Source organism: Haloferax elongans ATCC BAA-1513, from assembly GCF_000336755.1.
Lineage (GTDB): Archaea > Halobacteriota > Halobacteria > Halobacteriales > Haloferacaceae > Haloferax > Haloferax elongans.
Map to the genome: position 1 here is coordinate 1 of NZ_AOLK01000006.1, position 57,671 is coordinate 57,671.

Sequence of the window (57,671 nt, forward strand, 5' to 3'; positions counted from 1 at the left end):
GATGCCACGTTTTTCGACCGCGAAAACGCTAGCAAGCACTACTGCCGCCGCACGAATTACCGCGTTCAGACACTCAAAGCCACGGCTCTCGTCGATACTCAAACCCAAGCTGTTCTCGACGTTCATTGTACAACCGAGAAAACCCACGACACACAACTCGGCTGGCAGGTCGCCTCCCGCAACGCAGGCGACCTGCACAGCCTCGCCGCCGACAAAGGCTACGACTGGATGCAGTTACGCGAAAAACTACGCGAAGAAGGCGTGAGACCGCTGATTAAACATCGCATCTTCCGGCCCATCGACCACGCGCATAACGCGCGGGTCGATGGGCCTCGATNAGGCGTGAGACCGCTGATTAAACATCGCATCTTCCGGCCCATCGACCACGCGCATAACGCGCGGGTCGATGGGCCTCGATACCGTCAACGATCGATGTGTGAGACCGTCTTCTCGTCGATCAAGCGCACGCACGGCGACGCCGTGCGTGCGCGGACGTGGTACCGAAAATTCCGTGAACTCGTCTTGAAATGTGTCGTTCATAACATCAAGCGTGCCGCAACATAGCCAAATCAACCGCTGTATGGCGATTCACCAGTGCCATTCNTCGTCTTGAAATGTGTCGTTCATAACATCAAGCGTGCCGCAACATAGCCAAATCAACCGCTGTATGGCGATTCACCAGTGCCATTCCGACGGAAAAACCGGATCTGTTGTCGCCCAGATATCGTTAATTCGTTTCTCGATAGTCTGAAGAACGACCCGAAGCACGTCATTCGGATCATCCGGGTAGACTGCATCGACCGCACTCTCTTCTCGCGGTTGTGGTGGTACGTGGTAGTGGTCGCGTGTATTGTGCGTATTTGGGTGGCGGTCCCATCGACACGACCAGCTCTCACCAGTCCATTCCTCTAAATACTGAAAATTGAACTCTCCATTCAGTCGAAGGCGGATTTCGAGAGTCGCAGTATCCACGACGTTGGGGTAGTAATTCGACCGAAGAGTGGCAACAACATGGTCTTCTTTTCCAGATGGGAAGTACTGGACGGTCTCGATTACCGAGAGGTCTGCGAGGCGGCCACCGAGAATTCGCATCCGTTCTTCGTTGAGGTCATCTGTGCGTCCCATCGATTAGGGGAATGACGAGGCGGGGCTCCCGCCGAGATTTGACTCGAGGCGGAATTTGGCTTCACGGAGTTCGCGAAGGCGGCGAGTAACAGTTCGCCATTCACTTAACCTATCGTACGCCTCATCGAGATCGTCGTACGTCGTCTCGGAAAGGACAACTGCCTCAGGCGAGGATTCCTCAAAGTAACTCGAGAGTTCCTGTTCGCGGGTTCGGTACTCATCGATTGCTTCGTCAGTTGCTTCAGGTGTTTTGAACTCTCGGGTCAGTTCAGTGATTCGACGGAACTCAAAGTAGGCCTCGTTTCGGACGAAGAGTGCAGGATTGTCAGCGACTTTTTCGAGGACCCCGACTTCGACGAACCACTCAAGATGGGGACGAGCACCTTCTTTCGTGCAGTCGGCACGTTCTGCGACGTCCGCAACAGTGGTTGGGGACGTGAGCGTCGTCGCTGCTTCATACACACGATCTTTGACCGTCCGACTCTCAACGGCTTTGTCCCACTCACCGGCCAGATTCATGTCCGGTGGAGACGGTGTATCCTCAGTCATTGTCCTAGAGACGGACTGCGCTCATATTAGTTTGTGGGTGCAAAGATATGTTTGCAATCACGCTAACATACTCCAGAGTATGATACTTTGAAGTATGATAATTCTGGCTTGGCGCTTGTATGAGAACTTACGCTAATCCATCTCAGAGAGAATTACGCGCAGTTGTTGACCATGTTCGAGTTGGTCTGGTGGGTCCACAAGACGGAGTAGGATCGTTCCGTTACCCGCATCGACGACACGTGCATCAACACCTCGTTCGGTAACTGCCGTTTCAATCTGATCGAGACGAGAGGTAATTTTTTCGAGGGCGGTGTCAATATCGGAATCGGAAGTCTCGTCAGCCGTCGTTGATGCTCCGGAGACTCCATCGAGTTTCGCACTGCCTACGGATTCCAGGCAACCGTCCGTACCATGCGGAACACCAGATGATTCGGCCAGCGTCTGTTCCGTACGATCCACAGAGAGCCGGTCACGAAGAGCCTCCAAGTTGAGTCCTTCCGCATCGAGACTGACGTCATCGAGGCGCGTTGCCGTTGGAAGTGGGACATCTCCGTCGAGTGCATCTCCGAGCAGCCTACCCCTTCGGTTAGTTTCAGAGTGTACACGCCGCGTTGTCGACTCCGTTACCCACGGTGGCGGTGTCCAACCTGACTCATCCAGTAGCGTATAGCAATCCGTGTCATCGGTAGCCCAGACGAAACTCGCATACTTGTCCTTGTACTGGTTTGCAGCCGCCCCCTTTTGATGTGTAATTATCACGTGTACTGGGGTGAGCGCCTCAACAACGTCGTCGACCATTTGCGGAGTTGGGTGATTACTGAGCGAAAACTGGTGAATTGTACACGCCGAGTTCGTAACTGGGGAACTCCCGCCGTTGATGAGTTGGACAAGTGTTGCACCGGGGTCCTCTGAAACAGATTCGAAGAGGCGTTCGGCACTCCCATCAACAGGCACTTCCGGCCCCGCAATCGTCACGGCGTCCGGTGCCAGTATAGCCGCCGGATCAGTGAACTCGGGGATGGACTCGACGTTTGGTATCGTGTACTTGAGGCGGTCGTAGAGCTTTGCGACGTGTCCAGCGAGTGTGATTGGGAGCCGCTCGTCCCACTGTTCGGCGAGATGTCCGAGGAGATACGCTACTTGAAGCCCGGTCAGGCCACTTACCGTCGTGAGCACAGTCGAGCCAGCCCAAACACGTTCGCAGATCGTCGCGACAGCATCAGTGAGTGTCGAGTCGAACTGATCGTTCGTCGCAGCCGTCAGGACGAGGATGTCCACATCCACGGGAAGCTCAGAATCGAAGCCAGGGTATCCAGCCGCTCGACGATCGGTGAAATCACCGGTGACGAGGATTGTTCGCGACTCATCGCCGTCAGTGATTTCGAAGAGGAAGCCCGCAGCACCCGGCGTGTGGCCCGCTGGAACGGGATGCACGCGGAGTCCTGGAACGATTTGTGTCCAGTCCACAATTGGTTCGAGCTGCTCGAGCACACGGTTCGTATTCGAGAGTTCGTAGTGGTCTTCGCCAGCCGCAAAGACATCCTCAAGCATGGTGGCCGTATCGGTAGTGGCGTACACCGGTGCCCCATGCACGAGGTTGTCGCCGAGCGATTGATAGTGGTCGAGATGGGCGTGTGTGAGACAGATCGCTGCGAGATATTCGTTCTCGTCTTCGTTGAGGAGATCCGTTACGTCGACATTTTGTCCGGCATCGACGAGCACACAAACTGTCTGGCCGGAGAGCAACCCATCAATTCGGAGGACCACCGATTCGCGCCCCGAGTACGGGTTTGCGTGCTGGAATTGGATTTCCATCGATGTCTCCTTCTTCAGAGTCAAACATTATATATTATTGCCACTATTTTGAGTCAAACTGCATTGTAGCGGTGTCACATCAGGGCGCTCACGAGTTGGCTCTATCATCCGCTACCGATAGGAGAACCGACAGCGCTCGCCTGAATTGCTCTTGATGCGGGCCTGCCCCTGTTTCTGCACGCTCTGCGAGGAACGTTTCGTACTCTTCGCGTTCGTGCGGGTCAAGATCAGCTGCTGCGATACAGTCGACGTAGGCGTCTAGTCCCTCTCGAAAAACCTCTGCGTAATAGTCGTACGCGGCGTCGACGAGATGGATATTGTCGTCGAGGCCTGCAATGAGACCACGATAGACAGCTGCCGCTTGTCGATATCGACCACGCTTGCGATAGTGTTCAGCGATATCGGTGAATTGGCTGAAGTCGATCGCATCAACGACAACTGGGTAGTTGTCGGTGTGATCTTCGAACAACAGGTCGACGTCGTTCTGGTATTCCGTGTGGGACTTTACCGGTCCAGTACCAAATCGAGCGAGAAATCGGTCGAGCATTCCGCTGTCGCGAGAGAGTTCGTCACGAAGGAAGCTGTGGAGGTTGTCCTCGTCGATGTCTATGAGGACGGCACCAATCTTCGACCCTCTGTCGGATGGTATCTCATCGGCAAGCAAGAGCAAGACTGCAACGACGTGTTTGCACGTTCCTGGACCGTCGTATGGACAGCTACAACTCGGATCGAAATCTGGTGCTGAAAGTGAGAGAGTTAAATCGTATAACTTCGAGCCCTGTACTGTCGCAGTTACGGTATCACCGACACGCGCACAATCGTGGATTTGACCTTTTTTGTAGTAGTTCTTGCCCCGTCCGAATACGGCATCGGTACATTGGTCGTGTATATCGTTTTGCTTCACTGTCATTCTGGGTGTCAACTGCCTTGTATCGTTCTCCGCGTGCTTCGCTCACTCCACTCAGAATCAGAATCCGTAGCGCTTGTGTGCGTCGTCGATGGGTAGGATTTCGAGTACTCGAACCTGCTTCTCGTCCTCTAGTACGGTGTAGATGGCGGTGTACGTCCGCGAGACATGCATTCGAAACCTGTCACGACGACCGTCTATGGGGAGTTTCTCTTTGTCACCCCGACCGCGCCCCGGATACGGGCTTTCTGTCAAGTACCTCAGTTTCTCCTTGCAAATCCGCTTTGTCTTCTCGTCGGCAACCTCGAGAAACTCACGAGGGCCGTCGCCGAGAAGCACCGCATACTCGCCCTTAGACATCCTCAAGTGACGTCAACTCGTCAGCGTCCGCATCCTCCAACTCTCGGAAGCGCATCTCGAGGTCGTCGCGACGCCGTTGTTGGGCTAACTCCTTGAGGAGGTCATCGTAGGTCTGTCCCGGTTCCTTCAGCTCGTGGAGCTCTTTTCGGGTCTCTTCGGTCACCGGGATTCGCTTGTCTGCAGACATGGTTCTGTACATACGTACAGGGCTGTCAGCCTTAACAGTATCGCGGTGCAGTGTTGTCTCGTCTGTGAAATGAATCATTTCACCGCACAGACGCTGACACTTATTTTGCTAACCACGTAATGTGGGGTATGGAAGAACCGCGCCCTGAGATCCGTGCTGATGCCGAAGAGCGAACTGAAGCACCTGATTTCGATGCTTTGACTCCTCCAGAGGAACTTGTTCGTGGGGACCGAACGCGAGACGATAAGGCTTGACCGTTGGTTCTACAACCGTCTCACTCCGGCGGAATTCTTTTGTGACGATACGCTGTTGATTCACGCATGGAATCGGGTGATAGACGCTCACAGGTGCTTTCTGCCCTCAAAGAGGCAGCCTGTTCTGACTCGGATATCGAATTCGTGGTCGCATTCGGCTCACAGACCACGGGCGAAGCGACCAGTACGTCTGATCTCGACATCGCAGTCAAGTTTGCGGACAGCCTTTCTGCTCGTGACCGATTTGGGAAGCAGTGTTTCCTATCGGGTGATCTCCAGTGGGAGGATGCGCCGTTCGTTGATCTCTCTGATATTGAGACGCTCTCGCTAGATGTTGCACACGATGCAGTCAGCGGTTCATTCGTCTGCGGTGATGAGCAGGCATTCGAACAGTTCAAGACAGTGATTGAAGCACAGTTCGCCGAACAGCGGAACGACCTTCGCCGTCAGCAGCGTGCGGTAATCGACCGCATTGCGGAAGAGGGACTCCGTGGCTGACGAGCGTGCTGTCTCGATTTGGATGTTCCTGTATTAACCTACTGCATCGAATATGAGACACGTGGTGAAGTCGTGAGGCAACTTGAATTCAGAACGGCCTCGAATCTTAGGTTTCGACGCATCTCCCTCGTCGAACGACAATCTCTTATGGATTAGTTCCGGTCTCGCACGTGCAAACGCCGCCTACTCTTATCTGATTGGTAACGTGTTTGTGGACATTCTTGGCAAGTTGCTGCATCGTTTCTGCTTGTCGCTGCGTTGGGCGACGTCCGCCGTAGTAACTATCAGTTCGATTAGTATCGTACAAGTGCCGAAGGTCGCGTGTTGTGTCCCGAGAAAGAAGCCCTAGATCAGATGCACGATCGTAACAGGTGGTATGGTCGTGGAAGTCATTGAGCTCGCTCGTTCCTTCGGCTAATGCAAACGCTTCGATAGACCGTTCGGTTGCACCGAAACACAACTCAATCGTCGCTGTGTAGAACCCTTGATCAGTGATTTGATCAACAGCTGCAAGCAATCGGCAGGCCTTCGTGAGCTGTGTTTTCCAATCGTCGTCCGGATCAATCCCGTCTTCGCGTGCTGGGACACCAAAGCCCTCCTCGTTGAACGCGTCAGTTGCCACGTTGAGTGCGTCGGTTATGGCTCGTGGATCGGACCTTTTACTCATCGAACTCACCGTGGAAGACCATCTTTCGGACTGTTTCAAACTTCTCGGAGTCGTAGACAACGAGCCCACCACGAAGTACCTCTCGCAGTTCCTCAGTATAGTTCGGAATCGCAGGCAAGGACTCGACGTCGATATCGTATGCGTACCGGCCTGTTTCGAATTCCTGCTCTTCGAGATCCTGTCGTACACGGTTTGCCGTTCGCTGATTCGCCATTCGATCTTCCTCAACGAGGACCCATAGGTCAATATCACTTAGCCGGTCTGCGTTTCCTCGTGCGACACTCCCGTAGAGGAGGATGCCAATGACGCCGTCGAGATTCTCGACTAATTCGTTGGTTGCGGTGTGGACAGGTGGCTGGAATTCTGATTGGGGGATCTGAAGAAACAAGTCGTCCGGTCGTGACAACCGGGTTCGGTTAACGTGTACAAGCCGCGTGTTCCCTTCACGGCGGTCGATTACAAGGTTGTTTGCAGTCAATACGTCCACCGCCTTCGAAATACTTGGCTGGGAGTAATCTACGGCGTCAGCTAATTCAGTGATAGAAAACGAGTCAGTGTGATAACGAGATAAAAATAGAAGCACTTCGTGGACTGCTTGGCTTTTGAATAAATTCGTGTCTTGTGCTGGAATATCGAGTGATATGCTTGTCCCCTCTCTGTGGACAGTATTCGTACTACTTTGCATATGAAAGAGTAAGCTCGTCCACATACTTATACTTTATATAAAAATGGGGAATCTGTTCAAATAGTATGCTTAGTTGAAATTGTCCGGATAACCCCGCTTAGGTGGAAAAGTGCTAGTATTGTTTTGACGACCATACGAAGCTATTGTTGATGCTCGGTTTCTACGGCCGTGCTGAATATTCACCAATNCCGGATAACCCCGCTTAGGTGGAAAAGTGCTAGTATTGTTTTGACGACCATACGAAGCTATTGTTGATGCTCGGTTTCTACGGCCGTGCTGAATATTCACCAATTGTACGAGTTGCATACTTGTCTGAATTATTACTACGGCATTTACACCCCGTGTGTCGAATGTAAACGATCGAATTAGACGGGACAGGGCGCTCAAGCCATTAATTGGAAAACGACCGTGTCTGTACCAATCGGTTAATCTCTGTTTACTGATGATCATGGCCGGTGGAAAATATGAGTCGAATATATTGAATCGACATCGACAGCTGTGAGTGTGGTGAGTCTCACACTTACAGGTCGATACGGCTGCTATCGACCGTGTTCTCCATAGAGTTACTTTCGACAGGTGGGGTGTGATCGCACGGTTTACACACCCGCACCCCGCATTTCCGACGTTCTTGTGAGAGAACGAATTAAACCTGCAGTTGCTGGGACTACGAACTCTGTAAGTTGCCTCACTGACTCGGGTGACCACAGAGCGCGATTCTCTATGTACGCGCACCCCTCGCAACGAGTGACAGTTCACATCTGAACACCGGCCAGTTGTTTTCGTACTTAAATCCGAATCCGATTTGGAATGATGTCGGACTAGAGTGCTCAATTCACGGTGATTATGTTAATTATATTGCCTACACAATAAAGTTTATATACTTTATTGGGGATCTATCTTTCCTCATTCGTTTCGGGAAGATGGAATACTAACTTGTCATTCAACCGAATTCCTACAATCTGTTAAAACCTAGCTTAGGATACTCAATAGGCCATTCTGTCACTCGTTACGAGGGGTGTGTCGGACAGCTTTCTTGCAGTGACAAGAGACCTGTTCTCGATAAGGTTGTCACTCGTTGCGAGGGGTGGGTGTGGGCACTGACCCTCCGGCAAGACATGATCGATACCGTCGAAGTCACTCGTTGTGAGGGGTGTCGTCCAGACTAACACACCTTCTCAATGTCACTCGGTATGAGGGGGTGCCAGAGCCACTAAACAGGAATATCAATACGGGCCAGTAATCGACCAAAATCCGTGAATAGTGGTGTCTGTCACTCGGTATGAGGTCCGATAAGTTAATGACACTCGGCTCTGCTTATCCTACAATGAGCGAGGGCTACTCTGACGCCGACCTCTTCTCGACAGGAGACATCTTTGCCCGCCGAGAGTTGCTTCGCGTTGGCCATGTTCCTGACCGGGACCGTATCGTCGGTCGTGATAGTGAAATGCGGCAGGTTGGGGCAGCTTTGGGGCCGGCAACAGATGGTGGTCCACCGCGGAACCTCATCATCTTCGGGAAGACTGGGACTGGGAAATCGCTCGTCTCGCGGCATATCTGCCGGCGTGCACGCAAACACTCCCAGAAGAGCGGAATCAACCTCCGGCACGTCTACGTCGACTGTAGCGACGCCGACACTGAGACACGGGTGGCCCGTGAATTGGTTCTCCAGGTACGCGACGAACTCGCCCCGTCAATGGACGTTCCGGTGCAAGGTATTGGGGCGTCTGAATACTACCGATACTTGTGGACACTTCTCGACGACGTAGACGTCTTCGTGGTCATCCTCGACGAGATCGACAAACTCGCTGATGACGACGTGCTCATGCAACTCTCGCGAGCAGAGGAATCAGGGAAGACCGACGCCTACGTTGGTGTCATCTCAATCTCCAACAAAATCGAGTATCGTGAGCAACTCAACGAACGCGTCAATTCCTCGCTTCAGGACCGGGAACTGACGTTCCACCCCTACGACGCGCCACAGCTGGAGGAAATCCTTGAAAATCGGCGTGACGCATTTCTTGATGGTGTTCTCCACGATGACGTAATTCCGAAAACCGCGGCACTCGCCGCTCGTGAACATGGCGACGCCCGAAAAGCGGTCGACATCCTCTTCGAGGCAGGCTCACTTGCAGAAGAGCGTGATGACACGGAAGTGACGAGCCAGCACGTAGACGACGCTCAACAGCGCACAGAAGTCAAGCGCTTCCAAGACCTCGTCTCTGGCTCAACGCCACACGTCAAGTACATCCTCCGAGCACTCGCGTTGCTCACACTCAACAGCGACGACCAGCAGTTCTCGACGAGCGAAATCCACCGACTCTACGAACGCCTTGCGGAGAATGAAGGCTCCGATCCGCTCTCACATGACCGTGTCTATCGTTTGCTCAAAGAACAGTCGTTCCTCGGAATTACTGAAAGCTACCACACCGGTGGCGGCGCATCAAAGGGGGCGTTCCTCCAACATCGGCTGATGAAAGACCCCGAAATCGTGATCGAAGCGCTGGATACCGGCAAGCAAGATGACTAATCTATTGCTTCGAAGATTATCTGACTGAGATATGATTTAGACCGTTCTAGAACCGATGAACAGGCGAAAATTCATTTCGAAGATGGTGTCTGAGTGCATGAACCATAGCTTCTGAATTGGTTAGAATTCATTTCGAAGATGGTGTGTACCTCACCTTCTGTGGTACCCTCACGTATCCTGAACAGTGCTGGTAGTGCGTGAGCGTTACGTTCTCGAGGACATCAACTGACCAGCCAGTGCTTCGAGTTCGCTCGCCTCTCCAATATTGGACACCCACCGTTCGGGGAGATGCGATGCCCCGAACCGGGCTCCTGCGACTGCTCCGGCGATTGCGCCGATCGTGTCTGTATCGCCGCCGCGGTTCACAGGAGTAACAATCGCGTCTTCCAGCGTCGTCGCAGTAAGCGCATCGTGAAGCGCCGTTTGTAGTGAGTGAATTACGTACCCTGACGTTTCCAACGAGTCTAGTGACTCGCTACGAGCGACTGGTGCGAGCGCCTCTGTAAGTTCATCTGGGGCGCCGCCGGCGACGTAGTCCAGTGAATCTGCCAGTGGTGCGTTGGTGTCGTCGAGCAGACCAGCGATTGTGAGGTTCAATACAGCACATCCCCACGTGCACCGCGGGTCAGCGTGCGTGATTTGTGAGGATTGCTGGCTTACATCGACGAGTGTGTCCCAGTCCGCAGCGTACGGAATCGCGAGCGGTGCACATCGCATTACGCTTCCGTTCCCCGCATTCTGGCCCTCTGGGCTGTTGTCCCATACGTGCTGGCCGGCTTCGTCCCAGGCTGTGCCATGCTTGAGGCGGCTTAGGGCGCGGACCGTCATGCGCCCAATATCGAACGGTCCGCTGTCGTACCACTCAACGAACCTGTCGGCGACGTCCCCTGGTCGAAACTCGCCGTGTTCAGCCAGACTCCGTGCGATGCACAGCGCTTGCTCCGTATCGTCGGTAACCGTCCCGGCAGGCTGATTCCACGTCCCGAATCCAACCATGTGGTCTAGGCGACCGTGCTCGTCAGCAATTTCCCTCGTAGACATGAACTCGACAGGTCGACCAAGCGCGTCCCCACAGGCAAGCCCCAGTAACACGCCGCGTGTGCGATCAGCATTCATACACTATTCGACGATGACGGCCCCGAAAAGTGTTCGCCGAATGCTACATAATCGTGTGTCGTTCAGGAACTCTACAGCTAGATTCGAGTGTTACTCGTCGAATGCGTCTACGATTTGCTGGTCACGTTGCAACGCTTCTTCGACGGTCGGGCTTCGCGGTTCAACAACGATTTCTTCATGTTGCCAGTGTCGGCCATCTTTCCCGTTCCACACGCCGTACAGCGTCGCGCCAGGCAACACCAGTACACCGAACCGGACTGCTAAGTAGTACACGAGGTCCGCGATATCGTCCCAAGACGCCGTCGCTTTCCGTGGTAGTGTTCGCGGGAAATCGACGTGCTGGGCAGGCACGCCGGCATCCATTGCACGGTCGATGAACCCGAAGTCATTACTGAATAATACGGTATCTTTCCGGGTTTCTGCAGCGAATGCTTGATACGCGGCGACGATGTTATCGTCACCTGTTTCTGACTCGACTAAATCGACGTTCCGGTCAGCCATGAGTCGCCTGAACTCGTACAACCCGAGGAATCCTTCCCGGTTATCTCCTGCCGGTTGATTATCAACGCGCTCGAACTCCTCACCGAACGCTTTCACTAGCGACGCCGTCCGGTACTGGTTGTAATGCCAGTCAAGTTCTTCTTTCACACCAGTAGCGAGTGCGTACCCATTCGTCGGAGTGCGTCCAACCTCATCGGTTTCACCGTCAACGTGGTCGATCCCCAGCACAGACCCCATCCCCCACGGCATAATGTTCGCGTCGATTCCAGCGACAACCGGCGAATGCCCAGCCTCCAAGTCCCGATAGCCGTGGCGGTGAACGAACTCATCTACCTCATCACGGTTCAACACATCCAGTACGCCGCTAGCAACGAGCGAGCGGACGTACGTGCTGTGATTCGGCAAGTCGTTGTACGCGTCCGCTCCGTACTCACGTTGAACCGCGGCCAGTGTTTCCTCGTACTCAGGGAGTGACTGCGTGAACCGCACAGGACTGTCAAACGGGCTTTCGAGTCGCGCGCGAAGCAACTCACCCACGTCACCACACGGGTGTTTCACCGTGACGCGTCGCTTCCCAGTTTCGTACAACGCGTTCAACAACAACGTCATGTGTCGACGAGCAAGAATCATGCGAACACCTCCGCGAAGTCGTACAACGTCGTCCCTGTCCGTGGGAGGTCAGCGTAAATCCGGCCGAACAAACTCGCAGAATCCACGTATAAATAGGACACGCGGTCTGCCCCGAATTGAATCCCTGCTTGGAACGCAATTGCAGACATGAACTTTCGACCCGGCGTGATATCGACGACGACCTCACCGTCATCCGCCCGTGCCGCTTCAATCGCCACCTCGAAATGCTCCACAATCGCACCGAATTCCGTCTCACTCTCCAGTTCCGTGTACTCAATCGCCGGTGTGTCACCACCGTATGCCTCCACAATCACCTCGATTAATTCCTGAATCCGTTCGAGTTGCCCTGCAACTCCGGGATTCCCGAGTAAATACACGTGATCTGGAACGAATCCCCACTCCGAACACGCCGCAGCCACTGGATTTACCACCGCTTCCGGGTTCGTACTTCCAGTCGTCACCCAGTACTTCGCCGTCACCGCGACCACCGAACATCCCGAGGTAGATCCAGACTAGTGCACAACCTGCTTGAGATAGTTGTTTTACTGCCTTTTGTCGGGTCAGAACTAAACATGACTACCACAACTCAAGTAGGAATTAATTAGCTTGCGTTGACACCACCAGTAGGAACACTGGCTATGAGTCAAACGTAACAGGGGAAACCGCTGCTGCAGACCTCCATGTCACTCGTGATGGGTCGGTCTCCAGTCCACTTCGTGTTCTTGCTCGTTCGATTAAATCCTGAAAACCATCGACAACATACTCAGTATCTTGGAGGGGGTTGAATGCACTCAAGACGTGGCGGAATATGACACATGGATAGGAGTTCCTTACTCACCGATTCCCATTATAGACCGCCCCTATACTGTTTGACAAAACACCTACAGAACGAAGCACTGCTCTAACACGAGCCGCAAACATCTAGGCTAAATTATAAGTGTGAGGCACAGGTTCGCATTAGCATGACTCCGTGGCGAGTGTACCAGCAAATCGCTGTTGAGCTTGACGTGCCTCCCGAAACGATGCAGCTTGTCAACGTGCTCGCTGACGGTGGGTACCTCGTCGAAAACCAGCCGCCATACCTGAATTACGACTTACCAGACTTCGGCACACAAGTCACGTGGCTCGACAAGCACCCGACGCGTGGGATCGCATACTGTAAGGAACGCTATGGTAAAGCAGCCGCAGTCGCGGCCACGATTCATGCTGTCGGGACAGAAGTTGCGTCCTACACGGACGGTGATTTAGCAGCTGGCTTCGCACTTCTCGGCCGGCACATCGATGACTACCTAGAAAACGTCTCACGGCGCGACATCGCGGACGAGGTCCAGCGAGTACGTTCGTACTTCGACGCGAACACACTCCTACTCAAGCAAATCGAAGACGCGCACGGTAGCGACGAGACCCCGTACAAGTACTGCGATTACTGCGGAACAAAGCTCGAAACCGCGTTTAGTTACCGTTGCGATACGTGCGACACGCGATTCCCCGGATGGTCCACACTCACCTTTGCTGAAGGCGAAGAACAGAGTAGCTCAACGTGGCGCGAACAACTTGACGTCACCGTTCTCAGCCAGAACACTGACAAACGGTTCCTCGTTCTCCGCTCCGATACCTCGCTTCCCGGGTGGATCGAGGAAGGCGGGCAAATAGGGCAAATCGTCGACGGGAGCCTCCGCGAAATGGGCCGCGTCGTGAACATCGACGACCGCGACATCCAAGTTGATTACTGGGGCGGCATCGCAACAAGTCTCGAAGCAGGGCAGAACATCACGGTCTGCAGTTCCGAATCGATGATCGCAATAACCCAGCAAATCGGGTTGATGCGAGAACTCCGACGAGGATGTGTAGGCTGGCTGAACGAGACTGACTCGGACCCAACAGTCACCAAACTCGCTGTCAACGGCCCTAACCTGCTCAACACGCTTGACCAATCAACACTCACTCCAGCAACCCCTGCCGAGTTAACTGACACTCGGAGTCTCGATGGGTTCGAACTGGACGACTCACAGCAAACTGTGCTGGCGGAAATCCTCGGGCTTGACGACGGCGACCTCTCACTGGTTGTGGGGCCGCCCGGGTCAGGGAAAACCGAGGTCATCGCTAAAGCCGCGCACGAACTCGCCAACCGTGGAGAATCGGTGCTCGTCACCTCGCACACCAACATCGCGGTTGACAACGTCATCGAGAAGCTCAGTCACCGAGATACTCACCAACTCGTCCGTGCTGGCAGACCAGAGAAAATGTCGAAAGGCACGTCCGAAGTGATGCTCTCGAAAGTAATCGCCGAGAGCGACAGTGAGTCCGTGACAGAGTTACTGACGAAAGTCGAGGACCTCAAATCGGAAATCAGCAACATGGGTGACCAACTGCGGCACGATCAAAACCAGTACGACGTACTACGACGAGCAGCTGAAACTGGTCCAGTCAGCAGCGGCCAGATGAACCAGGTGGAGAACGAAATCGATGCGAAGCAAGCCAGGCTCTCCGAAACCAGGCGGCAAATCCAGGAACTCCAGTCCGAAGCGGAGAAAGCCTCGATCGAACACGCCGACATTACCGGCGCAACGATCATTCGCTCTCAACTCGGCGGGCTCGCGCAAGTCCAATTCGACACGGTCATCATTGACGAGGCCAGCCAAATCCCTGTTCCACTCGGTCTGCTCGGCATGATTAACGCGAAGAAATGGGTGGTCGTCGGCGACCATAACCAACTCCAACCGGTCCTGAAAACCGCCTCGACGAAGAACGGGAGCCCGCCCGCCGACGCCTCTATCTTCTCGTTCCTCCGCAACCGGTACGACATCGACCAGTGGCTCGAATACCACTACCGAAGCCACGCCGACATCATCGGGTTCCCCCAAGAACACGTCTACGACGGGCACATCACCATCGATGACTCCTGCCCGCGCGGATTCGAATGGGACCCAACAGACGACCCTGAATCGAAGCCAGCAGCCGTCTGTAACGGCCCACCCGTGACGTTCGTTGACGCCTCCAGCGAGCAATCGTGGCGGAAACGCTTCAGCGGCTCCGTCAACACCACAGAAGTCGAAGTAGTCGCAGCCCTCGTTTCCCACCTCGTTGACGAACACGGCATCCCTGAATCTGATCTCGGCGTCATCACTCCGTACAGGGGCCAACGCACCCTGATCAGTGACGAACTCACCGAGTACGGTAACGTGGAAGTCTCAACTGTAGACGGCTTCCAAGGCCGGGAACGCGACACAATCATTTTCAGCGCCGTCAACACCGAAAAGTACGGCTTGCGTTTCTCCGGGAACAGGAACCGGTTCAACGTCGCCTGCACCCGTCCGAAAGACCAGTTCATCATGGTCGGCAACCAAACTGCAATCGAAGAGAACGCTTCATGGGAGAACACCCTTCGCTCGTTCATCAGGTACACTAGTACACACGGCGGCGTGTTCAACTGGGACAAAGGCGAGTGGGTAGACGGTATCAACCCAGAAGACGCACCATCTCCCGTCCCACGCGACCAACCAGACATCATAGACCCGCCGGCTGGACAATACGATGGTCCCGAGAGCACGACGACCGCGACTGGTAAGTCAAATACCTCAGGCGGTGACTCACCGCAACCTACGTCCGCAGACGCGCAGCTCCGCTCCCGGGTAAACGACATCATCCGTCTCGCCCCGACTTCAAACGGTGAGTTAGCCGACGCGTGGGGGTTGCAAAACGGGAAAGAAGCTTGGCAACACCTCAACACAGACCTCACCGAGTATTTCGAACGCGACGCCAACAACAAAATCCAGCCAACCCCAAAAGCCCGCGAACTCGTTCACTAACCCAAACGCCCCATAATTAGCTATATTGAAACCTCCAGAGTCGAAACTGCTGTAATCTAAAGCCCGTTTGTTGGCACGCTCGGTTTCACAGATTTTTATCACCCACCAATCTGTCAATAAATATATGTTGATTAACATTCTTTCATTTCCCATATTGCTGCCAGAACATATCTCACGGCGGATGTTCATGAGGAGTATTGGTGGGGCGATGGCTATGCCACTTCTCGGGTCCTCAACGGCAGCGTCAATAGAGGGTCCTAACGATCCCCTCCAGTTCGATGTTAGTGAGTTACCGGCATCAATCGGGTATTTGGGAAACCCGCGGAGACGTCAGGAAGATGCCTGGGAAACTGCTCACTAATGCGCTCGAACCGATCGCCGATGGTGAGTCCCCAGACGAGTTGAAAACGTCTGGGTACGTCGTGTCCTCGCTGCAGACTGCACTTCACGATGCACTTGGTGCAGCGACGCTCGAGGACGCGATTGTAACTGCTGTCAACCGCGGTGGNGTCGTGTCCTCGCTGCAGACTGCACTTCACGATGCACTTGGTGCAGCGACGCTCGAGGACGCGATTGTAACTGCTGTCAACCGCGGTGGTGATGCAGACACGATCGGTGCCATCGCTGGGGCAGTCGCTGGTGCTCGATTTGGTCAGTCACAGCTACCTCACCGTTGGACGACAGTCGTTGATGAGACAACAGAGGCCAGATCTCTCGCAGATCAGTTGGCCAGCCGAGTGTGAGAGCAGTTACTCTCAGCTTAGGGGGTGCAGAATGATGCCCTCAGAACAAGAGTCGCTCTATGCAACCGCTTGCAAGAGTTCGGGATTCGCCATGAGGATAATTCCGAGTAAGTAGACGGGAAGAGATTTCACATCGAAGAAATTCCACTCTGCTGCCTTATTGACTCCAAGCATACCGAGGACGAGGACTGCGCCGAGTAGCTGGCCCGGCGGGATGTACGGGAGTGACCGCGCCCACCATTCACTCACCATCGGCGTAATGAGAGACGCACCGAAGAGCGTTCCCAAGAATATCAGCAATGCACCGTACTTCCCTCGGAATTGTCCATTGAACAGCAAAAACCCATCCCGCGCTTCGTAGACACCTATCCCGACCACAGCCATCGTGAGGCCAGTCATAATGCTGCCTAAATGGTTCGACACGTACTGGAGGGTTTCTGCTATCACGTTCACAACTGATGGGTTATTGGCAGATAAATGTTCGATAACCGAGGTGAAAGTGAAATCCGGGCTTGTTCAGCGGCTCGACAATAACCACAATAAAAGAGCCATACTCATCGCACCCGGACAACACGTTCTTTTCTTACGAGCGTCATCGCCCGTTTTCAGAACATGATCCTCTCTTATCCCCATCAAATCTTGATGATGAGAGTGGGCCACCCTGTCGAAGGCCGAGTGACGACGGTTTACTATCGTGAAGGCATTCTCGACGAAGATATTCGAGAAAGCAACTCAGAGCAGTATCTCAGTCAACGACTAAAACGACTCCATGAGCACAACTACTTGAAAAACTTGTACGACACTGGACTGTACGAGCTACGACGTGACCTGCGAGGGATATCACAACAGATGTGATGAGTAGGATGTGGACCCCGTGAGGTGATTTATCAGTAGCCGTTGTGAAACGAGATCCAATGAGTGCCGGAAACGATCAACTTCGCAGAGAAGTTAACGGAAAATTCCGACCACCACTCGACGTCCTGCTCGATCCATCTCTATTCGTCGCGAGCAGCTCACTCGACCGTCTGACCGATTCCAAAGTCTTCGAATCGCAGACGCAAGCGACACTCGGAGAGATGCCAACAAAGCCTCGAATCAGAACTCTGTGTGTACCCGCGACGTTTCGAGAACTGCTCGAAAATGGAGACCAGCACGACGTACAGAATACGAGTGTGTGGAACTTCTATCGTGGGCAGGCCGAAACGTCCTCCAGAGACCAGGTCGTTGCTTCACTCAACCGAAACGGAGTGAGTGAGTTTTCGAGTGATTCGCAGCCTTCAGGACTGCAGTGGGAGAACGCGTTGGACAAATCTGCTCGAGACAGCCGACTGCTGGAAACGCTCGGCGAAGAACACGAATTCCTTCGTTCAGGTGGAGTCGTCTTATCGAGGACACCAACCTTCGTCAAAGCACTCCGGGATGCTGGGTCACCGACCATCGACGTCGGGAAAGCACAGTTGACTACTGAGGTGAGAGACAGGCTGACCGATATTGGATACAAGGATCCAGCCAGTGTCTGTGTCTTCGGCGTTTCGTCAGCTGGTTCGACTGTCGATGCGCTGGTTGGCGATATTCTCTCAGCGAAGTCTGATTTGCTTCTCTACCGGCTTGATGCGTAATTAGTGCTCAACACCCACGATACTCCAAATCAGACCACCACTTCCTAGGGTACATTTTGAGAGCCATTTGGCAATGGCTGCTGTCCGTATTGTTCATGCTCGAAAAATCGTTTTTGCTCTCGGTAGTTAGTGGCATTCGTCGCAGTTGACCTCACCAATTATCGACACGAGTGGGTTCTGTGAGGTGATTTCTCGGCCACATACGGTACATTGTACTGTATCCGTTACTCCAACACCAATCCCGTAACCTACTGTGAGTGGCTGGATGACGCCCTCTTCTGCAAGTTCTATCTCAACCTCGCCACGTTCGTATTCGACCTGCGTTGCGGTGAGTGGAGATACTTTGACGTCGAGTGCGTGCCGTTGGCGTATCTCCTTTTGTCGCTCTGGGAAGCCCTGATCACGACGGCGACGGAGATCACTTAGCTCAGTCGTCAACTCTTCGAGTTTCCCTTTTATCTGCTTTCGCTGCTTGAGTGCCTCGACACGCTCTACCTGCTCACTTGCGTCGATGGTTGCTCTCGACTCGTCGAGTTTCGACGACAAACTCTCATGTCGCTCTTCGAGTTCCCGAATCCGCTGTTGTTGCATCTGGCGGAACTCCTCCACTTCGGCGTCCGCCGCTCGCGAGGCTTCCTCATGGACCTCGTCAATGAGGTCTTGTACACGGTCTACTACCTGCCTTTGTCCCTCGTCGACGAGGCCCCGCACGTTTTCTCTCCCCAACGAAGGCTGGCCACCACTTGGGGAGTCATCGGTAAAGGAAGTGATTCGGAGAAAATTCCTCTCCAGTCCCTCCAACGACTCACCAGATCTGGCGTCAAGTGCGACCACCCGAAGGAACTCTCGCTGATACTCACTCACAGTCTCGATGCTCACTCGAAAGAGCACGACCAGTGCGGACCGATCGTAGTACGGAGCGAATTCGGCATTTCGGACCTCAACATCGCCTCCTCGAAGCCACTCCGGAAGTTCGATTTCCGTCGACTCGGAGGTCAGGTTGATTCTGCCCGCTGGCGTGCGTCGAACCGCTTCGTCCAACAGTTCGTGTAGAAGTCGGCTCTCGGGATGGAGGAGTTCCGTGTTCTCTTCGGGGCTGTCGCTTTCCGTTCCGCAGACCACTGTGAACTCGTCAGGTAACGATTGAGTGTCCGCACCTTCGGGAACGCTCACGTCCCAGGTATCGCCTCGCTGTTCGATGGTGCAACCGAGAGAGCGCAGATACCGTTCCGCGAACGACTCGACAGCGGACTGCGTCACGGGGACCGACGCGTCAGTCATCGCTCGCCCCCAAGTCGAAGCCCTCGAAGACGCCACTGTTGAACTCCTCAAGCTTGTCGGCGAGGTCGCGTTGCTCCCGTAAATCGACGGCCATGGCGTCGAAGTCGTTCTCAAGATCGACCTCGGAACCGGCGTTCATCAGGCGTTCGAAGATCTCGTCTTCGAAGCTCGTCCCAGACTCCTCCAACCGGCTCAGGATCGAACTCAGTTCGCCGACGCTCTGTTGGAATAGGTCGATTTTGTGGTAGAGACGTTCGAGTACGTACTCCTCGACGGTGTCCTTCAGCGCCATGTTGAAGACAAACACGTCCCGTTTCTGCCCGATTCGGTGGACGCGTCCAATGCGCTGTTCAACGCGCATTGGATTCCACGGCAAGTCTAAGTTGACCAAGATATTGCAGAACTGTAAGTTGCGGCCTTCGCTCATGGCGTCGGTCGAAACGAGGATTCCACCCTCCTCTTCGAAGTCTTCGACGATCTGCTCCTTCTCATCGCTAGAGTGGCCGCCGTGGAACGCGTGTACCGTGTACCCCTCGGAAGCGAGCCGGTCGAGGACCTGACGCTGAGTCGCCCGGAACTGAGTGAAGACGATGACTCTCCCCATCTCAACGTTGTTTCGGGCCTCTTCGACGATTTCCAGCAGTCGCTCTTGCTTGGTCACCGTGTCGACCTCTTCAATCAGATCAAGAATCGACTCCAGTTCGCTCGTGTGCCCGAGTTCGGATTGTTCGTAGAGTCGCTTCTCGATAGTCTGTTTGAGGGCGACCGGACTGCTGACGACCTCCTTCTGGAGGAGCATCAACACTAGCTTCTGACCTTGGTCTTGGCTATAGGCACCTTTGACGTAATCAGTGACTGCCTGGTAGAGTTCGCGTTCCTTCGGGGTTGGCTCGAACGTCCGTGTGTCGATGGTTCGGTCCGTGAAGTCGATGTCCGTGTCTTCCCGTCGGTTCCGGATCATCACCTTGCTCAACCGTTCCTGTAGCTCATTTCTGTTGACGAGGGTCTCCTGATTGCTATTCACGAAGTAGTGGTGGAAGACGTCGCGCGTGCCGAACAACCCGGGACGGAGCAGCGAGACGACGTTGTACAGGTCCGTCAGTTCGTTCTGAATCGGGGTCGCTGTCAGGAAAAACGCGTAGTTGTACGAGAGCCGGTCGATGAGATCGTAACGGTCGGTCTCCTCGTTCTTGACGTAGTGTGCCTCGTCAAGGACGAGCACGTCCCAGTCCCGGTCGAGGACCGTCTGACGGTGTCTCTCGCTCTTCGCCGTGTCTATGCTTGCGATGACGTAGTCGTGGGCGTCGAAGCCAGCGAACTCGTCGTCGTAGTTGCAGACAAAGTCGAGGCCAAATTTCTCGCGGAGTTCGGCTTGCCACTGTTTCGCCAGTTGAGCTGGCGTGAGAACGAGAACGGAGTCGTCCGTCTCTCTGAAGTGCATCTCCTTCAGGATCATCCCCACCTCGATGGTCTTCCCGAGTCCGACCTCGTCGGCGAGCAGGGCTTTCCCATCCATCTCGAACAATGCGCGGTATGCCGCGTCTACTTGGTGTTCGAGCATTTTGACGGAGTTCTCGTCCAATTGCTTCAGCGACCAAAGTTCGGAGTCTGGCCGACCGGCTCGGAGACGAGCGGCTTGAACACTTAGGAGGTGGGCGTCGCCATCACTTCCCTCATCCCAAGATGCTAAAAGATCGTCTGTGGACTCGTGCGAGACCTCGATATCTACGAGGTCGTAACTTCCCATGACCCGATAGAGTCAGCAATCCGTAAAATACGTTTTGCGGTTATCTGGGTAATATCGGGTCGAAGTTCGAACTCCCCCTCAGTAGATGGTTGGAGAGTCGCTATTGAGAACATCGGTCATTCAGCTATTCTCGGCTGAGAGGTACCAATGTTCCATAGTATTTATTGGGCCTTCCAGATGTCTGATAAAGTATCAAAATGTCTCAGGCTGGTTCCCTGTCGAACACTCTCGAAGATACGGTGACGTTAAGCCGTGAGCTTCGGGAGGAAGGGCAGATCGACGGGCAGGTGAAACTCTACAACGTCGAGGACGACGAAGAGTTCGAATCGGACGCGGAACTCTTCTTCGAACGGACGCTGATGACCGAAGGGCTTCGAGAGGCCCTCACTATTCTTCGGGACTCGCTGACGGGAGAAGACCCGCGGGGGACGCACATCCTCTACGGGCCGTACGGGAGTGGGAAATCTCACCAGATGGTGGCACTCTATCACTGCTTCGCCGACTCGGAGGCGGCGGGTCGATGGGCTGACGAGTCCATCGACGGGTTCGGCGACGCGCTTCCGGACGACGCCACGCCTGTCACCGTCTCGATGCAGAACGAGCAGTACGAGTACCTCTGGGAACCGCTCTTCGAAGCACTCGATTACGACCTCGGAACGTTCGAGTCGGGTGGCTATCCCGATATGCAGAAGATTCAGGAGGCCGTCGGCGACGAGACAGTCGCGTTCTTCGTCGACGAGTTGGAGGACTGGTTCGACACCCTCCGCGGCGACCGCAAGAGCGCGAATAAGGGGTTCCTCCAAGCACTCCTCGAATCCACGGCACTCTCTGATCTCGACCTCTATACTGTTGTCTCCGTTCTCCGTGAGGGGTCCGAAGTCCACGACATTCTGAACCGAGAACAGGCGGTCGAAGTCAACATGAACAATCAGGTGGACAAGCGCGAGGTTCTCCGCCACCGTCTGATTGATTCGGTAGATGAGAATGCTGCCGGGGAGATCGTTAACGGATACTTCGATGCATACGACCAAGCAGAGGGCCACGTCGACCTCCCTGATGATTTGCTATCGGAGATGCACGATCTCTATCCGTTCCATCCCGTGCTCCTCGACGCCCTTGAGACGCGCTACTATGCTGACGAGGGTAACCAGAACACACGCGGGATGATCTACCTCTTCTCGAAGGTTCTCCTGGAGATGCGGGACCAGACGGACCTAATCACGCACGGGGACATCGACGCTATCGAGTTCGAAGATGAGCTGGCAAAGATCAATTACGAGCGCCTGAACGCGGCGACTGGCGACATCAAGAACCGCGTCGACGCGGACGAGGTCCCCCACGGGCGTCGTATCCTGAACGCGATCCTGCTCTACTCGTTGAAGCCAAGTGAGGGCGAGGGAGCCAACGTCTCAGAGATCGTCATGGGGGCGTACCAGACTGGCGACCTCGTCTCCGACGTCGTCCTCAACCTCGAACGTCTACACGGCGTCGCGTGGCACCTCCACAAGCTCAACGGGAAGTACGCCATCCGCGACCGGCAGAACCCGAACGCGCTTATCCGAAACGCCGCGACCGACGTCTCGGAGACGTCGGCGAAAGCCGAGATTGCGGACTTTGTCGCGGACATCTTCGGGTCCAACGCCCACCCAGTGGGTTTCCGCACGAACGACATGCGGGACATCCCCGACAACCGCGATATCAAGGTAGTCGTGAAGGACAGCCAGTGGACGCAAGAAGAGGTCAAGAAGGTCATCACGAACGACGGACGCGGGCGCGAGTGGCGGAACACGCTCGTGTTTGTCCAGCCCTCGGGTGACAAAGCAATCGAGTCGGGGACTCGCTACATCGACAAGGCGCGGTACATCGAGGGTGCGCGGCAGGTCCTCGCAGACGAGTCCCTCGACGACGAAATTCGAACGTCGATCCAGGGGATGAAGGACCAAGAGGAGAACGAACTGCGCGAAGAACTGCAGTTGCTTTACGGCGAAGTTCTCGACGGCGACGACCTCCTCAACGAATTCGACCTCGCTGCACCAATGGAACTGGATGTCTACGTCATGGACGAGGCCGAACTCGACGGATCGAACATCGCCGATTCCGCGGCGGCCGATCCGTTCGACCTCCAGTCTCACGTCTGGGCAATCGTCCAGGACCTGCTCGACCGTCGTGGAGAGATATCCGTCGACGACGTCTACGAGCAGTTCCTCCGCGACCCGCAGCTCCCGATTCCGGGGAGCGCCAACGACGTGCTGAATGCGACCGTGGAGGCACTGAACGGCAAACCAGTGCTCGCGCGAGACACCGGCGGCTTCCGCGACGACCTCTCCGGGAGTTCCCTGGATACGGTGCTCGTCTACAAAGACGACGTCGAGCTATGGGGAGTCGACGACGTAGAACAGGAGCTCCGACGACGCTTTGGTAGCGGAACAACCGTAATCGACGTCGGAGACTTTGAACTCGAACTTATCGAGGACGGCGAGGTCTGGATCGACGGCGACAGCCACGACGTGGTGATGCGCGCCATTGGGCGGCTGAACCGCGAGGACCAGTACGTTGTCGTGCGTGGTAACCAGATCCTCGACAAACCGCAGTCCGACGCGACCCTCCGCGACGTCGGCAGCGCGACGACCGTCGGCGCGTCGTACCTCGCGAACCGAATCGGAGAGCAGATCGAAGAGACCGGGTACGCGAACCTCGACACTATCCTCGGGGAGATTCGCGCCGACGAGACCGTGTTCCTGCCGCCTGACGAGACCGAGGCGGCGGCCCGCGAGGCCGTGAACGACTACCTCGTCGACGACTACGTGCTGGAGGCCGGCGGTCGGTACCTGGAATCACTCGGCGACCGCGACCCAACAACGGTCAAGATCGTGCCGACGGTCTCTGACCGGATCGGGGAACAGATCCTCGACTACCTCGGCGACCTAGAACCCGGTGACCAGTTCACCGTGAGCAAGGTGAACGATCGGTTCGACAGCAGCGTCACCGAGGACATGGTGAAGACGTTCCTGCTGCAGAACCTCGGGCGTGAGGAAGAGCCGGCGTATGTCGTCGGGCCGACCGGCTCGGACAAGTCGTCCGACTGGGTGCCCGGCTACCCGTTCCGGATTCCAGAAACGGAGACGCCGACGTGGCGCTTCGAGTACAACGGCGACGACGTCGCCGCGATGCGGCGCAAGTGGCGACGAGACCACCAGACGGGCTCAGTCGAGTACGGCGACGTTACGTTCATGCTGCCCGATAAAGACGGTGTTCCCGGCGCTCTTCAGGGGACCGTCGACGTCGAGCGGACGCAGGTCAGCTTGACGTTACGTTCTGAACAGGACTACACAAAGGTGCAGGACCTCTTTGAGCACATGCCCGACGAGGCGTCGAGCCTGAAGATCGAGATTAGCTTCCAGAAGTAGGTCATACACGTACCTAGCGTATGTGATATGGTCCTCTCGAACTAGTTCGTAGGAGAGGAAGCTTACTCTCATTCGCTGCTCCTGATTTGACTCCAAATGTAGCCTAGAATCGACTTTTTGTCAAACTTCATAGTGAGGTGACTGTGCCGATGTTAGTCACCATGCGGCGCCACTAACCACCGTCTAAAGATCGGTTCGAGTAGGATCTGTGCGCTATATTGAAGAGGACACAGTCAGGATATTTGACCAAATGGCTGTTTTCAAGGAATATTCACCGGGATACAAGAAAGATGGTTACTACGTACACATCTCTATTCCTGGCGCTGACCATCCGATACCCCTCCAGACACCTGACGAGATTGCTGATTTTTATCTTTCCACCGGATACGCAGCAGGCGATCAGGTTCCGGATCAACTCGTCTGGGCCCTATACGAACTTGACCTACACTGGACAGGTAAGGGTGGAATTTCCCGATCTAGCGCTTCTAAACCTGACGGAGAGTCGGCACCCGAACTCGCGCCGGAAGATGTGGAACGCATCCAACAATATGTCGATTCGTACACCGGTGAGTACGCTGAAGACCTTGAGCGGTTAGTTGGCCGCTTGGAAGTCAGTACAGAATCAATAACGAATCCCGACTTTGACCTACAAGAAGTGTTTGACCGAACCCCACCCGTTAACTTCAGTACGGTCTCCGAGGAGTTCACGAGAGACTCGAAGCAACGAATCCAGAAGTGGCTTCCTTCTATGGTGATGGATGAGGAGGACCGGAAAGCGGTTGACGAGCGTCTGGCTGGGGAAGGTTTCGGGAAATCACCACACGACCATCTGATTGATCTTCTCCAGACCCCGGACTACGAGTCAATCCTTGACTCTCACGCTGCCCATCCGTGGACAGTGTCCTCGATAACGGTACGCGAGGATACCGTCGTGGGTTCGACAGAAGACCCGGACCAACCGATACTCACGGCGATGTACGATGAAGAGCAACTATCGGTAGGAAACGTTCTCTCCTTCACCGTTCAAGATCTCCGTCTCTACCAGACTCCGGTAGATTTTGAACTCGCAGTTGTCACTTCCACCACAGAGAAGATTGCTGTCGCAATCTCTGAGGGAGAGATTGTGGACTTCACGGTCACACCGGGGTCGAGTGATTCAGGAAGGTTCGACGACGACGAGATATCTGACTTCGCAACTGAGTACACTGATGCGTCGGAGAAGACCGTGACACACTCCCTCGCGATCTCGTTTGTTCACCTACTTCCAGAGATGTTGGAGTACTGTAATGCAATACCAGACTACGAGATGGCCTCCACAGACCCGGGAACGGATTTTTATGAGATAGTGTTCTGAACGATTTGTCCATCCCTTGACTTCCACACTCGAAGACCGCCTGTATTGCTCCACAGACCAATTGGTATGCCGTGTTTGAGGGAACTCCATCACGGAAACCGGATGCCTGTATAAAGAACGCACACTTATGGGGTTCCTGCATAATCGCATCTATATACTGAATAATGTCTGAGAAATCTGGATCTTCACAGGGCCGGCAGGAGCGGACGGAACTCCCCATTGAGCGAGGATTCCCCATTGAGCGAGTGAACGAAATCGCCGAGAAGGAGGGCCGGGCGAAGATGTACTACCGCCCTATCTACACGATGCACAAGTGGTGGGCTCGGCGCCTGGGTTGCGTCTTCCGTGCTGTCTCTCTCTATACTCTTCTTGACGACCCGGAGAAGGTCTCAGTGTTCGAACCGGGCCACGAGGGGAACACGCTCGCGGCCTATGGCGACGGCCCCGACGGCGAGTCTGACATTGACGTGGCTTCGCTGCTCGAACGCGTGGACATGACTGACCCAGAGAGCCTCTGGGAACTCTACCCGAAGGACGTCCGCGTTGAGGACAAGAAGATTCTCGACCCGTTCATGGGCGGCGGCACGTCGCTCGTCGAGGCATCGCGCTTCGGCGCTGAGGTCGTCGGTAACGACCTGAACCCCGTCGCGTGGTTCGTCACGAAGAAGGAGCTCGAAGCCGGCCAGACCGACGTCGAGGATCTTGAAGCGGCCTTCGAGCAGGTGAAGGAGGATGTCGCCGACGAGATCACGCAGTACTACAAGACGCCCTGTCCGAACGGCGACCACGACGCCGACGTGATGTACAACTTCTGGGTGAAAGAGTTGGACTGCGTCTCCTGTGGGCACACAGTTCCGCTGTTCAAGGACTACCGTGTCGCTGCTGGCAGGTACGAGAACGACGACAAATACAACGTCCTCTGTCCAGGTTGTGGATCGGTGACTCTCGTGGACGATTGGCAGTCAGAGTCAGTATGTAATGACTGTGGGCACGGTTTCGTTCCAAAGGAAGGGAACGTATCACGAGGTGGGAAGTACAACTGCCCAGACTGTGGACAAAAATACGCGATTACCGACGCAATCCAAGAACAAGGCGCTCCTGATCTGCGCCTTTATGCTTTAGAGTATTACTGCGAACATTGTGACAATACGGGTGAAAATAAGAGCGCCTACAAAGGGTACAAGCAGGCAGAAAGATACGATATCGACCTCTTCGAACAAGCAAAGACAGAGTGGGAAGAGCGTGAAGGTCTCTACGAATACGTTCCCCATGAAAAGATTCCAGAGGGAGCTATAACCGCGGCTTCGTCAGTCAGCGGTAACGACGTATTCCAACACGGATACGAGAGTTGGCAAGACATGTTCACAGAGCGCCAGCTGTTATCACTTGCTAAGCTCCTACGTTCAATAGAATCTGTGGATGACCAAAACCTCTCAGAATACCTTCTCTTGGCAGCTTCTGAGTCTCTACGATATACGAATAAGATGGTGTCGTATAACACGACATACAATAAAATCGGAGACTTCTTCCGCAACAACTCCTTTACACCACCAACATACCCTGTTGAAAATAATGTTTGGGGTGCTAAGTGGGGGAGTGGAACGTTCAGTGCCATGTTTGATATGGTGAAAACTGGCGTCGAATATGCAAATTCACCTACTGAGCGTCACATAAAAGATGGAGAGACCGTAAAGACGCCAGAATTCTCACAATCGATTGGTGAGAATGCTGAAATCCACCAAGGAGATATGCGTCAGCTTGACTACGAGGACGAATTTGACGCTGTTATCACCGATCCCCCGTACTACGACAATATCATCTATTCAGAGGTCGCTGACTACTTCTATGTCTGGCAGAAGGTTCTCCTCGAAGACGAATACCCCGGTTTCGACCAAGATAAAACACCCCGTGTAGAGTCTATCGTCACAAACCCATACTTAGACAAAACCGCCGAAGACTTTGAATCCGAACTTGGTCAAGCATTCTCTGTCATCAAGCGTGCACTCAAAGATGACGGGTCACTCACGTTCACCTACCACCACAGTGACTCCGAGTCGTGGGGTGAACTCCTTGAATCCCTCTGTAACGTCGGGTTTGAGGTGACTGCGACCTATCCGATCACTGCTGATATTAACAAATTCATCGGTGGCGAAGCGGTCTCTTTCGATATCATCGTCGTCGCCCGGCCCCTTGACGAAACCGAGCCCGCGTCGTGGAAATCGCTCCGCCGCGATATCTACCGCACGGCCCGACGCACCCGTAAACAACTCGAAGAGAACCGCGAGCTCTCTCGCGGTGACATCGGCGTGATGGAGATGGGCGCGTGCTTCCGCGAGTACTCGAAGCACCACGGGAAAGTCCAGCGCGGCGGCGAGATCATGTCCGCGAAGGAGGTCGTCCAGGAAATCTACGGCATCATCCAGGAAGCCAGTGACATTGGCGTCGAGGACGTGTTCATCGACCTTCTCGACACGCCGAGCCCTTCGTTCGACGACGTCAACAAGCTCTGCCGTGGGACGAACGCCAAGCCCGAGGAGCTCAAGGAGATGTGCCTGTACAACCAGGACGACGGCTTCCAGCTCGGCACCTGGGACGAGGAGAAGCGCCAGGCGTACATCCAGGAGCGCGTCAACGGCGACGGTGGCGACCACCTCTCGAACCTGGACAAGCTCCAGTTCCTGCGCTACCGCTACGAGAAGGGCCAGGCCGTCCAGAACTACGTCCAGAAGTGGGGCGTTGATGACGACCTCCGAGAGCTCGCTGGCCGACTCGCAGACGTAACCGGCGACGACGCCTACGCGCGGGTGCTCGGGGATCGGGACATCACGAGCTACTGAGACCACTCTCGACTACAGGTTTTTTCGTTAGACTCGATCATGCCCTGGCTCACAGGCTTCGTCTGAGGAATTTCGGCCTGTGCGTTTCACCCACGTCGACTGCGGTCTCCTCTAAATCCTCGACAACACCGTCTATGTGCTTATGGCCGACAATTAAACAACCTCTCTCAGGCTTACCCTCCCCTTTCAGGAGTTCCTCGATGTTGTCCGCGATCACACCGTTTCGCTCTTCGAGTGTCAGGTACGCGAGTGGGATTATCGGGAGGAATCCCATCACCACCGCGAGAGAGACGAAGAAAAATGAAGAGAGGGGAATCCCGTACACGAGGAGGATATTTGGCCAGAGTGCGATACCGAAGGACAATACCGAGAGTGTCAGAGCTACCCATGCCCAACTGAAAGCGGATAGTAGGGGGTTCACGTCACTCGCACTCCTAACGATCGTCTCATCAACGGGCTTCATCTGTAGTTTGCGTTCACGAGCAATCTTTTTCGTCACAGCGGTGTCGACCGAGTCGAGTTGTCGAGTGAGCAGAAATCCACCAGCTTGCCAGAATGAATTCAGGAACTTGCCTGCTATCCACACCGTTGGATTGCGGAGTCGTAGAGAGTTCCAATCGGACTTGTCTGGTTCCTCTCGTGGTGCTTCGGTGAAGAAAACGTCCGCCTCCGAGGAGAACGCTCTGAGCTCTTCCTCGACCTTTTGCGGGCGGTCGAGATGATACGTACCAAAAATATCGACCTTCACCATTACCACCCTGTATTCGTCCACGTGAAATAATATCTAAGGTGATGAGTCCGTCATTGAATCCTTCCTACCTTCGTAGCACACCCACTAGGGGATCGACGCGCCACCTCAGGAGATGACGCGTCGCATCCACGACGGACTGGCTCGACGCTCTCTCGACGACACTCTCCGAGGTTGAAAACCTTCAGAGGGTCTTTTGCGAGGAACGACGCCTCCGAGGGTGCCTCTTGTCGGGCGAACGCACCCATTTTTCACCCCTCGGAGATGATAGGTAGATAATGGCAGGACCCGGACAAATTCCCGGACGCTACAATCTCGTCATCAAGGGGGCGTACGAGACTTTCGAGCATCAGATTCCAATAGCAGATTTCGTACAGCGACTCGAAGAAGACAACGTGCCCGACAAAGTGAGCGTCGTCGGGCTCGCGGACGCCTTGGCTGACGAGGACAGGGCCAACGGCCTCGCTCGTGAGATGGACCGACGCGCGAACGACCTTGAATACCAGAGTCCCACTGTGCAGTTCGTCGTCGACGGCACGTTCCACCGGAGTGGGAGGACGTACGACCTCCGCTTCGACGGTGAGCTGTACTCCCTCCAGCGAGTGTTCGGACCACAACTCGAACGAAAGGGAGACGGTGACTGGTTGGTCGCCCCGTTTTGAGGCGTCCTCTCGTGAGTCGAATGACTGACACCACCGGTACTGCTTTGGCCCCTCCGAAATGAATCAGAATTAATGGGTGTCTTCGACGTCGAACCGCGGGAGTTCCCCGACCGGGTGAGCTTCAACCATTACCTGGCGGAGAACTACGACACTCTCGTCGACGGCGATCTGTACGTCATCGCCGGACTCACACAGTACTCGCGGGACGAGTTCCTCGAACTCCTCCGACGAGAAGGATACGAGATCGTCGAGGATTACGGGGGGATTCAGAAGATCAGCTGCGACTTCGGCGGGGACCGCCCGGCAGAGTTCTACTTCACCTACGACGTTGAGGAGAGCGTCATCCTGTTTTACACGGACATGCGGAAGACCGAGGAGATCAAGAACACGGTCGAACCCCTCCTCGAAAACCAGCCCGGGGTACACTACCTGTATATAAGCCCGGGCCTCCTGCAGGAGATCCGAGAGAAGATAGTCTCGGACGACCCGGCGACCGAGATAACGGAGTTCGTCGCCAAACGCACCGAGCGGACGGACACCAGTTCCCGGTTCCGGCCCGACGAGTGGCGAACGATCAACTACTACGGCCGAGACGGGCTGGAGAGCCTCCGCGAGATGGAGGAGTCCTACGGTGTGCTGCCTCGGATAATGGAGTTCAACGTCCCGGGGGATTTGCGGTTCAGAATCAACCACGAGGGCGTGTTCAAACTCAAGAGCGGGAGCCTCCTACGCCTCTTCAAACACATCGAGATGTGTATCGAGGAGGCCCTCAAGGTCAAGCTCGCGTACGAGCGAACGGACTTCCGGATGGTGAGGGCGTCTAAGTCTCTCGAAGTCCCGACGGCGGAACCAGCCACGGTCGCCCTGCAGAACAGCATCCAGTACCACGAATTGGACGCGTTGAAACAGAGCCTGAGCGAGGAGAACTACGTCCTGTTCAACACGTACGCGGAGGAGGGATCGCTGTACTTCACGACGGAGGTGATCGACCGGGTCAAGAACAGCGCGTTCAGGATTAAGGCGAACGAGAATCAGATTCGGATCTTCCCGCAAGACGAGAGCGACCTCGGTACGTTCTATCGCTTCTACGAGTTCATTCAGGACAGCGTTGACGAGCGGGCCGAGTTGGCACGGGTGTAACGAGGATGGAGCTCGACGAACTGAGTAGTGAGGAAGTTCGTGATTACTACGACGAACTCGTTGAGCGCAACTCGTTCCTAAGCGAGCTGAAGGGGGAACACGAGGACGAGCTACGGGAGGACGAAGATGCGGTGGAAGTGGCTCGAAAGGAGGTGAATTCGGAGATTGAACGGGCGAAGAAGCACGACTCGATGCTTACGTCCACGATCTCCGCCTTCCTACCGGGGGGACAGATCGAACGGGAGACTGGATGGGTGTTCAGAGGTGCCGAGCCGCTCTCCGAGTACAACGAGTCGAACGCCGACGCGATATTCTGTAATCCGGAGCGAAACATCGCGCTCATAGTCGAATGTAAGACCAGCGTGTCCTCCCCCGGGAGCGCTCTCACCCAAATCTACGATGCCGCCGAGGCCGTCCGTCAGCACAGAGAGGAGCTCTCGGACCACATCGACATGGAGATCGACCAGTTGGAAACGGCGATCTGCGTTCCCAGCTACCACGACGAAGTCGTCGCCCGCCGAATCGAGGAAGAGGAGGAGAACGGAGACGCGGAAGAGCGGGTGTACCTCTGGCGCTTACACTACCTCCAAGAGACCGAGCGCCTGGACCTGTTCACCAGTTTCGCCAACCGAACGCGCTCAGAGGCGACTCACGACAGCGAGCTCTCGCAGGTTCTCAACTCGGGCGTCGAGATAACGAAACAACGGCAGGTCACGCCGTCGTTCTACCCCTCTTCGCACACGTTCCAGATTATGGAAGCCGCCTTTGGCCAGATCCTGAAGAGGCGTATCACGAACGACGGACCCCTACGCGAATTTTCCGAGGAGGAGCTCCGAGAGATACTCACGTCACAGAGACACCTCCCACACTATTCGGCGGAGACGGTCGGCAATCGAATCCTGGGCGGCCTCACCGACCGCCTGATGTCGGATAACCTGGTCACCGAGATTGATTCCGAGGACGCGGAGCTCACGGATGGTTCCGAGTACTACAGATATCGGGTCCGAGGGAGGTCTATCGAAACCGTGCTTAACAACCTGAAAGAGAAGTATCGACAGAGGGCCCTCGATAAGAAGCTGGAACTGCGAGCGATAGAGGCCGCGCTTCGGGAGTTCGATGAACAGCAGCGTTCGTTCGACGAGTTCTTCTGACCGCCGCGGTTAGAGCAGCTTCAGCGGACCTTCCTTCTCCACCTTCCCATTCCCGTTCTGAAGGAAGTAGAGATCAATCCATTCCTGCCCGTGGTCTCGGCAGAACACGGGGACGCACGTCGTCGTGTGTTCGTACCGGCGGTCACACCGCGTCTCGATTTGCTCTCGGGTCCAATCGCCATCCTGCTCCAGATCGAAGCGATTGCGAACTTCCCAGGAGTGCTCGTCGGCGGCAGCCTTGACGACTCGCAGCGAGAAGTCACGCACGTCTTTGAACGTGAACGGACCGCTCATCGACTTCGCTTGCGACAGGTCTGATTCTGCGACGCCGTCGAGACAGAGCTTGTTCTCCGAGACGGCGCGGAACGCTTCGATTTCGGGCACTCGCTCGACGAGCACGTCGTGGAGGTACTCATGGACGACGTCGTCGTAGCCGTCCAGTGAGAACTCGCCTTCCGGGGAGACGATCTGCAGCTCCGCGCCCGTCTGGGTTATTCGTCGACGCTTCGGTTCCAACAGGGGACAGAGGAACGCAAGTCGGTCCGCGTGCAGGAGGTACGCGTAGCTGAACAGCCGCGAACGGGACGACGACTCTTTGACCGGATCGTGCCCCTCGGCGTAGTACTTCGAATCGAGGACGGCTAGCGTCTCCTCACCCTCTTGGACCGCGTGGTCCGGCTGATGGTAGACCTCGTACTCGTCCTCAAAGGGGTTGACCGACGGCGACCTGACAGGCGTGACGTCGGCCAACTCGTTCAGGTGGTCGTACGATTTGACACGGTTGAGCTCACGTTCGACGACGACCTGCGAGTACTGTTCGAACAGCGACTCCATATTCAACACATAGTCGACGACGAGTTCTCTCGGCCCTTCCCGAAGCTGCTGGCCGAGCGATGACGACATGACGGCTTTCGAGACGTCGAACGCCTTGCGGTAGTATCGCCGCTGCTTCGGGAGGTCGTGGAGTGTGAGTCGCCGGTACTCGTCCATTCGACCGAGACCGCTGCTCACGCCCATTCCCTCGAGCCGCTGCACCTCGCGGTGGACCTCCGAGAAGATTCGATCGTACGCTGGGTGCTCGTTCTCGTGCGAGTTCTGTTGGAAAAGCCGAAGGAGAGTCTTCCCCGCGTAATGAAGCAGGGAGTTCACCGCGTTGTCGTACTCCGTCTCGTTGCGGATCCAATTCGGCTCGATGGTTCCCCGGACGTGGTTCAGTAGGGTCTGCTCGACGTCGATATCGCCCCGTCCGTCTAGGCTGTCGATCCGCCTGATGACTAAGTCCCGAATGAAACCGTGGCGTTGGATAGTCTCCAGTCCATCCAGGTAGTTGATCGCCAGCACCACGAAGACGTCGTTGAGATGAACGTCGTCGGAGAGGAAGTCCCGCAATGGGATTCCGTGGTATTCGATGGAGCGGTTCTGGTCGTAGACGGCTAACAGCATATCGAAGATGTGCTCCCAGTCGATTTTTGGATCGACCTGCACCTTCGATGACGGCGTCAGACTGACGACGCCGATAATGTCTGTCGCTTCGACGTGGAGTACCTCGTTCTCGTCCCCGTCGACGGTGACCGTCACCACTTCATACTCCCTATCGGAGTCAAGAGCTTCCTGGTGTTTGGTGAATACTCCTGGACTCTCCTGTGTGAACGATGCGCGACGAAGTTGGTCGCCGATGGTGGGAGGACATCCCTCTATACGGATCTCGCCCCGTTCCGGGACGTTGAACGTGTCCTGCCCATACTGGTACACTTCGTCAACGCTGCTCATTATTCGTACGAGCCCATCTGTCGTCGTTCTTGTTCGAGCTCACGCTCAGCCAACTCAGCTGCAGGCGAAAGGTCGAACTCCTCGAACTCCCCGTTCAACGCCCTGTAGTGTTCGGCGATGCGTTCGACCTGCGGGAACGCCGCAGAGTTGAGAAGTCGCGGGACGATGTAGGTTCGGAAAGCCTGTCCAACGGCGTCCGTCTGGTCGTATTCGTATTCGCCACCATCACGACACCCGACTCCGAGGAAGACGGCAACGTCGCGGTAATGCATCGGGCCAAACCGCATGATTGCCCCTTGTGAGGTGGCTTCGTGACCGTGATTAATACCCTCGTAGTCGCGTTCGAAGAGCCGTAGAATTTCGTTCTCATCTAAATCCGTCTGGTCCGTCACATGGCTCGTAATCCAGTCTTTGAACAGTTGACGGCGTTTGTCTTCTTCGTACTCGTCAAGTTCGATCATCGCAAAGCGACGGGTGATTGCATTGTCAAGCTCGTTCACCGTCCGGTCAGACATGTTCATCGTGCAGATGATGTTTACCCGTTCGTCGAGTTCGATGGTTTCCCCCTCGTCGGTCTCGAAGATGGTCTGGTGGGGATTCTCTATTGCGGTGTAAAGGGGACCGAAAATCTTCGATATGTCTGCACGGGTAATCTCGTCGAGAATGACACCATACTCGACATCAAAACGCCGAGCGCGCTGGACTGCCTCTGAGACGCAGCCGAGCTTTGTCCGATAGCTCAGTGATTGCCCTGTGTAGTCCGGGCTAATCCCACCGATGATGTCTGATGGGGTCCACGAAGGTGTCGCCGTATTGAGTGCGTATCCGATTCCGGTTTCACGGGCCAGTTGCTTTGCAAACGTCGTTTTGCCTGTCCCAGTTGGTCCGTACAAGACGACCGGTTTACCGGCTTCGAGGGCAACTTTCGCGTTCCGTCGGACGTCACGTGGAACGAGGATTTCCTCAGGTGTTTCGTCACCGCGGAGGCTTACGACGCGTTTGAGTCGGTCAGATGCGAGCGTAGACTCGAGGACAGCACGTCGTACCCGTCCTAACCCCCGCTTGCCATCGTGGATTACGTCCAGCTTTTCTTCTTCAATTAGATACTCGAGGACTTCTTCATCAGCAGCAGTCCGAATTACTTCAACGACATCGTCTGTTACGCGACGAAGTATTCCGATCTCATCTCTTGCGTCGTCAAGCGTGTAGCTATCATCAGACGAGTTATTCATTGTCTGATACAGGACGACCAGCGGTTATAAATCCCACCTCGTTGGAACAAAAGTCAAGCCAGTTTTCACTACTTAGTTTATCTCGGGAGTACCGGCTTGGTAACCATGACTCGTCCCGGTGAGTTATAGAATCTATCCACGGAACAAACTCTGAGGTAAGAACAGCACACGTCTTCGTAACTAACAAAACCCACCTTCACCACTCGGGCTTTTCAGGAGAAATGCAACTTTTCGTTGCATCGAGCACTCAGAGAGGGAGGGGTGCGTCCAGTGTAACGAGCCACGTAGAAGCAACCCAGAAACATCGCCTCTGAGAGGGGGGTGCGTCCAGTGTACTCAACTGAACATCTCCGGCGCCCACACTCTAAAAGTGACTCCTTCTATTCGACTTCTCACGCAGTATTGTTCTGGTTTAACCGGCCGTCACTTAGTACTTTCCACGGGAATAGGCAGCGACTGTACCCTCTTCGACCTTCGAGAGAGTACATTGGACGCACCCCCCTCTCCCTCTATGCGAGAGCGAACTGTTTGTCAGTGGATGCACCCCTCTCTCTTTGGCGTCACTGGACATGGGAGTTTTATGTAGTATCCAACGAGAAATCACCCATGCGAGAGTTCGGCGAGGAGCAGACAATCTTCGACGATATGGACGTGTTGAACCCAAACAAGGGGTACCGTCCTCGTGAGCTTCCAGAGCGCGAGATGGAACTCGACGAACTCCATAGTGCTCTCCGTCCCGCCACGTTAGGGTCAACGCCACTCAACGTATTCGTCTATGGTCCAACTGGGCAGGGAAAGACGGCCGCAATCAATCTCAAAACTCACCAACTACAGAGCTTCGCCGATGACCAGGGAATCGACGTCACTGTGGTGAACGTCAAATGCAAAGGGCTGGACAAGTCATACCATCTACTCACCCATCTGGTGAAAGAACTTCGAGGCCCCGGTGCTGAACTTCCGAAAGGACACCAGAAAAAGGCGCTCTTCCAGATGGTCACTACGGAGCTCCGCAGAATTGGTGGCACAATCATCGTGATTCTCGACGAGATCGACGCCATCGGTGACGATGACTACGTGCTCTACGAACTTCCCCGACTCGAGCTTGATGACGTCCGACTCTCTATCATCGGGATCACGAACGACCTGCAGTTCCGCGAGAATCTGAATGCAGACGTCCGCTCTTCACTCGGAGAAGACGAAATCGAGTTCTCACCCTACAACGCTAACCAACTCCGCGCGATTCTCGCTCGCCGTGCAGCGAAGGGGCTCAAAAATACAGAGTTCGTCGAAAGGGCTGCTGAAAATTCCCGCCCTACTGTCTCGACCAACGGGATCGACGGCAAAGTCCTAGTCAGTGATGTACTCGAACCGGACGTCATCCCACTGGCAGCGGCTTTCGCGGCAGCTGATTCTGGGGACGCACGCCAGGCAATCAAGCTGCTCTTCCGCGCCTGCCGACTCGCCGACGACGCCGGAGAGCAATCCGTGACGGAACAGCACGTTCGCGATGCACGCGATTACATCGAACGGAGGGCCGTCGAACGGGGAATCCATTCCCTCCCAACACACGCGAAAATCGCACTCATGGCCGTAACGTACTACACAGTTCGCGACGACGTAACGTGGATAGAGACGAACAAGCTCTACGACTACCACAAACAGATCTGTGCTCAGTATGGCGTCGAGAGTCTTTCTGACCGGCGCTACCGAGAGAAGCTGAATAATCTCTCGCACTCGAACATCCTCAAGAAGAAGACCACTGGCCGGGGACAGGGCAAGGGCGTTACGAACCGCTATTCACTCGCTGTCGGCATCGAAACCGCCATTGAGAATCTCCCCAGCTCCGAGGACAGACTTGGTGGGGGTGCTGACGTCATCCGCGATATGGCGTAGTTGACTTTTAGCCAGTCAAGCCCTCGCTACTCCGCGCAACTCGCTTCTGTACCGTTTCAGTATCCTTGTCAGCTACGCGGCAAGGTCGAACGCCGTTCTACTCGTATCGTACCTGAAGTTCCCCTGACAACGTATCCGACTGCCTCCGCTTCGAATTCGCTCTCCGCCGTTGGCCACTTCACGAATTCTGTGTGTGGCATATTCGGATGGCCATGAATCTGAATTTCTTGTCCGAAGATATGTTTATGTGGTGTGCTTGACCAGTTCTGTTGAATGAGTGAATCTGCTGTCGGGATTGAGTTCGAAGGGCTTGACAAATTGCTCGATCGGTTCGTTGATGTGTGGAACGCGGGAGGGTTCGAAAAAGAGACTGACGCTTCTGTAGGGTGGGAAACGTGGAAGTGGGATTACCAAGAGCGGATTCAATCAGAGTTCTTGGACGACCACGACATTACCCAGTTACAGCCAGATGAGGTCCCGGTGCTTGTGGACTGTCTCGACGAACAGGTGAGCATTGGCAATCACATTCCGGTGTATATGCTTGGTGGTGGGCAGAACGGTGGAGTTGCGTGGTCTGAGTTTAGGAAAATATCCGTTGAGAACCCTAAAGAGACCGCTAATACACTTTCGTTCTTTTTCAACCCTGATGAGGCTCTTGAGGCACGACTGGAGACGTTCCAGTCATACTATGAAGAGATCACCTCATCACCCGGGTCGCTACTTGCGCTTGCAGGATGTTTACTGATGTTCGTTCACCCGCACCGGTATGTTCACTACAAGTACACGGAGATGAAGCATTTCTTCGACGAATTTGCAGGGTACAAAGTGAAACAAGGGTTCGGAGCTAGTGAATATCGGAAGCTGAACGACGCATGCCACGCAGTATTAGAGCGACTTGAGGGCCGAATTGATAACCCATCAATGCTGCATGTTCAGACCCTGATTTGGAGTTGCGGTGATCTACTGCCTACTGACGAAGAGGGGCAGAGCATGGGCGAAGAGTTGCCAGAAGTTGCTAGCGACATTAACTATTATTGGGTGAACCAGACGCACAACGAGGAATTAGAGGGAGAGTACCTTCGGTCTAAAGATACGAAGTGGCAGCGGGATCTCACAGTGTTGGAGCCCGGTGATGTTGTGTTCCACTACGCGAACCAGGAAATAAGAGCATGCTCTGTCGTTGAGGGTGAAGCGTATCAAGAACAGTTTGACGATGGCCAGCATTACTTCGTTGACCTCTCAACTGTGAAGTTTGCCGACCCGGTACCGTTGGATGAGGTTCGAGACGGGTTGCTGGATTCGAACGTCCGGCAAGAGAAGACGAGGTACCCGTTGAACAAGGATGGGGACGTAATTCAGGCGTATCTGTGTCACTTGACACCAGAAGCAGGTTCATATTTACAGGACACAGCAGGGATTGCGCTACCAGAACTCGAAGAGGGACCACAATATTTCTGGGTGAATGCAGCGGCGACTGATTGGCATCGGGAGGGCGGTGAGTCGTTCTACCAGGTGAATGGTCCCACAGGAAAATCGCGTCGTAATCAGCCTGCCTACAGGAATGCGAGGCCGGGTGACAAAGTGCTGGTGTATCAGGTTTCGCCAGCAAAGCAGGTGGTTGGGCGAGCGAGCGTGGAGCGTGGGTTACACGAGGAACCTGCGAATGGGAGTGACAATGAGACTGTTGAAGGAATCACGCTTCGGTGGGATGAGTCACTGGATGGAGTACAGTGGGGTGACGTGGAGTCTGATCCGGAGTTGGATTCGAGTCGTCTTGTTGAGTCAGATAATAGCTTCGTGATCACGGAGCTGACTCAGGAAGAGTATGAACGGATCTTAGAGTTAGGTGAGCTTTCCCACTTCGAGGATTTCGATGCGAGCTTATCGGTTTCTGAATCCGAAATTACGGTTGAACGCGGGCGGTTGTACTTCCCGGATGGTGAGTGGGACCAGATTCAGTCGCGGGTTGAGCAGGCGTTGTCGAATGGGAATCACGTGTTGTTGTTCGGGCCGCCAGGGACAGGGAAGACGAAGTTGGCGCGGCAAGTGTGCGAATCAACGGTTGGTCAGGATTCGCACGAGCTTGTGACGGCGTCGGCTGACTGGTCTACGTTCGATACGGTCGGCGGGTATCAAACGACTTCACAGAACACGCTCGAGTTCAAACCGGGTATCGTGCTGGACCGGTTCCAGAAGGACGACGCGGGTACGCCGGCGAACGAGTGGTTGATCATTGATGAGCTGAACCGTGCGGATATTGACAAGGCGTTCGGGTCGTTATTCTCAGCGTTGACTGGTGAGAGCGTCACGCTCCCGTTCGACGGGTCTGACGGTGACCCGATCGAGATTCTCGATGCGTCCCAGGGCCACGAAGAAGTGAGTCCTGATAAGTTCTACATTTCTGAGGATTGGCGGATGCTGGCGACGATGAACACGCTCGATAAGACGTCGTTGTACGAGATGAGTTACGCGTTCATGCGGCGCTGGGCGTTCGTTCCAGTGGGGATTCCTGAACTGCCGGAGCGTGACGGGGATGATGACTCTGAGTTGGAAGCGCTCGTTGCTGATTACGTTGCTGTGTGGGCGGTAGACGGGTCGGTTCCGGAAGCTGCACAGCACTTCGAGCCGGTCGGGCGGATTTGGCGTGCAGTGAATGAAGAGCGAGCAATCGGACCGGCGATTGTTGAGGACATTTACGAGTACGTCGCCGACGCGTCTTCCGTAGCGACTGCGGATTACGTGTCGCCGATCATCATGTACGTGTTCCCGCAGTTGGAAGGCTTGCGTCGAAACGAGTTGGAGCGTCTTATTCAGCGGCTTGACTCGATTGTTGATGACGACGCGGGTGAGCTGTGGACGGTTGCGCGTGACTTCTTCCAAGTTGATTTGCAACCGCCTCAGGAGTGATCACGCGTGGGTAAGACGACTGAAGAGGCGTTGTTGGACGCGATAGCGCCTGATTTCCACACGTATCTCCGGAAAGGCGTCCGGCTCGACCGCGTGATCGACTCAGCGCACTCAGAATTGAATGTGGACGATATCGAGACGCTGCTCCGCATTCACTTCGTGTTGACTGACGCGGAAGACGACGGCGGGACTGTCGGCGTGTTAGATTTCATGCGGCAGTTAGAGTCGCGTATCCGGCGGATGAAGACGACGACTTCTCCGAGGTCGTTCGAGCATCGCGGTGAGATTCGCGGGCAGATTGACTGGCAAGGGACGGTGAAGACACGAGCTCGTGCTGGCCGGTTAGAGGAACCAGTGTTCGTTTGCACGCAACCGGAAGAGCACTACAATATCGATGAGAATCTCGTGTTGAAGCGGCTACTAACGGTTATTCATGACATCGTGACGAATGACCTCGCTTACGCGCTCGAAAACCCGGCAGGGTACGACTGGCTTGACGGGTGGGTGACCTCGGACGCTGGCGGTGACGGTAATGGTGGTGAGTCTGCAGCGGAAATGCTTGACCGGGTGTACGAGCAAAACATCTACTTGCAACGCGTGAACGTCGCTGACGCGGAAATCACAGATCGAACTATCGAGTCTGTGAAACGTTCGCGGTCACGGTTCTATCAAGATGCGGCGGTACTGCTAGATAGGTATCGGCAGTTGATGAACTACGAGCTGGATAGTGTTGAAGCGCGAGACATCCTGGACCACACGCTCATCGCGCCCGACAAAACTGACACGTTGTTCGAGTTGTACTGGGTGTTCCGCGTGCTTGCTGCGTACGAGGACGTGGAGTACCGCGTGTTGACCGATGCTCGGGATAGTCCGTCTACGATTGCGACGTGGGAACAAGACGGATCAAGGTTCGTGTTGTCGCACGATGCGACAGGCGATAGTCTCACGTTCAACGAGTCGGCGGGCTCGGATGCGATTGAACCAGACGGGTACTTGTACCGGATGAACGAGGTGCTTTCAAGGTGGCAGTCGCTTTCTCAGGAGTTCCTCGGACGCGGCGGGAGTGACTCGTTGTGGGGTGGACGGCCAGATATCGTGTTAGAGCGGTACGATACCTCTGACGTGGGAGAATGGGAACTTGCGCAAGTGTTCGTCGGGGAAGTGAAATACACGCAGAATATTGATTACGTCGCAACGGGACTCCGCGAATTACTGGAATACATGGCGTTCGTTAAAGACGCAACAACCAAGGAGTACGTTGAAACCGTGGACGACTTGTTAGAGTCCGTCGCTGTCAAGGGCTTGTTGTTCGTCGATGACTTGGGCCGAGAAATAGGCGGTGTTGATAACGAGGGAGTCGAAATCTTACAGTACCCGGAATCACCAGATTCCGTGTTGTAGTTGACTGACGTTACGAACCAGACAGTCGTGCGATTCCAACGAGGGCTGGGAGCGCATCTCGACTGTATTTCGAGCTCGCTTCGCCTTGTTCGAGGAGTGTTTGTTCGAGAAGTTGCCGGCGAAACAGTGCTTTCCGGTATTCCATGTGTGAACCGACAGATGCGCCTGATTCGAATGCATCATCGTGTATGGATACAGTGATGAAGTGATCGATATCGCTGAGCTCCGGGTTCAGGTAGCTGAATGTGAACTCGGTTTCATCTGCATCGGTCGTGTACGCTCCGACAAGCGTCGCGGCGCTGAGAAATGATGCTGGGTCGTCACCGTCTTTGTTGAGTGTCAAGCCGAACACGACCTCAGCGTGTGACCCACGGTCAACGTTGAGTTCTGAGACGGCTGTACGCGCGAGTTCGACACTCCGCTTGAATCGACTGTACCAGTCTGGTTGGTCCAACCCGTTCAACACGGCTGTGACAACCTTAGCACGGGAGACCGGGACTTGCAACAAGTTCGTTGCTTCGGCAGGAATGATAATGTCACCATTCATCGCTTCAACTGGGACTGTGAACCCGGAATTACGCAGGTCTTCAGGCCGCGCAACAATCAGATTCCGACGACTCTCCGAGAGGTTCATTGAACTGGATTGCGGGTAGTTCGCGGCTTCGAAATCTGGGTTCACAGCGAAGCGAGCATCGTCAAACGTCGGTTCGACTAAGAACTCAGCGTCGTCGAATGTGACTCGTTGTTTGAATCGGCAGTCGCTGAAGTCCGGTCCACCAGCGAAGGACGCAGTGTCGAACCATGCTCGCCCGCCGAATTCGCTGTTACTGAATATTCCTCGACCATCGAATCTTGAGCCACGGAAATCAGTGTCGCCGTGAACAGTAGCGGAGAACTGGAAGTGGTCGAATGTTGCGTCTGTCGCGTCAACGCCCCCTTGAATCGTCGAGCCGTGCAGGAATGATTGATGTTCGAACTCGACATCTGCGAGAGACAGGTCGTCGTTGAACGTTGAGTCGCGGAGATGGATGAAGTTCTCTGCACGCGAACCAGATAGGTTGACCGAGTCGTTGAAAATTGCGTGCGTGAACCATGCCTCGTCGAGAAACGACGTGTTCGTGAGGGAGACGACGCCGTCGAATTCAGACAGCGAGAAGGAAGTATGCCCGTTGAACGTGGCTTCGTCTGCTTGTGTGCGCGGACCAGTGCATCGCAGATCCTCAAAGTCAGCGTCGCCGTCGAACGTGGTTTGTGAGGCGTTCAGAACCCCATCGACAACTGCGTGGCAGAAGCTTGCATCATCAGAAACAGTGCACTTCGACAAGTCAATCCCGTCTTCGAGTGCGGCTGAATTGAGTCGGAACTCTCCACCGATAGTAGCTCGGTGGAATGTCGCGGTGCCGGTTATTCGTGTTGATGCGAAGTCCGCAAGGAGTCGCCAGTTGGCGTTGGCGAAAGAGACATTACCGTCGAACGTTGTCCGAGAAAACCGCGTGTTTGCGTTGAATGATGCGTGTTGAAAGGTTGTTGCGCCGTGAACCGTGAGACCGCGAGCGTCAACGAAGCCTGCGCTGAGATTGTTCGCTGCGATGCCGCCGTTAATGATTGTGTCGTGGAAGTTGAGCTTGCCGCCGATATCTGCTCCAGCGAGACTCAGTGGTGCGTCGAACTGCGCACCCTTGGCGTCTAGTGCGCCAGTGATTGCTGCGTTCCCGATTAATAACGGGACCTTGATCGTTGCATCGCGTAGGTTGAGAGTCCCATCAATTGTCGCTCCGCGAAGATCAATCGGTGAGCCGTCCGGCGTTGCCAGTACGCGACCTGAGAGATCCAACTTACCGATACGACCCCCGGCAAAGACTGCTGGGCGATCAGGTGAATTGACTGCATCCAGGAGCGCAGAACTGATAGCATCGGGTGGGAATTCTCGTTCAGCGCTATGGAATAAGCACCGTTCATCATTACCTTCCCCTGCGGTGTGCGGGCAGTGCGACGGCTCGACTCGTGGTAATGGGACCTCGCTGGATGGTTCTGTATGGCTGAGCGTCTCGTATGTGTATGAACAGGTTGAACGTGATGTCATGATGGCGGTGAGTCAGGTAGATTCGAATCGAGAGCAGTAACTTGCCTTAGAAGTCTACTCGGAGTGCTTTGAGTTCGTTCCACTCGCTGTTCTCGTGTCGTTGATACACTTTCCCCTCTGTGTGATTAGCTTTGAAATAATAGCCCGCCTGGTCTTGTTGCGGTCCGCGGACGGGTACGATTGTATGGTCTTCGTAGATCTCGATTGGTCCTTCGACGGTCACAGGTTTTTTCGTCCATTCGTGTGCGGTAGAGCTGTACCAACACGACTGACCGGGCGCGAGAGCACAGACGCCGCGATATAGTGATTCAGGAGTTGATTCAGTCGGCTCAGAATAGTCCGTCACAGTACTCGCCTTTCACTACAAGTGATAATAATTCCCCGCCTGAATGATAAATCGGGTGACAGTGCGAAATTCTAAATGATGCTGTAAATATGTGAGTTTATGTTCCTGTTCACCGACTCTCTCGAATTTTCCGGGTTAGAATATGAGTGAGTTAACGCCCCGCTCGTTTGACGGGCTGCTGGTAACGACGTCGTTCGGCTCGTTAAACGTGGAAAAAGCTGCGCGCGAAGAGTACAAGGCGCTCCTCGAAACACATGATACAGAAGATGTTCTTGTCGTGACTGGTGCACCGACGAGCATGGAGGCGTTTCGTGAAACGTTGAACGCGGAACTTCCTGGTGCAGCCATACCGCGTGTGACGTCGCCGGTTGTTCACGCGACTGATGTTCTCAACCAGAGTGACGAACGGGTTATCTTGTCTGACGCGTTACGGCGTGAACTGCTTCACCGGTTTCTTTCGGAGTACGAGTGGGAGACAGAGTACCTGCAGCGCGCTGCCGCGCAACCGTCGTTCATCCAGGACGTGGAACAAGTGATGAGCACGCTCTCGTGGCAGGGAGTCACGCCTGACGAGACGCCGGAACTCCGCGATATCGCGGGGGCGCTTGATGCGTTCCACGAGCACCTCGCTGAACACGATCATATGGAGCGCGGGCAACTGATTTCGGAGGCGCTTGCTGTCTTGACTGGTGAGGCTCGCGGTGACGTCGTCGATTTCGACGCTGTACTCGCCGTGGAGTTCGAGGAGTTCTACCCGCTTGATCGGGCGTACTTGGAAGCGCTCGCTTCTGATTGTGAACTTGTGTGCGTTGCCGAGGAGCACGCGAGTGTTCGTCGAACGTGGATCGAGGCAGGGCCGGTTACTGAGTACGTATCGTTCAGTGAGACGCGGCGCGTAGACACCGTGACGCCCTCGACGCGACCGGCAGCAACGGCAGCGTTCCTCGCTGAAGAGTCGCGTCAGGAAGATCCGGAGGAAGGGTCAGTGTCCGTTCTCGATTCAGCGTCTCGGAACGACCAACTCGCGGATGTCGCCAATCGAATCGAGGAACTTGTCGCTAAGCCGGGGTGGAATCACGATGACATTGCGGTGGCGACGAAGCAAAGCGGGTCGGGCGTTATTGACGTGATCGAAGCGTTCGAGCAGACTGGCATCCCGACGGAATCAACGACCGTAACCGGGTTCGGTGATGACCCGGCGATTCGAGAGTTGCTTGCTGTTGTTCGGTATTTTGCAGTTGACGAGGCGACTGAGGCCCAGCGAGAACACGGCCCTGCACTCGATACGGACCGGTTAGATCGGCTCAGCAGTATGGACGGGCTTGCAGACCCCTTGCGTTTGTGGGCGACAGAATCCGGGTTGAAAGAACGGATTGCTGACCGGGCGTCGGCGCTTGATGCTCGTGCACAGTTCGGGAACGTTCGTCGTGCGTTCCGCATGGCGGCATTCCTCGAAGACACGGCGTTCTTGGACGCGACGTGGGAGTCGTTCGAAACAATGCTTGAACGCGCTCACGAGTACGCGCCGCAGGTTAATCAGACGAGTGCGACGGACCTTGACGGCGGTGTTCGGGTTGACCACGTGCAAGCGATTAAAAACGAGTCGTTCCGTGCAGTGTTCCTCGTGAATCTCATTGACAGTGAGTATCCGGGGACGCCATCATTGACTCGGTTGTTCCCGGCTGAACGCGTTGCTTCGATGCCGGATTACCCGGGTGTGACGGATCTCGATGAAGGTAGCGTTGAGGCGACGTTCCCGACTGATTCGACCGCATCAAGCCGCGCCTTCGCCCAGTATCACGCAGAACACGCTAGACGGCGACTCAGTATAGGGGCCCGTGCCGCAACTGACCGGTTGTACTGTTGCTTGTACGAGTTCGAAGACACGGCGCTCGAAGAACGAACGCACGCCTCACGGTTCTTAACAGCCGCGTACGAGGACCTTTCGTGGGTCACGGAAGCCGAAGACACTCTCATTACGAGTGAACGCGCGGCTGAAGAGCACCTGTTATCACGGGTGGATGACGCGCTTGCCGACGTGCGACGTGTGCAGAGCCAAGACGTGACCGTGTCCCTGGATGACGTAGAAGCGGATATCGGTGAGATTCAGGCACTTCTCGACCGGAGCGGTGTTCGTGGTGAGGAACTCCGGAAGGCGTTACGGGCGCGCGTTGAGCTGGCGAACGGGGAGGTGCGGAGATGAGCCGTGCATCGTTGTCACCGTCGCGCTTGGCGATGTACGCGACGTGCCCGCGGCAGTACGATTACGGGTACGCACAGGATGTCAACGCACCGGATCGCACTGAACTGTACTTGAATCAAGGCACGATTTATCACGCGACGATCGAAGCGGTGTGTGACGCGACTGACGTTGACGACGACGCAGATGTGATTCACGACCGGGCGCTACGTATGTTCGCTGAGACGTGGGAGGACCACTGCAACCCAGCCGACTACGCATCCGATGCACATCAGGTGTACCAGCGCGCTGAGAACCGCGCCGGGGTTAACGCGTTCTTCGACCCGGACGGCGGAACTGGGATTGACCACGCTCGACACTCTATTGCAACGGAAGTGTGGGTGGAGTGCGAACGTGATGGTCGCGGTCTTCACGGGAAGGTCGATAACGTCTTGCGAACGGACGACGGGTTGCACGTCATTGACTACAAGCGGAACACGCACGGCATGCTGTCGTCACGGACCGCAGAATACCTGGACGGCCATCTCGCTGGAGAGGCCCACGAACCGGAACGCGTGAAGAACGCGTTCCAGACGGCGACGTACGTCGAGGGCGTGAAGAACGAGTCGTTCTACGAGGACGGGATGGATACCCGGTTCAGTTTCTACGGGCTTCTCAACAACACTTCGTTCGAGAGTACGCCGTCGGGGTACGATGTCTCTGCACGCGGATGGTCACGGGAGACAACTGAGATTTACGAAGAACACTACGACACGATTTGGGCGTTGATTCGAGACGCTCACGACGGTATAACGAGTGAAGCGTACGAACCGGTTCCGTTCGCGCTGATTAGTGAAGAGGCATGTTCGGGGTGTGAGTACGCGGAAATGTGTGCTGACCGCCTGGCAGAGGAGGTTCGACGATGAGCGATTCTGAATACCCGTCGTGGTTCCCCGTCCCTGAAGAAGACGTGACGCCGCAACCGCAGCAAGGGTCAATTATCGACTCGTCCGCGTACCCGATGCGTGTACTCGCCGGCGCAGGGACTGGGAAAACGTTCACAATGGTACGGAAAGTCGAGCGGCTCATCGACGAGGAAGACGTGTCGCCAGACAGGATCCTCGCGTTGACGTTCACGAACAACGCGGCGGACTCGATGCGTGAGAAACTGAACGCAAAACTCGGCGCAGCGGGATACGACATTGATGCGTACACGTACCACTCGATTTGCAACGAGATACTCACCGATTACGCGTACGAAGCAGGCCTCGATCCGGACTTCGACGTGGCGACGGACGCTGAAAAATATGCGATCGTGCTGGACGTCCTCGACGAAATCGAATACCGGTTCGTTAAGCCGAACGTGTACGGGAGCGACGGGTACGCGTCAGGCGCAGCGTCGAAGCTATTGAACTTCATCGGGTCGATGAAACGTAGCGGGATCACGCCAGACGACATCGACACGTTCCTCGGACCAGCCGAACGCGTGTACGGCCTCGCTGACCTGTCTGAACGGATTGAAGACATCGCTAGTGACCACCTTGGCGGCCGGTCTGTTTCGACGGTGCTTGATGCACTCCCTGCAGTGCGCTCAGACCTTACCGATGAGCGCGACGCGCTGGGAACAGACGGCATCGAAGCCAGTGCACGGGACTTCGTTGAGCGCCTCATCGACCTCATCGAGGCATTCGAAACCGCTTTCGAAGCCCACGAGACTGGTGAGCGAGAACTTCCAGACAACGCGTACAAACTCCCGAAATATCTGCTCGGCGGGTACGCGAGCGGAGCCCCGACCGGGATTCCTGACGACCTTGACCTCGAACTCACAGAACACCTCGACTCGTTCGTCAGTGACTGTCTCACCGCTCGTGATTTAAATGCGGGTTACGCCGCGTACGAACGCGAACTCTCCGAACGGAACCTTATTGACTTCGACGGGTTAGTCGTCGAGGCCGCCGGGTTGATGGACTCACCGGTCGGCGAGGAAATCGCGTCGCGGTGGGATTACGTGTTCTGTGACGAGTTCCAGGACACGGATCGTCTCCAGTTCGATCTCGTCACATCGCTCGTCACTGATGATAACCTGTTTGTCGTCGGTGACGACGACCAAGCGATCTACGAGTGGCGCGGCGCGCACGTAGCCAACATCACTGACGAGCTCGACGCCGCGTTCGACGCGCTTACTGACGAGCCGTTAGAGGAGAATTTCCGGTCGCATCAACCGATTCTCGACTTGGCGAACGAAGCCATCACGAAGCTCGACGAGCGAGAGCGGCACAAGACCCTGCATCGAGTCAACGAACCGGCGTACGACGGCGACACAGTTGCCACAGTCGAACTTCCAGATGACGACAGCGACACGGACGGTGCAGCGCAACTCCGAACCGTTGTACAGAACCTGTTGTCCGGAGGCGCTGCGAATCTCGACACTGCGTATGACCCGGGAGACATCGCGCTTCTCGTCCGGAAAAACAAGCATGCAACACCTGTCCTCGAAGCTTTCGAGGACGCTGGAATCCCGTACCAAGTCGCCGGTGACCTCGCTACGGAGTCAGTTGGTGTTGGCACTGTCACTGCCTACCTGAAAGCCCTGGCGCGAACGGAAGACGAAGTTAGTTGGAACCGCATCTTGATGATGCGATACCGGTTGTGCGACGCAGACCTTCGCACACTCAACGCTGGCGACGACCCCCTCGTCGAGACGCTGTGCGACGCCCCGCTTGACGAGTTTGATGAACCAGGCCGCATCTCAGAGGCACGCGACCACGTCACCGAACTCCTCGAAGCTCGTGACGCTGCGTCGCTCAGGCACTTGTACCGTGAACTCAAAGATATCACGAACATTGAGTGGTACCTCAGCGAGCAGGAGCGCCGCGATCTCGCGCAACTCGACGACATCGTTGAGCAGTACGGCGACAGCGCCGTGCAACCGCCGCTTAATCCGGAGTTCATAGATTCACTCGAACACTACGACTCGCTGTTCGACGAAAGCGGGGCCGCGCCAACAAGCCAGCCAGACGTAGCTACCGACGCGGTTAACATCATGACTATCCACAAAAGCAAGGGCCTAGACTTCCCCGTCGTTCTCATCCCACAAGTCACAGCCGACGAGTGGGCACCGAGCTCACGCGCGTACGATGCGCTCGAAACCGGGCTCACCGACGGTTCAGCGGAAGTGTTCGACGAAGACTACGTCACGCGTGATGCCCGCGAAACGCGCCGCGTGTTCCATGTCGGGATTACGCGCGCCGAAGACATCCTCGTTCTACAAGGCAAGAGCGACAGAGACGACACTGACGAAGAAGAAGACCTGATTTCGAACGCAGTCCGTGAGATACTACCTGCTCGGATTCCGTGGCAACCTGGACGCAGCCACCTCCCAATCTGGACTGACGTGCGAGAATGCCTCTCAGATAACGCGGCTGACTGGACCGACACGCTCGCTAAGGAGACCATCGGGAATGTCGGTGGCTCAGTCAGACACAACGGGAGCGAACTCACGGTTCAGGCTGCGCGCGACCGGGTGATAGACCTCGCAACGATGTCGACCAGCGGGGAAATCGAAACGATAAGCGGAAACTCACGGCTCAACGTCAAGTCACTGTCTGGCCCGTCGAAACCATCCCCCTCACTCTCACACAGTTACACGTCACTTGCATCGTACGAGGAATGCCCGCGTAGCCATTACCTCGATTACGTCGTCAACGCCTTCCGGGACTATCACGACACGGGCAACACCACTGGCGGGGACGTATCACAACGCGACATCGGGTTGCTGTTTCATGACGTTGCAGAGCAAGCCGCGAACAAGAACGCCCCACGTCGGGAGGAATGGTACGAGATCGGTGAACGACTTGCTAGTCACCAGCGAGCTGAGGACGCCCTCCCTGCAGTTAAAGAGTGCATCGACCGATACTTCGAGTTAGACTTAGCCGGCTACGAGATCATCGACGCAGAGCGACAGTTCGAACTCAGTATCGACGGCCACGAACTCATTGGGTTCATTGACGCTGTCTACCGGACGCCTGACGACGAGCTTCTCGTTGTTGATTACAAGGCGACCGAACGTCACCGCGACTTACAGAAGGACAAGCAACTTCCAATCTACCTGCTAGCATGTCGTGACATGTACGACGAGCCCGTAACGCGTGCGGGGTATACGTATGTCGGCAACATCGGTCCGAAAGTCGAATCCCGAAGCTTCACCGAGTCCGAACTGGAGGCTGTCAAAGACAGCATATCGGCGTCGATGAACCTGATTGCAGAGTTCACGTACAGCCGGTACACAGCCGGTGACCACTGTCAATGGTGCCAACACAATCAGCTCCCCTGCTCACCGGACTCGTTCACTAGGGGCACGGGGTTCGGTGAGTGAGGCGTCTTTCTAACTAATTGTCGTACAGTGTTTCTTTCCTATCGATCGAATGCCTCTTCCAACTTCCCGTACATTCTTCTCCGCCGAGCCTTCCGCTCTTGCTCTCTCGACAGATAATTCCGTAGCACAACCTCAGTCGACGAACTCCCTTGGTCTTCAGCGACCCCCTCCAATCCCTCCAGAACCTCACCAACTGCCTCCTGATATGCCGAGTACCAAAACCTCCGTCCCATCTTCGGCGTGGGTGTATCCCCGTTAACAACCACTCCAGCACGGTCAGCAAGTTGCTTGAACCGGCGACGAACTGTACTTACGGACATGTGTCCCGTCGACGACGACCGAGAGGGAAACAAATACCCGTTCCAGTTCTCACGGTCGGAAAGCACATCGACACGATCAGCGACGACGTCCACGCCATACAGCAACGTCACCTCACCAGGTCCGTTCTTGCGCTCACCATCACCGAACGACAGGTGTGGATCCTCTGCATCCAAGACCACCTGGTCGACGTGCAACGCGGCAACCTCGGAGGGCCGTAACCCCCAGCCAGCAAGCGCAACGACGAGCAACTCCGCTTCGGGTGAATCTACCTCACTGTAGATTCGACGCACCTGCGACGCCGACAGCGCCTGTGGATCAGGTTCGCTGGCTTCCCACCCGAACTCCTCGCCGGCCTCCGAAAGTGGGTTGTACTTCGCGTACTTCCGGCGCTTCACGAACGCATACCACGCTCTGGCGACGTGCAGATACTCGAGCTTCGACCGGTCAGTCGATAGCTCTTCGTCGAACGCGTCGAGGACGGCGAGACACCGCTCTATCTCTCGCGGCTGCTGGTCTAACTCAGACAGCGGTTCGAGCAACGCATCAGTCCCGTGCAGTTCTCGATACGTCCGAACCCACTTCGCTAATCTCGTCCGGTGGGTTTCGACAGTACTCTCTGCTCGTCCACCACGGGTCTCAATCGACGTGAGATACGCTTCGAGCGCGTTCACAGTATCCTCGTGGTCGACGTTCCACTCCCACTCCTCAGACGTATCGTCTTCGAGGCCGACAACGTCGACGAAGAACTGCTTAGGCGTCAAATCGTGATTCTCGCGTAGCGCGTACGCGATACCACTGTATCCGTGTTCGGTGAGCCAGTCGTAGGTCGGAACGTCGCGGTCCTCGTCGAACCCATCGCGATATCGCTTCGGTGCGATGTCTTGCCAGTAGACGTCGACGAGTTCGTCGAGGTCCATACGCGACCAGTTGTAGCGACGGCTACGCGTCTCCGGGTCCGTGGATTCCTCGTCGGATCGCTGGCTGTTGGACTGCCTTGTCATGCCGATTTACTGTTCGGAAGGCTGTTTGCCGTGTCTCGAGATAATTTCGTTCCGGTGAATCTCATTGGTCTCTGCTGTTTTTCACAGCAAAATAATACTTCGGCTTATGCGGGAGTGGTCAATGGTGTCTCGCCGTGTTGCCTGAGCTAACGCAAGCCTCAAATGAGTGAGTGTTCACTAAGTGAATTAGTGACCGAAGCTGTCCCCACCGAGACACAGGCAGAAATCGCGGACGCGGTGCGCAAAGCACTCGCCAAACACGGGTACGCGCGTCTTACGACAGCGAAGATCGCCGCTGAGAGTTCAAAGACCGAGGCCGGCCTGTACTACCACTATGACTCCAAAGATGCCATGGTCGTTGCCTTCCTCGAAAGTGCCACAGGATTCCTGAAACGGCAGCTAGAAGAACTCGAGGCGACTGGTCCCGAAGCGCGACTTCGAGAAGCCTGTGACAGGATATTTGTGAAGTTGGAGGACGAATCGCGACGACGAACCAACATCGCTGTGATGGAGTTGCTCGCTCACGCCCCATATAACGAGACGCTACAAGGGCCGCTTCTCGAACTCGAATCCAGTAATCTCGAAGTCCTGCAAGGGATTGTCGAAGACGGCATCGAACAGGGTGTCTTCCGCGAGGTTGACGCTCGTGGGGTCGCGGCGTTTCTCCTTGCCGCTGCAAGTGGTTCAACCGGATTTTATCTCGCACTTGAAATGGAAGAAATCGGTGCCCCCCTCCACGCGCAAGCCACGTCATACATCGACTCACTATTAGTGTAATCGGGGGTTCTGTCCTAAATGAATGATACAAATAATTCGATAGCACTGCCTCAAGAACCTAATAAATATATCAAACGAATGACTTTTATCTCTCTGAGAGCGAGACTGGATCGATGAACGAAGACGAGACGCATTCAGGGTTATCTGTCGATGGACGTGTGTTCAAATCGGTCTCGAACGACGCCGACGGAGATGTTGGAGGAGAAACGTACTTCTGGTTTGAACAGACCGACGACCTGATTCACGCGCGGTATCACGGTGGGTCGGTCAGGCTTGGACATCTCGTTGGCCACCATCTTGGCGACACCCTCGATTTTCGCTATACGCACGTAACTGTCGATGGTGACACAGCAACGGGCCATTCCGTCGATCGTATCGAACGTCTTGACGATGGCCGTCTCCGGTTACACGAAGAATGGGAGTGGGACTCGAAACCGGGCTCAGGGTCGAGTGTCCTCGAAGAAGTCCCCGAGCAACAAATTCCACCGATTGAGGGACCACTGTAAGCTAATACCAATCGCGTCGATGCCGCACTACTGAATGACTGGCACCGAACAGGGATGCAGTTTGTGACTCTGCCCAGAGACCTGAACAAATGTTGGACGTCTCTGAGGGCTCTTTGACTACTGAGACAGCACGTCAGCGTTTCCATGTGCCGTTCTGCCACTTAGTGAGTATTCACTAAGTAGATTTATTATCCCTCTTCTCTAGCATCAGTTGATGACCGATACGACAGAGTCGATAACTGACGTTGGCCAAGTCTATACCCAGTCGCTCGCCACGCGAATCAAAGCCGTTCCCACCCTCGCATGGATTGCCGCAGCGGTTGGTGGCTTCATCGGGAGCATCCCGCTTGGTCTGATGATGCAATACGGGAACCCCGAACCTTTGATCGCACTCGCCCTTCCGATGATGTACGGGCTCTCCGGGCCAGACTTAGTTTCCGGGTGGGTAATACACCAGTTCCACGGCATTGCACTCGCAGTGATGTATGTCGCGGCTGTCCAATGGCAGCCACTCACGGAGTACGCGAAAACGCTTCGTGGGGCCGTGGCCCTCGCCGTGGTAGTTGGCGTCGTCTCGACGGCACTACTTTCGGTCCTGCTAATGCCGCTCTGGCTTGGTGCGGTCGGGTATCCATTCACGCCGACGTTCCCCGACCTTGCGATGCCAGAGAAGCTCTGGAGTGTTCTCGGTCACGTTATCTACGCTCTCCCAGCGACGATTGGGTACGCGCTCGTCATGAGGCGGTGAGCACCTGTGGTTGCCGAAGACATCACCCTTGGACTCCACATCCTCGCCGGATTCGCGGCGCTGTTCGCCGGTGCTGGCGCGTTCGCAACGAAGAAGGGGGGGTACCGGCATCGACGTCTTGGTCGCGTCTACGTCGGCTCAATGGCGTTTGTTTCGATCTCAGCACTCGCCTTGTTCGTGTTCGATCCGAATCCGTCCAGGCAATTCCTCGCGCTCGTTGCGGTCTTCAGTTTCTACTTCGTCTTCTCCGGGTACCGCGTCCTTTCACGCAAGCGAGTGACTGATAGCCCCGCTTTCGTCGACTGGGCAGCAACAGTGTTGCTCGTCGGCGCTGGTGTCGGACTGAGTGCGTTTGGGGCAACTCAACTCTTGTCTGGAGCGGGGTTCGGGACGGTCATGCTCGTGTTCGGGGGTATCGCTCTCGGGTTTGGTGGCAACGACATCCAGCAGTTTAGGCAGGGGGTGTCTGACCCTCGGGCGTGGTTCTACGGCCACCTCTCGCGGATGGCGGGCGGGTACATCGCGACGGTGACTGCGTTCTCGTCAGTCAATTTCACGTTCCTGCCGTCGGTGGTCAGTTGGCTATGGCCAACCGTGATTGGGACGCCACTCATCTTCTTACTCGTGCGCCGGTATCGGACGCAGTTCGATCACCTGACCGCCAGTACGCAACAATCGTTTGGCACGTCCAGCAGTTCGCTTGTTCAACCAAACCTCGGGACGTTTCGCACCGATCGAGCAGGGAAGTCGCGAACCGTAATATCCCACCGCTCGGGATTCCCGCGTTGACGAGACGCACAGCGTCCCTTTCGCACACCAGACCGCTGCGCGTTATGGGGACATCTTCAGGCGCGAGGGAGATGTCAACGGTTCAGTAATACAGCGCCAATCATAATCCCTGCACCCATACCAATGGCGACACCTAGCGCAAGGTTGTCCATTGCTACACCAAGTGCAACGCCAACCCCGGCCCCGATCGCAATTCCGACTCCCATCTGACTGTTTCCTCCGTCAGTTGCTTCGACTTGGCTCATCAATTTGTTGACTCACTTATGAGTATATAATTATATCTGTTTGTAGTATGGTGGGCGATTCTTACTGTTCGGTTCACAACTCGGTGGATGGCTACACATGCTACGGACCCAAGGACAGCGCGTGACCGATTCGCGCGTTGTATTCAGCGCGACTCCGAGAACATATCACCGGTTGGGCCTTTCAACTGGGCATTCATCTGACAAGTGCAGAGAAAATACGTTGTTCGATTTTCCGGAGGTGCTCGCTCACAGTCGTGGTTGCGACACCGAGTTGGGTAGCAATCTTCTCATGAGTTGTTCCCCTTGGTGTCTCGTAGTACCCCTCCTCAACTGCAATAGTAAGTACCTCCATCTGCCGCTCAGTCAGTAGCGAGATAATATCACTCTCTCTTGGCTTGCGCTCTCCCTTTCTAAGGAGGGTTAGTTCAATATCTGACGGAATTTCCGAGATAACACGCTGAAGCGTTTGTTCTTCTCCACTTAGAGTGATCCTGAGTCCCCTATCAGTATGCGTTATCGGTGTCTCAAACACGATTCCATGCGTCCGGGCAAGAGAGAAAAAATCACGAATTGGCTCGATCGGGCGACCGTGGATGTACACAAGTCCATCTTCACTCTCTGGCACATCACAGGAAATGACCTCTTCATGGTCCATGAGGTACGTTCTTACTTTGTCGAGGTCCCCTCGAAGATGGTAGAGGAGAACAATCGTCCCATCTTCGAGAATGGTAACGTAGTGAAGTGACTCACGGATTATCGACGGGTCCGCTGCGAGTAACTGATTAGCCGGATGAAATCCGCCTTCGACTGTGATTTCCAGCGTAACCGACTTCATGGTGATAACCCTACTGCTATGAGTATATAAATGAGCCTTTCCTAGCGAGGCAACGTTGACTTGCAAATTCGAGTCGAACGATAATTTGCTCATGAGAAGACAAAGCCTCGTTTGGCACCAGTTGCGGATGGAACGGTTGATGAGTGCAGTGTTCGCTGATTCTGTAATCAGCAATACGAGCGGAGGGGTCTGAGATGGGCGTTCGAATCAACGAGTCCGAGAGTTTGGTCTCAGCGTTGCGTACCAAAGAAGCGATTCTCCCGGGAGCGATGACACTGATTTTGGTTGCGGTGTTCACCTTTCTCTCTCCGGGGTTGTCACTGATTGTTACGTTTGTCCCCGCAATCGTACTCGCGTATGTGTGTTATATATTAACGAGTTTTCAACAAATGCCTGAACCGAGTCGTGTGCTTCCAGTGTACTTGATAGCGTTTGGTGTCCAGTTCTTACACTTTGCCGAAGAGTTCACGACTGAGTTCTACACCCGCTGGCCAGTCGAGGTATTCAACGCGGCACCGTTCGAACTCTCCACGTTCGTTCAGATCAACATGGTCTCGTATGCTGCGTTCGCTCTCGGTGCGGTCGCCATCTACCGTGGTATCAAGGGCCCTATGCTCATCGTCTGGTTCTTCACGCTCATGGGAGTCATCGGAAATGGAATTCTGCATCCTATTTACCCAGTTCTCGCAACCGGTAAGTTCGGCTACTTCCCCGGACTCTATACCTCCGTCATCTATCTGATTCTAGGCCCAATCCTCTTTCATCGTCTGTGGGAAGTCCGAAGCGATAGTGGCAGTGATGTGAACAAGGACGTTGAGACGAACAGCAAAGTGGGAAGCAGTCAATGAGACTCAACAGATGGGTGACGGCTGGCATTGCAGGAAGTATCGGTATCACCGCTGCAAATCTCGTCAGTCAGGCCCTGTTCTTCCAGCTAGGAAACGAGATACTATTCCACTCCGAACAGCAGAGCGACAAACTGATCGCCGTCATGACTCAGATGGAACCGCTGCCCGTGATGGAAACAAATCCGGGAGTATACATGACTATCTCGTTGTTTATCGGTGCATTCCATGGCGGGATTTTCGCGTACATTCGCGATTCACTTCCAGAAAATACCATCAAGAGCGGGTTGGCATATGGCGGAATCCTCTGGGTGTTGATGGCCCTTTACTTCGAGTTTCATGCACCGTTCAACATGTTCGGCGAACCGCTCCCACTTTTGGGACTGGAACTGGTCTTCTGGGTCATTGTAGTTAGCGTAGAGGGTGTAATCATCAGCACGCTCTATGATCGGTTTGGCAATTCGGGGTTGTTCTACTGATGGGAGTCGAACTGAACTTGGCGTACCGGATCGGAGGCAACGCCGAGTGTGAACATACGCAACTGTCCTACCTTGGGCAGATGGGCCTGACAGCGATGTATGAGTGTGAAAGTTGCGGCGCCGTCCTTACGACCAGTGAATAGCACTCGAAATCAACTGATGGGTATGATGACACGCCTGTCGAAATCCCTGCTGTCTTTCAGCGACCGCGGTACTGTAGAAACAATGAAACGTAACACGATGAAACACAAAGGAGGGTTAGTATCAAATGTCGAATAAGGTAGACAGTGAGAAGTTCGTCGACCTGAGTCACACGTTCGAGGACGGGATGCCCGGATTCCGTCAGAAGAATGATGACGGGACCCACACGGAGTACACTGCAGAAGTATATCCGTTTTTCACACACGAGGAGTCTCGGGAGAAGTACGAAGGCAAAGCCGCGTTCGAGGTTACCGAAATGCGGTTCCAGACGTCCATGGGGACGTACCTCGATTCACCGTATCATCGACATCCGGAGGGTCGTGACATTAGTGAGCTTGAAATCGGTGAACTGGTACTCCCTGGAACGGTCGTCGATGCTCGAGGGCTTGCTGGCGACGAAGAATTGACCGTCGAAGCAC

The 57,671-nt window shown here is 55.2% G+C and carries 42 protein-coding genes and 2 pseudogenes (1 of these 44 running past the window's edge); 25 read left to right on the top strand and 19 right to left on the bottom strand.

The genetic code is table 11. The features are described 5' to 3' along the window. The coding region (locus C453_RS01305; protein ID WP_008322184.1) for an IS5/IS1182 family transposase at positions 1-564 on the top strand (564 nt) is incomplete at its 5' end. Positions 565-1,128: 564 nt separating this feature from the next. On the opposite strand, the gene C453_RS01315 is transcribed toward C453_RS01305, so the two are convergent. The 5 genes from C453_RS01315 to C453_RS01335 form a co-directional block, all read right to left on the bottom strand. Then, complete coding sequence (locus C453_RS01315; protein ID WP_241430647.1) at positions 1,129-1,674, bottom strand: DUF7342 family protein; 546 nt, start codon at positions 1,672-1,674, stop codon at positions 1,129-1,131. A 132-nt stretch (positions 1,675-1,806) separates the two neighbouring features. After that, positions 1,807-3,489 (bottom strand): MBL fold metallo-hydrolase, encoded by a 1,683-nt coding sequence (locus C453_RS01320; RefSeq protein WP_008322188.1) that lies wholly within the window; start codon positions 3,487-3,489, stop codon positions 1,807-1,809. An 88-nt stretch (positions 3,490-3,577) separates the two neighbouring features. Further along, complete coding sequence (locus C453_RS01325) at positions 3,578-4,399, bottom strand: SWIM zinc finger family protein (RefSeq protein ID WP_152417988.1); 822 nt, start codon at positions 4,397-4,399, stop codon at positions 3,578-3,580. A 57-nt stretch (positions 4,400-4,456) separates the two neighbouring features. Then, a complete protein-coding gene (locus tag C453_RS01330; protein ID WP_008322190.1) occupies positions 4,457-4,756 on the bottom strand; it encodes a hypothetical protein in 300 nt (99 codons plus the stop codon). Beyond that, the gene (locus tag C453_RS01335) at positions 4,749-4,943 is read right to left on the bottom strand and encodes a hypothetical protein (protein WP_049907435.1); all 195 of its coding nucleotides are present in this window, start codon (positions 4,941-4,943) and stop codon (positions 4,749-4,751) included. The genes C453_RS01330 and C453_RS01335 overlap by 8 nt, the downstream gene beginning before the upstream one ends. A 128-nt stretch (positions 4,944-5,071) precedes the next feature. Between C453_RS01335 and C453_RS21090 the strand changes: the two are divergent. Then, positions 5,072-5,188 (top strand): annotated as a pseudogene (locus tag C453_RS21090) (DUF7342 family protein); the annotation flags it as partial. 75 nt (positions 5,189-5,263) lie between these two features. Further along, on the top strand, positions 5,264-5,695 hold the full coding sequence (locus C453_RS01340) for a nucleotidyltransferase domain-containing protein (protein ID WP_008322192.1): 432 nt from the start codon (positions 5,264-5,266) through the stop codon (positions 5,693-5,695). A gap of 145 nt (positions 5,696-5,840) precedes the next feature. Here C453_RS01340 and C453_RS19420 read toward each other — a convergent pair whose 3' ends face one another. Together C453_RS19420 and C453_RS01345 are read right to left on the bottom strand one after the other, a co-directional pair. Beyond that, the gene (locus C453_RS19420) at positions 5,841-6,362 is read right to left on the bottom strand and encodes a DNA-binding protein (protein WP_083881566.1); all 522 of its coding nucleotides are present in this window, start codon (positions 6,360-6,362) and stop codon (positions 5,841-5,843) included. Then, positions 6,355-7,047 (bottom strand): nucleotidyltransferase domain-containing protein, encoded by a 693-nt coding sequence (locus C453_RS01345; RefSeq protein WP_049907437.1) that lies wholly within the window; start codon positions 7,045-7,047, stop codon positions 6,355-6,357. The genes C453_RS19420 and C453_RS01345 overlap by 8 nt, the downstream gene beginning before the upstream one ends. A gap of 1,324 nt (positions 7,048-8,371) precedes the next feature. Between C453_RS01345 and C453_RS01350 the strand changes: the two genes are divergently transcribed. Then, a complete protein-coding gene (locus C453_RS01350) occupies positions 8,372-9,574 on the top strand; it encodes a Cdc6/Cdc18 family protein (RefSeq protein ID WP_008322194.1) in 1,203 nt (400 codons plus the stop codon). Positions 9,575-9,778: 204 nt separating this feature from the next. Here C453_RS01350 and C453_RS01355 read toward each other — a convergent pair whose 3' ends face one another. The 3 genes from C453_RS01355 to C453_RS01365 all read right to left on the bottom strand — a co-directional run bounded on the left by C453_RS01355 (position 9,779) and on the right by C453_RS01365 (position 12,300). After that, positions 9,779-10,690, bottom strand: a complete 912-nt coding sequence (locus C453_RS01355) for an ADP-ribosylglycohydrolase family protein (RefSeq protein WP_008322196.1) — start codon at positions 10,688-10,690, stop codon at positions 9,779-9,781. A gap of 90 nt (positions 10,691-10,780) precedes the next feature. Then, the gene (locus tag C453_RS01360) at positions 10,781-11,821 is read right to left on the bottom strand and encodes a hypothetical protein (protein ID WP_049907412.1); all 1,041 of its coding nucleotides are present in this window, start codon (positions 11,819-11,821) and stop codon (positions 10,781-10,783) included. Then, positions 11,818-12,300: a CRISPR-associated ring nuclease gene (locus C453_RS01365; RefSeq protein WP_049907439.1), complete on the bottom strand. Its 483-nt coding sequence runs from the start codon at positions 12,298-12,300 to the stop codon at positions 11,818-11,820. Before C453_RS01365 ends, C453_RS01360 begins: the two co-directional genes overlap by 4 nt. 483 nt (positions 12,301-12,783) lie before the next feature. Here C453_RS01365 and C453_RS01370 point away from each other — a divergent pair, with 483 nt between their 5' ends. Then, positions 12,784-15,630, top strand: coding sequence for a DUF5797 family protein (locus tag C453_RS01370; RefSeq protein WP_152417989.1), 2,847 nt, complete (start codon positions 12,784-12,786; stop codon positions 15,628-15,630). Positions 15,631-15,983: 353 nt separating this feature from the next. Beyond that, positions 15,984-16,373 (top strand): annotated as a pseudogene (locus tag C453_RS20515) (ADP-ribosylglycohydrolase family protein); the annotation flags it as partial. Positions 16,374-16,430: 57 nt separating this feature from the next. Here C453_RS20515 and C453_RS01380 read toward each other — a convergent pair. The 3 genes from C453_RS01380 to C453_RS01400 all read right to left on the bottom strand — a co-directional run bounded on the left by C453_RS01380 (position 16,431) and on the right by C453_RS01400 (position 21,020). After that, positions 16,431-16,820: a hypothetical protein gene (locus C453_RS01380; RefSeq protein ID WP_152417990.1), complete on the bottom strand. Its 390-nt coding sequence runs from the start codon at positions 16,818-16,820 to the stop codon at positions 16,431-16,433. A gap of 1,298 nt (positions 16,821-18,118) precedes the next feature. Next, positions 18,119-19,273 (bottom strand): hypothetical protein, encoded by a 1,155-nt coding sequence (locus C453_RS01395; protein ID WP_008322209.1) that lies wholly within the window; start codon positions 19,271-19,273, stop codon positions 18,119-18,121. Further along, a complete protein-coding gene (locus C453_RS01400) occupies positions 19,266-21,020 on the bottom strand; it encodes a DEAD/DEAH box helicase (protein ID WP_049907415.1) in 1,755 nt (584 codons plus the stop codon). The genes C453_RS01395 and C453_RS01400 overlap by 8 nt, the downstream gene beginning before the upstream one ends. 197 nt (positions 21,021-21,217) lie before the next feature. Here C453_RS01400 and C453_RS01405 point away from each other — a divergent pair, with 197 nt between their 5' ends. The 3 genes from C453_RS01405 (at position 21,218) to C453_RS01415 (ending at position 28,618) form a co-directional block, all read left to right on the top strand. Further along, complete coding sequence (locus tag C453_RS01405) at positions 21,218-24,427, top strand: DUF499 domain-containing protein (protein ID WP_008322212.1); 3,210 nt, start codon at positions 21,218-21,220, stop codon at positions 24,425-24,427. Between the two features lie 208 nt (positions 24,428-24,635). Further along, on the top strand, positions 24,636-25,781 hold the full coding sequence (locus C453_RS01410; protein WP_241430648.1) for a hypothetical protein: 1,146 nt from the start codon (positions 24,636-24,638) through the stop codon (positions 25,779-25,781). A 164-nt stretch (positions 25,782-25,945) separates the two neighbouring features. After that, positions 25,946-28,618: a DUF1156 domain-containing protein gene (locus C453_RS01415; RefSeq protein WP_049907418.1), complete on the top strand. Its 2,673-nt coding sequence runs from the start codon at positions 25,946-25,948 to the stop codon at positions 28,616-28,618. A gap of 49 nt (positions 28,619-28,667) precedes the next feature. Here C453_RS01415 and C453_RS01420 read toward each other — a convergent pair whose 3' ends face one another. Beyond that, a complete protein-coding gene (locus tag C453_RS01420; protein WP_049907420.1) occupies positions 28,668-29,369 on the bottom strand; it encodes a hypothetical protein in 702 nt (233 codons plus the stop codon). Positions 29,370-29,644: 275 nt separating this feature from the next. On the opposite strand from C453_RS01420, the gene C453_RS01425 reads away from it, so the two are divergent. The 3 genes from C453_RS01425 to C453_RS01435 all read left to right on the top strand — a co-directional run bounded on the left by C453_RS01425 (position 29,645) and on the right by C453_RS01435 (position 32,319). Continuing rightward, positions 29,645-30,028, top strand: a complete 384-nt coding sequence (locus C453_RS01425; RefSeq protein WP_008322218.1) for a hypothetical protein — start codon at positions 29,645-29,647, stop codon at positions 30,026-30,028. Positions 30,029-30,100: 72 nt separating this feature from the next. Continuing rightward, positions 30,101-31,168 carry a hypothetical protein gene (locus C453_RS01430; RefSeq protein WP_008322220.1) on the top strand — a complete coding sequence of 356 codons (1,068 nt, stop codon included), beginning with the start codon at positions 30,101-30,103 and terminating at the stop codon, positions 31,166-31,168. Positions 31,169-31,173: 5 nt separating this feature from the next. Continuing rightward, positions 31,174-32,319, top strand: a complete 1,146-nt coding sequence (locus C453_RS01435) for a hypothetical protein (RefSeq protein ID WP_008322221.1) — start codon at positions 31,174-31,176, stop codon at positions 32,317-32,319. Between the two features lie 9 nt (positions 32,320-32,328). On the opposite strand, the gene C453_RS01440 is transcribed toward C453_RS01435, so the two are convergent. Continuing rightward, positions 32,329-34,089, bottom strand: coding sequence for a 5-methylcytosine restriction system specificity protein McrC (locus C453_RS01440; RefSeq protein WP_008322223.1), 1,761 nt, complete (start codon positions 34,087-34,089; stop codon positions 32,329-32,331). Next, the gene (locus C453_RS01445) at positions 34,089-35,321 is read right to left on the bottom strand and encodes an AAA family ATPase (protein ID WP_008322225.1); all 1,233 of its coding nucleotides are present in this window, start codon (positions 35,319-35,321) and stop codon (positions 34,089-34,091) included. Before C453_RS01445 ends, C453_RS01440 begins: the two co-directional genes overlap by 1 nt. A 606-nt stretch (positions 35,322-35,927) precedes the next feature. Between C453_RS01445 and C453_RS01450 the strand changes: the two genes are divergently transcribed. From C453_RS01450 to C453_RS01460, 3 genes are all read left to right on the top strand, one after another. Beyond that, entirely contained in the window at positions 35,928-37,214 is a 1,287-nt protein-coding gene (locus C453_RS01450; protein WP_008322226.1) for a Cdc6/Cdc18 family protein, read from the top strand. A gap of 273 nt (positions 37,215-37,487) precedes the next feature. After that, entirely contained in the window at positions 37,488-40,121 is a 2,634-nt protein-coding gene (locus tag C453_RS01455; protein WP_008322228.1) for an AAA family ATPase, read from the top strand. A gap of 6 nt (positions 40,122-40,127) precedes the next feature. Then, positions 40,128-41,522, top strand: a complete 1,395-nt coding sequence (locus C453_RS01460) for a hypothetical protein (RefSeq protein WP_008322229.1) — start codon at positions 40,128-40,130, stop codon at positions 41,520-41,522. A gap of 10 nt (positions 41,523-41,532) precedes the next feature. Here the strand turns inward: C453_RS01460 and C453_RS01465 are convergent, their stop codons facing one another. After that, positions 41,533-43,356 (bottom strand): pentapeptide repeat-containing protein, encoded by a 1,824-nt coding sequence (locus C453_RS01465; RefSeq protein ID WP_008322230.1) that lies wholly within the window; start codon positions 43,354-43,356, stop codon positions 41,533-41,535. A 737-nt stretch (positions 43,357-44,093) separates the two neighbouring features. Between C453_RS01465 and C453_RS01470 the strand changes: the two genes are divergently transcribed. From C453_RS01470 to C453_RS01480, 3 genes are read left to right on the top strand one after another with little or no spacing between them, the layout of a single operon-like run. Beyond that, the gene (locus tag C453_RS01470) at positions 44,094-46,154 is read left to right on the top strand and encodes a PD-(D/E)XK nuclease family protein (RefSeq protein WP_008322231.1); all 2,061 of its coding nucleotides are present in this window, start codon (positions 44,094-44,096) and stop codon (positions 46,152-46,154) included. Next, on the top strand, positions 46,151-47,056 hold the full coding sequence (locus C453_RS01475; RefSeq protein ID WP_049907422.1) for a RecB family exonuclease: 906 nt from the start codon (positions 46,151-46,153) through the stop codon (positions 47,054-47,056). Before C453_RS01470 ends, C453_RS01475 begins: the two co-directional genes overlap by 4 nt. Further along, positions 47,053-50,505: an ATP-dependent helicase gene (locus C453_RS01480; protein ID WP_008322234.1), complete on the top strand. Its 3,453-nt coding sequence runs from the start codon at positions 47,053-47,055 to the stop codon at positions 50,503-50,505. Before C453_RS01475 ends, C453_RS01480 begins: the two co-directional genes overlap by 4 nt. Positions 50,506-50,543: 38 nt before the next feature. Here the strand turns inward: C453_RS01480 and C453_RS01485 are convergent, their stop codons facing one another. Continuing rightward, complete coding sequence (locus C453_RS01485; protein ID WP_008322236.1) at positions 50,544-51,743, bottom strand: tyrosine-type recombinase/integrase; 1,200 nt, start codon at positions 51,741-51,743, stop codon at positions 50,544-50,546. Positions 51,744-51,989: 246 nt separating this feature from the next. Between C453_RS01485 and C453_RS01490 the strand changes: the two genes are divergently transcribed. The 4 genes from C453_RS01490 (at position 51,990) to C453_RS01505 (ending at position 54,647) form a co-directional block, all read left to right on the top strand. After that, positions 51,990-52,604 (top strand): TetR/AcrR family transcriptional regulator, encoded by a 615-nt coding sequence (locus C453_RS01490; protein ID WP_049907424.1) that lies wholly within the window; start codon positions 51,990-51,992, stop codon positions 52,602-52,604. Between the two features lie 113 nt (positions 52,605-52,717). Further along, positions 52,718-53,110, top strand: coding sequence for a hypothetical protein (locus C453_RS01495; RefSeq protein ID WP_008322239.1), 393 nt, complete (start codon positions 52,718-52,720; stop codon positions 53,108-53,110). A gap of 214 nt (positions 53,111-53,324) precedes the next feature. After that, the gene (locus C453_RS01500) at positions 53,325-53,858 is read left to right on the top strand and encodes a hypothetical protein (RefSeq protein WP_008322241.1); all 534 of its coding nucleotides are present in this window, start codon (positions 53,325-53,327) and stop codon (positions 53,856-53,858) included. Between the two features lie 6 nt (positions 53,859-53,864). Next, entirely contained in the window at positions 53,865-54,647 is a 783-nt protein-coding gene (locus tag C453_RS01505) for a DUF2306 domain-containing protein (protein ID WP_008322242.1), read from the top strand. 438 nt (positions 54,648-55,085) lie between these two features. On the opposite strand, the gene C453_RS01510 is transcribed toward C453_RS01505, so the two are convergent. Continuing rightward, complete coding sequence (locus C453_RS01510; protein ID WP_049907426.1) at positions 55,086-55,727, bottom strand: helix-turn-helix domain-containing protein; 642 nt, start codon at positions 55,725-55,727, stop codon at positions 55,086-55,088. Between the two features lie 407 nt (positions 55,728-56,134). On the opposite strand from C453_RS01510, the gene C453_RS01515 reads away from it, so the two are divergent. The 3 genes from C453_RS01515 to C453_RS01525 all read left to right on the top strand — a co-directional run. Further along, positions 56,135-56,575, top strand: coding sequence for an HXXEE domain-containing protein (locus tag C453_RS01515; RefSeq protein WP_241430651.1), 441 nt, complete (start codon positions 56,135-56,137; stop codon positions 56,573-56,575). Next, complete coding sequence (locus C453_RS01520; protein ID WP_008322248.1) at positions 56,572-57,051, top strand: hypothetical protein; 480 nt, start codon at positions 56,572-56,574, stop codon at positions 57,049-57,051. Before C453_RS01515 ends, C453_RS01520 begins: the two co-directional genes overlap by 4 nt. 268 nt (positions 57,052-57,319) lie before the next feature. Then, on the top strand, positions 57,320-57,671 hold the 5' end (the start) of the coding sequence (locus C453_RS01525; protein ID WP_008322249.1) for a cyclase family protein. The gene runs 353 nt beyond the window's last position; 352 of the gene's 705 nt are visible here — the first part of the coding sequence; the start codon lies at positions 57,320-57,322; the stop codon falls past the right edge of the window.

Excerpts from the sequence above, each read along its gene's own strand:
- C453_RS01315 (WP_241430647.1), bottom strand. The coding sequence starts at position 1,674 with ATGACTGAGGATACACCGTCTCCACCGGACATGAATCTGGCCGGTGAG.
- C453_RS01320 (WP_008322188.1), bottom strand. The coding sequence starts at position 3,489 with ATGGAAATCCAATTCCAGCACGCAAACCCGTACTCGGGGCGCGAATCG.
- C453_RS01325 (WP_152417988.1), bottom strand. The coding sequence starts at position 4,399 with ATGACAGTGAAGCAAAACGATATACACGACCAATGTACCGATGCCGTA.
- C453_RS01330 (WP_008322190.1), bottom strand. The coding sequence starts at position 4,756 with ATGTCTAAGGGCGAGTATGCGGTGCTTCTCGGCGACGGCCCTCGTGAG.
- C453_RS01335 (WP_049907435.1), bottom strand. The coding sequence starts at position 4,943 with ATGTCTGCAGACAAGCGAATCCCGGTGACCGAAGAGACCCGAAAAGAG.
- C453_RS01340 (WP_008322192.1), top strand. The coding sequence starts at position 5,264 with ATGGAATCGGGTGATAGACGCTCACAGGTGCTTTCTGCCCTCAAAGAG.
- C453_RS19420 (WP_083881566.1), bottom strand. The coding sequence starts at position 6,362 with ATGAGTAAAAGGTCCGATCCACGAGCCATAACCGACGCACTCAACGTG.
- C453_RS01345 (WP_049907437.1), bottom strand. The coding sequence starts at position 7,047 with ATGCAAAGTAGTACGAATACTGTCCACAGAGAGGGGACAAGCATATCA.
- C453_RS01350 (WP_008322194.1), top strand. The coding sequence starts at position 8,372 with ATGAGCGAGGGCTACTCTGACGCCGACCTCTTCTCGACAGGAGACATC.
- C453_RS01355 (WP_008322196.1), bottom strand. The coding sequence starts at position 10,690 with ATGAATGCTGATCGCACACGCGGCGTGTTACTGGGGCTTGCCTGTGGG.
- C453_RS01360 (WP_049907412.1), bottom strand. The coding sequence starts at position 11,821 with ATGATTCTTGCTCGTCGACACATGACGTTGTTGTTGAACGCGTTGTAC.
- C453_RS01370 (WP_152417989.1), top strand. The coding sequence starts at position 12,784 with ATGACTCCGTGGCGAGTGTACCAGCAAATCGCTGTTGAGCTTGACGTG.
- C453_RS01395 (WP_008322209.1), bottom strand. The coding sequence starts at position 19,273 with ATGACTGACGCGTCGGTCCCCGTGACGCAGTCCGCTGTCGAGTCGTTC.
- C453_RS01400 (WP_049907415.1), bottom strand. The coding sequence starts at position 21,020 with ATGGGAAGTTACGACCTCGTAGATATCGAGGTCTCGCACGAGTCCACA.
- C453_RS01405 (WP_008322212.1), top strand. The coding sequence starts at position 21,218 with ATGTCTCAGGCTGGTTCCCTGTCGAACACTCTCGAAGATACGGTGACG.
- C453_RS01415 (WP_049907418.1), top strand. The coding sequence starts at position 25,946 with ATGTCTGAGAAATCTGGATCTTCACAGGGCCGGCAGGAGCGGACGGAA.
- C453_RS01420 (WP_049907420.1), bottom strand. The coding sequence starts at position 29,369 with ATGGTGAAGGTCGATATTTTTGGTACGTATCATCTCGACCGCCCGCAA.
- C453_RS01425 (WP_008322218.1), top strand. The coding sequence starts at position 29,645 with ATGGCAGGACCCGGACAAATTCCCGGACGCTACAATCTCGTCATCAAG.
- C453_RS01430 (WP_008322220.1), top strand. The coding sequence starts at position 30,101 with ATGGGTGTCTTCGACGTCGAACCGCGGGAGTTCCCCGACCGGGTGAGC.
- C453_RS01435 (WP_008322221.1), top strand. The coding sequence starts at position 31,174 with ATGGAGCTCGACGAACTGAGTAGTGAGGAAGTTCGTGATTACTACGAC.
- C453_RS01440 (WP_008322223.1), bottom strand. The coding sequence starts at position 34,089 with ATGAGCAGCGTTGACGAAGTGTACCAGTATGGGCAGGACACGTTCAAC.
- C453_RS01445 (WP_008322225.1), bottom strand. The coding sequence starts at position 35,321 with ATGAATAACTCGTCTGATGATAGCTACACGCTTGACGACGCAAGAGAT.
- C453_RS01450 (WP_008322226.1), top strand. The coding sequence starts at position 35,928 with ATGCGAGAGTTCGGCGAGGAGCAGACAATCTTCGACGATATGGACGTG.
- C453_RS01455 (WP_008322228.1), top strand. The coding sequence starts at position 37,488 with ATGAGTGAATCTGCTGTCGGGATTGAGTTCGAAGGGCTTGACAAATTG.
- C453_RS01470 (WP_008322231.1), top strand. The coding sequence starts at position 44,094 with ATGAGTGAGTTAACGCCCCGCTCGTTTGACGGGCTGCTGGTAACGACG.
- C453_RS01475 (WP_049907422.1), top strand. The coding sequence starts at position 46,151 with ATGAGCCGTGCATCGTTGTCACCGTCGCGCTTGGCGATGTACGCGACG.
- C453_RS01480 (WP_008322234.1), top strand. The coding sequence starts at position 47,053 with ATGAGCGATTCTGAATACCCGTCGTGGTTCCCCGTCCCTGAAGAAGAC.
- C453_RS01485 (WP_008322236.1), bottom strand. The coding sequence starts at position 51,743 with ATGGACCTCGACGAACTCGTCGACGTCTACTGGCAAGACATCGCACCG.
- C453_RS01490 (WP_049907424.1), top strand. The coding sequence starts at position 51,990 with ATGAGTGAGTGTTCACTAAGTGAATTAGTGACCGAAGCTGTCCCCACC.
- C453_RS01495 (WP_008322239.1), top strand. The coding sequence starts at position 52,718 with ATGAACGAAGACGAGACGCATTCAGGGTTATCTGTCGATGGACGTGTG.
- C453_RS01500 (WP_008322241.1), top strand. The coding sequence starts at position 53,325 with ATGACCGATACGACAGAGTCGATAACTGACGTTGGCCAAGTCTATACC.
- C453_RS01510 (WP_049907426.1), bottom strand. The coding sequence starts at position 55,727 with ATGAAGTCGGTTACGCTGGAAATCACAGTCGAAGGCGGATTTCATCCG.
- C453_RS01520 (WP_008322248.1), top strand. The coding sequence starts at position 56,572 with ATGAGACTCAACAGATGGGTGACGGCTGGCATTGCAGGAAGTATCGGT.